At 63.0% G+C, this 56,706-nt stretch carries 47 protein-coding genes, 2 tRNA genes and 2 pseudogenes (1 of these 51 only partly in view); 33 read left to right on the top strand and 18 right to left on the bottom strand.

All coding sequences use genetic code 11. The features are described 5' to 3' along the window. Positions 1-297: the 5' portion of a dUTP diphosphatase gene (dut, locus tag ACQRA4_RS02640; RefSeq protein ID WP_427821529.1), read on the bottom strand. The gene continues 216 nt to the left of window position 1, outside the view; 297 of the gene's 513 nt are visible here — the first part of the coding sequence; its start codon is at positions 295-297; the stop codon falls past the left edge of the window. Positions 298-411: 114 nt separating this feature from the next. On the opposite strand from dut, the gene trmFO reads away from it, so the two are divergent. From trmFO to ACQRA4_RS02565, 15 genes are all read left to right on the top strand, one after another. After that, complete coding sequence (trmFO, locus tag ACQRA4_RS02635; RefSeq protein ID WP_427821528.1) at positions 412-1,767, top strand: methylenetetrahydrofolate--tRNA-(uracil(54)-C(5))-methyltransferase (FADH(2)-oxidizing) TrmFO; 1,356 nt, start codon at positions 412-414, stop codon at positions 1,765-1,767. 183 nt (positions 1,768-1,950) lie between these two features. After that, positions 1,951-2,027: transfer RNA gene (locus ACQRA4_RS02630), tRNA-Val, on the top strand. Positions 2,028-2,293: 266 nt separating this feature from the next. Then, complete coding sequence (gene thrS / locus ACQRA4_RS02625; protein ID WP_427821626.1) at positions 2,294-4,255, top strand: threonine--tRNA ligase; 1,962 nt, start codon at positions 2,294-2,296, stop codon at positions 4,253-4,255. 7 nt (positions 4,256-4,262) lie between these two features. Beyond that, positions 4,263-4,787: a translation initiation factor IF-3 gene (gene infC / locus ACQRA4_RS02620; protein ID WP_427821625.1), complete on the top strand. Its 525-nt coding sequence runs from the start codon at positions 4,263-4,265 to the stop codon at positions 4,785-4,787. 100 nt (positions 4,788-4,887) lie between these two features. Beyond that, positions 4,888-5,085, top strand: a complete 198-nt coding sequence (gene rpmI / locus ACQRA4_RS02615; protein WP_297826263.1) for a 50S ribosomal protein L35 — start codon at positions 4,888-4,890, stop codon at positions 5,083-5,085. A 163-nt stretch (positions 5,086-5,248) separates the two neighbouring features. After that, on the top strand, positions 5,249-5,602 hold the full coding sequence (gene rplT, locus ACQRA4_RS02610) for a 50S ribosomal protein L20 (RefSeq protein ID WP_427821527.1): 354 nt from the start codon (positions 5,249-5,251) through the stop codon (positions 5,600-5,602). Between the two features lie 211 nt (positions 5,603-5,813). Further along, on the top strand, positions 5,814-6,848 hold the full coding sequence (pheS, locus tag ACQRA4_RS02605; protein WP_427821526.1) for a phenylalanine--tRNA ligase subunit alpha: 1,035 nt from the start codon (positions 5,814-5,816) through the stop codon (positions 6,846-6,848). A 10-nt stretch (positions 6,849-6,858) separates the two neighbouring features. Further along, the gene (locus tag ACQRA4_RS02600) at positions 6,859-7,236 is read left to right on the top strand and encodes a translation initiation factor IF-2 (protein ID WP_427821525.1); all 378 of its coding nucleotides are present in this window, start codon (positions 6,859-6,861) and stop codon (positions 7,234-7,236) included. 28 nt (positions 7,237-7,264) lie between these two features. Further along, positions 7,265-9,670 (top strand): phenylalanine--tRNA ligase subunit beta, encoded by a 2,406-nt coding sequence (pheT, locus tag ACQRA4_RS02595; RefSeq protein WP_427821524.1) that lies wholly within the window; start codon positions 7,265-7,267, stop codon positions 9,668-9,670. Positions 9,671-9,810: 140 nt separating this feature from the next. Further along, positions 9,811-10,152 (top strand): MerR family transcriptional regulator, encoded by a 342-nt coding sequence (locus tag ACQRA4_RS02590; RefSeq protein ID WP_427821523.1) that lies wholly within the window; start codon positions 9,811-9,813, stop codon positions 10,150-10,152. 57 nt (positions 10,153-10,209) lie between these two features. Further along, a complete protein-coding gene (gene rpe, locus ACQRA4_RS02585; RefSeq protein WP_427821522.1) occupies positions 10,210-10,932 on the top strand; it encodes a ribulose-phosphate 3-epimerase in 723 nt (240 codons plus the stop codon). A gap of 22 nt (positions 10,933-10,954) precedes the next feature. Further along, positions 10,955-12,949, top strand: a complete 1,995-nt coding sequence (tkt, locus tag ACQRA4_RS02580) for a transketolase (protein WP_427821521.1) — start codon at positions 10,955-10,957, stop codon at positions 12,947-12,949. Positions 12,950-13,025: 76 nt separating this feature from the next. Further along, a complete protein-coding gene (locus ACQRA4_RS02575) occupies positions 13,026-14,198 on the top strand; it encodes a phosphoglycerate kinase (RefSeq protein WP_427821520.1) in 1,173 nt (390 codons plus the stop codon). A 196-nt stretch (positions 14,199-14,394) separates the two neighbouring features. Further along, positions 14,395-15,162, top strand: a complete 768-nt coding sequence (locus ACQRA4_RS02570; RefSeq protein ID WP_427821519.1) for a class I SAM-dependent methyltransferase — start codon at positions 14,395-14,397, stop codon at positions 15,160-15,162. 221 nt (positions 15,163-15,383) lie between these two features. Next, positions 15,384-19,595 carry an acyl-CoA dehydratase activase-related protein gene (locus ACQRA4_RS02565; RefSeq protein ID WP_427821518.1) on the top strand — a complete coding sequence of 1,404 codons (4,212 nt, stop codon included), beginning with the start codon at positions 15,384-15,386 and terminating at the stop codon, positions 19,593-19,595. A gap of 64 nt (positions 19,596-19,659) precedes the next feature. On the opposite strand, the gene fliM is transcribed toward ACQRA4_RS02565, so the two are convergent. Next, positions 19,660-20,640, bottom strand: coding sequence for a flagellar motor switch protein FliM (gene fliM / locus ACQRA4_RS02560; RefSeq protein ID WP_427821517.1), 981 nt, complete (start codon positions 20,638-20,640; stop codon positions 19,660-19,662). A gap of 228 nt (positions 20,641-20,868) precedes the next feature. Here fliM and ACQRA4_RS02555 point away from each other — a divergent pair, with 228 nt between their 5' ends. From ACQRA4_RS02555 to ACQRA4_RS02535, 5 genes are all read left to right on the top strand, one after another. Continuing rightward, positions 20,869-22,506, top strand: coding sequence for an ASKHA domain-containing protein (locus tag ACQRA4_RS02555; protein WP_427821516.1), 1,638 nt, complete (start codon positions 20,869-20,871; stop codon positions 22,504-22,506). Beyond that, entirely contained in the window at positions 22,507-23,988 is a 1,482-nt protein-coding gene (locus tag ACQRA4_RS02550) for a small ribosomal subunit Rsm22 family protein (protein ID WP_427821515.1), read from the top strand. A 198-nt stretch (positions 23,989-24,186) separates the two neighbouring features. Then, entirely contained in the window at positions 24,187-26,463 is a 2,277-nt protein-coding gene (locus ACQRA4_RS02545) for a vitamin B12-dependent ribonucleotide reductase (protein WP_427821514.1), read from the top strand. Positions 26,464-26,560: 97 nt separating this feature from the next. After that, complete coding sequence (gene bla / locus ACQRA4_RS02540; RefSeq protein WP_427821513.1) at positions 26,561-27,340, top strand: subclass B1 metallo-beta-lactamase; 780 nt, start codon at positions 26,561-26,563, stop codon at positions 27,338-27,340. A 38-nt stretch (positions 27,341-27,378) separates the two neighbouring features. Continuing rightward, complete coding sequence (locus ACQRA4_RS02535) at positions 27,379-27,876, top strand: metal-dependent hydrolase (protein WP_427821512.1); 498 nt, start codon at positions 27,379-27,381, stop codon at positions 27,874-27,876. A 3-nt stretch (positions 27,877-27,879) separates the two neighbouring features. Here ACQRA4_RS02535 and murJ read toward each other — a convergent pair whose 3' ends face one another. The 3 genes from murJ to ACQRA4_RS02520 all read right to left on the bottom strand — a co-directional run bounded on the left by murJ (position 27,880) and on the right by ACQRA4_RS02520 (position 32,691). Then, entirely contained in the window at positions 27,880-29,448 is a 1,569-nt protein-coding gene (murJ, locus tag ACQRA4_RS02530) for a murein biosynthesis integral membrane protein MurJ (RefSeq protein ID WP_427821511.1), read from the bottom strand. Beyond that, complete coding sequence (locus tag ACQRA4_RS02525) at positions 29,448-31,880, bottom strand: ribonuclease R family protein (RefSeq protein ID WP_427821510.1); 2,433 nt, start codon at positions 31,878-31,880, stop codon at positions 29,448-29,450. Before ACQRA4_RS02525 ends, murJ begins: the two co-directional genes overlap by 1 nt. 103 nt (positions 31,881-31,983) lie before the next feature. Next, positions 31,984-32,691, bottom strand: a complete 708-nt coding sequence (locus tag ACQRA4_RS02520) for a Bax inhibitor-1/YccA family protein (RefSeq protein WP_427821509.1) — start codon at positions 32,689-32,691, stop codon at positions 31,984-31,986. Between the two features lie 456 nt (positions 32,692-33,147). On the opposite strand from ACQRA4_RS02520, the gene gmd reads away from it, so the two are divergent. The 4 genes from gmd (at position 33,148) to ACQRA4_RS02500 (ending at position 36,368) form a co-directional block, all read left to right on the top strand. Beyond that, positions 33,148-34,293 carry a GDP-mannose 4,6-dehydratase gene (gmd, locus tag ACQRA4_RS02515; protein WP_427821508.1) on the top strand — a complete coding sequence of 382 codons (1,146 nt, stop codon included), beginning with the start codon at positions 33,148-33,150 and terminating at the stop codon, positions 34,291-34,293. Between the two features lie 3 nt (positions 34,294-34,296). Beyond that, on the top strand, positions 34,297-35,247 hold the full coding sequence (locus tag ACQRA4_RS02510) for a GDP-L-fucose synthase family protein (protein WP_427821507.1): 951 nt from the start codon (positions 34,297-34,299) through the stop codon (positions 35,245-35,247). 250 nt (positions 35,248-35,497) lie between these two features. After that, on the top strand, positions 35,498-35,860 hold the full coding sequence (locus tag ACQRA4_RS02505; protein ID WP_427821506.1) for a hemerythrin domain-containing protein: 363 nt from the start codon (positions 35,498-35,500) through the stop codon (positions 35,858-35,860). Positions 35,861-35,897: 37 nt separating this feature from the next. Further along, entirely contained in the window at positions 35,898-36,368 is a 471-nt protein-coding gene (locus ACQRA4_RS02500; RefSeq protein ID WP_427821505.1) for a hypothetical protein, read from the top strand. Between the two features lie 335 nt (positions 36,369-36,703). On the opposite strand, the gene ACQRA4_RS02495 is transcribed toward ACQRA4_RS02500, so the two are convergent. The 4 genes from ACQRA4_RS02495 to ACQRA4_RS02480 form a co-directional block, all read right to left on the bottom strand. Then, positions 36,704-37,264, bottom strand: coding sequence for a tetratricopeptide repeat protein (locus ACQRA4_RS02495; protein ID WP_427821504.1), 561 nt, complete (start codon positions 37,262-37,264; stop codon positions 36,704-36,706). Between the two features lie 313 nt (positions 37,265-37,577). Then, complete coding sequence (gene cmk / locus ACQRA4_RS02490) at positions 37,578-38,312, bottom strand: (d)CMP kinase (RefSeq protein ID WP_427821503.1); 735 nt, start codon at positions 38,310-38,312, stop codon at positions 37,578-37,580. Then, positions 38,309-39,448 (bottom strand): histidinol-phosphate transaminase, encoded by a 1,140-nt coding sequence (gene hisC, locus ACQRA4_RS02485; RefSeq protein WP_427821502.1) that lies wholly within the window; start codon positions 39,446-39,448, stop codon positions 38,309-38,311. The genes cmk and hisC overlap by 4 nt, the downstream gene beginning before the upstream one ends. A 96-nt stretch (positions 39,449-39,544) precedes the next feature. Then, complete coding sequence (locus ACQRA4_RS02480) at positions 39,545-40,000, bottom strand: universal stress protein (RefSeq protein WP_427821501.1); 456 nt, start codon at positions 39,998-40,000, stop codon at positions 39,545-39,547. Positions 40,001-40,303: 303 nt separating this feature from the next. On the opposite strand from ACQRA4_RS02480, the gene ACQRA4_RS02475 reads away from it, so the two are divergent. Further along, a complete protein-coding gene (locus tag ACQRA4_RS02475) occupies positions 40,304-40,819 on the top strand; it encodes a hypothetical protein (protein WP_427821500.1) in 516 nt (171 codons plus the stop codon). A 227-nt stretch (positions 40,820-41,046) separates the two neighbouring features. Here ACQRA4_RS02475 and ACQRA4_RS02470 read toward each other — a convergent pair whose 3' ends face one another. Beyond that, positions 41,047-42,567, bottom strand: a complete 1,521-nt coding sequence (locus ACQRA4_RS02470) for an outer membrane homotrimeric porin (protein ID WP_427821499.1) — start codon at positions 42,565-42,567, stop codon at positions 41,047-41,049. A gap of 527 nt (positions 42,568-43,094) precedes the next feature. Here ACQRA4_RS02470 and ACQRA4_RS02465 point away from each other — a divergent pair. Both ACQRA4_RS02465 and tnpA read left to right on the top strand, forming a co-directional pair. Beyond that, the gene (locus ACQRA4_RS02465; RefSeq protein WP_427821498.1) at positions 43,095-44,477 is read left to right on the top strand and encodes a cytochrome c peroxidase; all 1,383 of its coding nucleotides are present in this window, start codon (positions 43,095-43,097) and stop codon (positions 44,475-44,477) included. 233 nt (positions 44,478-44,710) lie between these two features. Continuing rightward, positions 44,711-45,168 (top strand): annotated as a pseudogene (gene tnpA, locus ACQRA4_RS02460) (IS200/IS605 family transposase). A gap of 129 nt (positions 45,169-45,297) precedes the next feature. On the opposite strand, the gene ACQRA4_RS02455 reads toward tnpA, so the two are convergent. Beyond that, the gene (locus tag ACQRA4_RS02455; protein ID WP_427821497.1) at positions 45,298-46,974 is read right to left on the bottom strand and encodes a bacteriohemerythrin; all 1,677 of its coding nucleotides are present in this window, start codon (positions 46,972-46,974) and stop codon (positions 45,298-45,300) included. A 101-nt stretch (positions 46,975-47,075) separates the two neighbouring features. On the opposite strand from ACQRA4_RS02455, the gene yedF reads away from it, so the two are divergent. Beyond that, positions 47,076-47,684: a sulfurtransferase-like selenium metabolism protein YedF gene (yedF, locus tag ACQRA4_RS02450; RefSeq protein ID WP_427821496.1), complete on the top strand. Its 609-nt coding sequence runs from the start codon at positions 47,076-47,078 to the stop codon at positions 47,682-47,684. Between the two features lie 56 nt (positions 47,685-47,740). Here yedF and ACQRA4_RS02445 read toward each other — a convergent pair whose 3' ends face one another. From ACQRA4_RS02445 to ACQRA4_RS02425, 5 genes are all read right to left on the bottom strand, one after another. Further along, positions 47,741-48,409: an amino acid ABC transporter permease gene (locus tag ACQRA4_RS02445; protein ID WP_427821495.1), complete on the bottom strand. Its 669-nt coding sequence runs from the start codon at positions 48,407-48,409 to the stop codon at positions 47,741-47,743. Positions 48,410-48,424: 15 nt separating this feature from the next. Next, on the bottom strand, positions 48,425-49,183 hold the full coding sequence (locus tag ACQRA4_RS02440; protein WP_427821494.1) for an amino acid ABC transporter ATP-binding protein: 759 nt from the start codon (positions 49,181-49,183) through the stop codon (positions 48,425-48,427). Then, the gene (locus ACQRA4_RS02435) at positions 49,180-49,878 is read right to left on the bottom strand and encodes an amino acid ABC transporter permease (RefSeq protein ID WP_427821493.1); all 699 of its coding nucleotides are present in this window, start codon (positions 49,876-49,878) and stop codon (positions 49,180-49,182) included. Before ACQRA4_RS02435 ends, ACQRA4_RS02440 begins: the two co-directional genes overlap by 4 nt. A 167-nt stretch (positions 49,879-50,045) precedes the next feature. Further along, complete coding sequence (locus tag ACQRA4_RS02430) at positions 50,046-50,789, bottom strand: ABC transporter substrate-binding protein (RefSeq protein WP_427821492.1); 744 nt, start codon at positions 50,787-50,789, stop codon at positions 50,046-50,048. Positions 50,790-51,080: 291 nt separating this feature from the next. Beyond that, positions 51,081-51,677 carry an IS1 family transposase gene (locus ACQRA4_RS02425; protein WP_427821491.1) on the bottom strand — a complete coding sequence of 199 codons (597 nt, stop codon included), beginning with the start codon at positions 51,675-51,677 and terminating at the stop codon, positions 51,081-51,083. Positions 51,678-51,959: 282 nt separating this feature from the next. Here ACQRA4_RS02425 and ggt point away from each other — a divergent pair, with 282 nt between their 5' ends. After that, positions 51,960-53,621 carry a gamma-glutamyltransferase gene (ggt, locus tag ACQRA4_RS02420; protein ID WP_427821490.1) on the top strand — a complete coding sequence of 554 codons (1,662 nt, stop codon included), beginning with the start codon at positions 51,960-51,962 and terminating at the stop codon, positions 53,619-53,621. A 616-nt stretch (positions 53,622-54,237) separates the two neighbouring features. On the opposite strand, the gene ACQRA4_RS02415 is transcribed toward ggt, so the two are convergent. Then, complete coding sequence (locus ACQRA4_RS02415; protein ID WP_427821489.1) at positions 54,238-54,798, bottom strand: hypothetical protein; 561 nt, start codon at positions 54,796-54,798, stop codon at positions 54,238-54,240. A 223-nt stretch (positions 54,799-55,021) separates the two neighbouring features. Between ACQRA4_RS02415 and ACQRA4_RS02410 the strand changes: the two genes are divergently transcribed. From ACQRA4_RS02410 to ACQRA4_RS02395, 4 genes are all read left to right on the top strand, one after another. Then, positions 55,022-55,108, top strand: a tRNA-Leu gene (locus tag ACQRA4_RS02410). Between the two features lie 141 nt (positions 55,109-55,249). Then, a complete protein-coding gene (locus ACQRA4_RS02405) occupies positions 55,250-55,618 on the top strand; it encodes an Arm DNA-binding domain-containing protein (RefSeq protein ID WP_427821488.1) in 369 nt (122 codons plus the stop codon). After that, positions 55,534-55,920, top strand: coding sequence for a phage integrase central domain-containing protein (locus tag ACQRA4_RS02400; RefSeq protein WP_427821624.1), 387 nt, complete (start codon positions 55,534-55,536; stop codon positions 55,918-55,920). The genes ACQRA4_RS02405 and ACQRA4_RS02400 overlap by 85 nt, the downstream gene beginning before the upstream one ends. Before the next feature lie 18 nt (positions 55,921-55,938). Next, positions 55,939-56,565 carry a tyrosine-type recombinase/integrase gene (locus ACQRA4_RS02395; RefSeq protein WP_427821487.1) on the top strand — a complete coding sequence of 209 codons (627 nt, stop codon included), beginning with the start codon at positions 55,939-55,941 and terminating at the stop codon, positions 56,563-56,565. Positions 56,566-56,581: 16 nt separating this feature from the next. Here the strand turns inward: ACQRA4_RS02395 and ACQRA4_RS02390 are convergent. Beyond that, positions 56,582-56,706: pseudogene (locus ACQRA4_RS02390) on the bottom strand (IS5/IS1182 family transposase); the annotation flags it as partial.

Here is a 56,706-nt window from a genome sequence, read left to right as displayed (position 1 = left end):
AAGCCCCTCGCGCGCGCCCAGGCCGCTGCGGGCGTAAACAAAGCCCGCCAGGCCCGGCTGTAGCGGCTGCACGCTGACGCCTGTGGGCACGCACAGCCGCGCGCCCGGCGCAATGCGCGCAGCGGGCGCGTCCAGGCAGGCCCGCAGGTCGAAACCGGCGGAAAGAGCCGTGGCCGGGACCAGAAAATCCTGCCCCGCCTGCGCGTAAAGCTCACGCGCGCCGGGGCGTACAAAGGCGATGCGCACCGGCGCGACGGCTGTCGACCGGTCGTCAGGGGAGGGCGTGTTCGTGTTCATCACGCCAGTGGTGTAGCGCAGGAAGGCGGCGGGGGCAAGTGCGCGGCGGGGAAAGCCCCTGTCTTGCTTTTGGGCCTGTTTTCCTACAAGCTGCCGGCAGATGAGGGAGCCGTAATGAATATGACATCCATAGCAGTGGTGGGCGGCGGTCTGGCCGGGTGCGAATGCGCTCTGCGTCTGGCGCGCGCGGGCCTTGACGTGACCCTTTTTGAGCAGAAGCCCGGCTTTCGTTCGCCGGCGCATGTGAGCGACTGTCTGGCCGAGCTGGTCTGTTCCAACTCGTTGCGTTCGGACGAAGGCACATCGGGCGTGGGGCTGCTCAAGGCTGAAATGCGCGCTCTGGACAGTGACTTCATGGCCGTGGCCGACGCCTGCCGGGTGCCCGCCGGAAAGGCCCTGGCCGTGGACCGCGAGGCTTTTGCGCGGGCCATGACCGCGCGGGTGGCCGCCGAGCCGCGTATCCGCCTGGTGGAGCGCCGCATCAACGCCCTGGATGATCCCGCCCTGGACGGGGCCGACAGCGTGGTCATCGCCGCCGGTCCCCTGGCTTCGGAAGGGCTTTCCGTCTCCCTGGCACAGGCGTTGGGCGCGGAGCACTGTTATTTTTACGACGCCATCGCGCCCATTGTCTGGACGCATTCTCTGGACATGAGCGTGGTCTTCCGGGCCTCGCGCTACGGCTGCGAAAACGGCGAGGCGGCGGGGCAGGGCGATTATCTCAACTGTCCCATGAATCGCGAGGAATACGAGACATTTTATCAGGCCCTGCTGGATGCCCGCAAGGTGGAGGCCCGGGCCTTTGAGCGCGAGACGCATTTCGAGGGCTGCATGCCGCTGGAGGCGCTGGCCGGACGCGGGCCGCGCACCCTGACCTTTGGCCCGCTCAAGCCCGTGGGCTTTGTGGATCCCCGCACGGGCCGCCGCCCCTGGGCCGTGCTGCAACTGCGCGCGGAGAACGCCAACAGCGAAACATGCAACCTGGTGGGTTGCCAGACCAAGCTGACCCAGGCCGAACAGGTCAGGGTGTTCCGCCTGGCGCCGGGTCTGGAGCGGGCGGAGTTCGCCCGCTACGGCAGCATGCACCGCAATACCTATGTTAACGCGCCTGTGGCTCTCAACGCCGATCTTTCCCTCAAAAAACGCCCGCATGTCTTTCTGGCAGGGCAGATCACCGGTGTGGAAGGCTATGTGGAATCCGCCGCCTGCGGCCTCTGGCTGGGGCTGAGCCTGGCGGCCCGCGCGCGCGGCGCGGATATGCCCCGGCCGCCTGTTCAAAGCGCCTTGGGCGCGTTGCTGAACCATCTGCAAACGCCGGCAAAACATTTTCAGCCCTCCAACGCGCATTTCGGCCTCATGCCGGAACTGGGCGAAAAAGCCCGCAAAAAAGACCGCAAGGCTCTGTACGCGACCCGCGCCCGGGCGGCCTTTGCCGACTGGCTGGCCGGGAACAGGAGCGCGGGAATGCTGTAGCGGAAAAGCGCCCTGACCCGCATTTTGATTTTGTTGTTATCTCAATATATTATGAATGGCAGCGCGTCTTCGGGCCGTTGCCGGCGCGGGCGCGACAACGGCATGCCGGCAAAAGTTGCGCGAAACCGGCAAAAAAGAGTTGACGCTGGCCGTTGCAGCGGCTATGTAGTCTCTTGCCTCTGTAGGAGCGTAGCTCAGGTGGCTAGAGCACTTCCTTGACACGGAAGGGGTCAGCAGTTCAAGTCTGCTCGTTCCTACCAATTGAAATTCAGGGGATTTTCCCCTCAGCATAGAAGGCGCGCCGCGTGAAAGGCGGTTCGCGTCCGGGTGTTCGGCACAGTGGGGAGGTTTGCCTCCCCACTTGTTTTTGGGGCTTCGCGCATGGGGCCGCGCCGCGAGTCGTTCGGAAGCGCGGGCCCGGCGCGGCGCAGCCGTCGCGAGCGGGCCGGAACCGGGCTTTCGGCGAAGCGGTCTTGCTGTTGAACGCGATGTGTTCAACATGGCATGGTATCAGAAGGAGATTGTCATGGATGTCCGTGTGGAAGGGCAGGTAGTGGACGTTCCCGCCGGGGCCGAGCTTGCGGCGGCGCTGCAAAAGGCCCTGAGCGGCAAAAAATTCAAGAGCGTGGTGGCCGCCAGGGTTTTGAGCGGCGACCATGAGGCGGACGCGTCCGGCGTGTTGCTGGATTTGTCCGCGCCCCTGCCCGAAGGCTGCGCCGAGCTTGCGCCCGTTTACGCCGATTCGCCCGAAGGCCTGCGGATGATCCGCCACTCCGCAGCCCACGTCATGGCCGCCGCGGTCAAGCGTCTTTTCCCCGCGGCCAAGGTGACCATAGGCCCGGCCATCGACAACGGTTTTTATTATGACTTTGACGTGGAGCGTCCCTTCTCCAGCGAAGACTTTCCGGCCATTGAGGCCGAAATGCAAAAAATCGCCGCCGCGCGCGAGCCGTTCAGCCGCGAAGTGCTGTCCAAGGCCGACGCCGTGGCGCGCTTCAAGGCTTTGGGCGAAACCTACAAGGTGGAGCTGATTGAGGCCATTGATGCGGATACGGTTTCTCTCTATACCTGCGGCGATTTTACAGACCTCTGCCGGGGACCGCATGTGCCGCACACCGGCTTTGCCAGGGCCTCCAGGCTGATGTCCGTGGCCGGGGCCTATTGGCGTGGCGATGAGAAAAATCCCATGCTTTCGCGTCTTTACGGCACAGCCTTTGCCGACGAAAAAGCGCTTGCCGCCTACCTCAAGCAGCTTGAGGAGGCCAGGCGTCGCGACCATCGCAAACTGGGGCGCGAACTGAACCTGTTCGCCTTTCAGGAAGACGTGGCCCCCGGCATGGTTTTCTGGCTGCCCAGGGGCATGCTGACGCGCGCCATTCTGGAAGACTTCTGGCGCAAGGAGCACCTCAAGCGCGGCTATGACATGGTGCAGGGCCCGCAACTGCTGCGCGTGGAAACCTGGCAGCGTTCCGGCCACTACGATCACTACCGTGAAAACATGTATTTCACGCAGATTGAGGACGACGCCTACGGCATCAAGCCCATGAACTGCATCGGGCATATGCTTGTCTACAGGCATGAGATGCGCAGCTACCGCGATCTGCCCCAGCGGTATTTTGAGCTGGGCGTGGTTCACCGCCATGAAAAGAGCGGCGTGCTGCACGGCCTGCTGCGCGTGCGCCAGTTCACCCAGGACGACGCGCACATTCTCTGCGCGCCCGAGCAGCTTGAGGGCGAGATTCTGGAGGTCATCCACCTGATTCGCGACCTGATGGGCCTCTTCGGCTTTCAGTACAAGGTGGCGGTTTCCACCAGGCCCGAAAGCAGCATCGGCACGGACGAAGCCTGGGAGCTGGCCACCAACGCCCTGATTCAGGCGGTGGAAAAGGCCGGTCTGCCCTATGAAATCAATGCCGGCGACGGCGCGTTTTACGGGCCGAAGATTGACGTGCGCCTGCTGGACTGCATCGGCCGCGAATGGCAGTGTTCCACCATTCAGGTGGACTTCACCCTGCCCGAGCGCTTCGACCTGACCTATGTGGGGCGGGATGGCGAACGCCACCGCCCGGTGATGGTGCACCGGGCCATCATGGGTTCGCTGGAACGCTTCATCGGCGTGCTTATCGAACAGTTCGCCGGGGCTCTGCCCACCTGGCTCGCGCCGGAGCAGGCCCGGCTGCTTACGGTCACCGAGGGCGGCGACGCCACGGTGGAGCGCATGCGCGGCCAGTTGCAGGCATTGGGCATTCGGGCGACGACCGACACGCGCAATGAAAAACTCGGCTTCAAGGTGCGCGAGGCCCAGCTGGCCAAGGTGCCGTATATTCTTGTGGTAGGGGAAAAAGAAGTGCAGGCTGACGGCGTGAACGTGCGCCTGCGCGGTGGTGAGAACCTGGGGCTCAAATCCGTTGCCGAAGTGGCCGCCCTGATCCGGGCGGACGCGGAAGAGCCTTTCAAACAAGGAGGGATGCGTTATAGCTTCGCCTAATATGAGAATGCGGCGCGACATGCCGCAGGACGGTGTGCGCCGTAATGAACTGATCCGCGCGCGCGAGGTGCGCGTTATCGGCGCGGACGGTGAGCAACTGGGAATTTTGCAACGCAACGAAGCCATTGCCCTGGCCAAAGAGGGGGGCATGGATCTGGTGGAGGTGGCGTCCAACTCTGAACCGCCCGTCTGCCGAATCATGGATTACGGCAAGTTCAAGTACGAGCAGCAGAAAAAGAAAGCGGAGGCCAAAAAACGCCAGGCCGTGGTGCAAATCAAGGAAATCAAGGTTCGCCCCAAGACCGACGACCATGATTATGAAACCAAGCTGCGCCATATTCGCCGTTTTCTGGAAGGCGGCGACCGCTGCAAGATCACGGTATTTTTCCGCGGTCGCGAAATTGTCCACAAAGACCGCGGCCTGAGCATACTGGAACGCGTTGTGCGGGATCTGGCGGATGTGGCCAAGGTGGAGCAGGAGCCCCGCGCGGAAGGCCGCACCCTGCAGATGCTGATGGTGCCCAAGAAATAATCTTCTTGCGGCCGGCTGTTTTTTAAGGCACTATGCCTTCCCCGGCGGTCTGACCAGAGCGCCGGCCATATCCGTTTTTTGTTCTGTTAAGGAGTACGCCATGCCCAAGATCAAAACCCGGCGCGCCGCGGCCAAGCGCTTTCAGCTTACCGGCAGCGGCAAGTACAAGCGCCGCCGCCAGAATCTGCGCCACATTCTGACCAAGAAGGCCCCCGGTCGCAAAATGCGCCTGGGCCAGTCCACCCTGGTGGACAGCAGCAATGAAAAGGCCGTCCGGCGCATGCTGCCCAACGGCTAGCGGCGACGCCCCTTTTCCGCCACATGTCGCCCGCGTCGTGCGGGGCGGCGCGCGCGGAGCCGCGAGCATGCTTCAATCCGCGTCCCCCGGCGAGGGGGCCTGATTCATTTTATCCACCCGGCGGGCTGTCCTCCGCCTGGCCGGCGTGAAGGAGGGTACGCCCATGCGTGTGAAGAGAGGTCTTGCCAGTCACCGTCGCCACAAAAAATATCTGAGCGCCGCCAAGGGTTTTCGCGGGGGCCGCAGCCGCCTGTACCGCACCGCCCGCGAGGCTGTGGAGCGTTCGCTCCAGTATGCCTTTATCGGTCGCAAGAATCGCAAGCGTGATTTCCGCACGCTCTGGATTCTGCGCATCAACGCCGGCGCGCGCCTGAGCGGGCTGTCCTACAGCCGTTTCATGCACGGCCTGAAGCTGGCCGGCATTGAGCTGAACCGCAAGGTGCTGGCTGATCTGGCCGTCTATCATAAGGACGATTTCGCCAAGGTGGCGGATTTGGCCAAGGCCGCCCTGAAATAGCGGCACTGGGCCTGTTTTTTCGCTGGCGGCTTTGCCTTCGTCCTTGCGCTTGCGGGCGGAAAGAGTCTGTTTCGCGCATAAACGGCTTGCCTGCCGCGCCGGCGAAAAATATCCAGACGCCTTTCCAGAATTTTGCGGGCGGCGCGGCCAAAAGCCCGCCGCCCGCGTTTATGAAAGCCTCAGCGCCGCGCAGGCGGCATCGGGAATCTGCATGGACCTGATAACAGCATTGGAAGGCCTGGCGCCGGAACTCCAACGAGGGCTGGACCAGGCTTCTTCTTTGGAAGACCTGGAAGGCTTGCGGGTGGATTTTCTGGGCCGCAAGGGCCGGCTGGCCCAGATCATGAGCCTTTTGCCAAAACTTCCGCCTCAGGAGCGGCCCGCCGTGGGGCAGGCCGCCAACAGCGTGAAAGAGCGCTGCAACGCCCTGTTTGAAGAGCGCAAAAACGCCCTGGAGGCCGGGCGCGAAGCCGCCGCCCTGGCGCGTTTTGACCCTTCCCTGCCGGGGCGCGCGCCCTGGCGCGGTTCGCTGCACCCCACCACCCTGGTCATGGAAGAGATATGCGGCATCTTCAAGGGCCTTGGCTTTGATGTGGCTTCAGGACCGGAAGTGGAAATCGACCACTATAATTTCGAGTCTCTGAACATGCCCGCCGAGCATCCGGCCAGAGACATGCAGGACACGCTCTACATCACCGACACGGTGCTCATGCGCACCCATACCTCGCCGGTGCAGGTGCGCACCATGCTTTCCCGCAGGCCCCCCGTGGCCGTGGTGGCCCCCGGCAAGGTCTACCGGCGCGATTCCGACCTGACGCACACCCCCATGTTCCATCAGATCGAGGGACTGATGGTGGGGCATGACGTCAGCATGGCCCATCTGCGCGGCATTCTGACGGCCTTTGTGCGGGCCGTGTTCGGCGCTGACACCAGGGTGCGTTTCCGGCCAAGCTTTTTCCCCTTCACCGAACCCTCGGCGGAAGTGGACATCTCGTGCTGCATGTGCGGCGGCAAGGGGCATGTGAACGGCGAGCCCTGCCGGGTCTGCAAGACCACCGGCTGGGTGGAGATACTGGGCTGCGGCATGGTGGACCCGGCGGTATACGACGCCGTGGGCTATCCCCAGGACGTGAGCGGCTTCGCTTTCGGTCTGGGGGTGGAGCGCGTGGCCATGCTCAAATACGGCATCGGAGACTTGCGCATGTTTTTTGAGAACGATGCGCGTTTTCTGGGGCAGTTCGCCTGAGGCCGCCGGCATGAGGCGCGTTCTGACCCTGTTTGCCCTTTGCGCGGCTCTGTGCGCGGGGGCGGTTCTGACGGATATGGCCGCGCCGACGCGCGCGGCCCAGGCCGCCTCGGCCCTGAGCCCGCGCCATTCCGGTCTGGAACCGCCGGGCGGCCCCAGGCCCCTGGAAGGTCTGCCGCCCGCCAGCGCTCCGTCGCGCACGGCCGAGGGCGGCATGGGCTATACGGATGCTTACGGCAACACTGTCGAAGACCGGCCGCCTGAGGAAAAAGCGCCCCGCAAGCGCCCGCGCCCCGGAGCCTACGGCTCATACGGCGTCGGGGCCGCCGCCCGGCCCCTGCCGGACCCGGACGCCGGGCCAAAAAGCCCGGCCTGGTCATTCAAATAGGCCTGATCAGGCCACAGGAACGAAAGATATGCTGCTTTCCCTTTCATGGCTGCGTGAATTTACGCCTTATGAAGGCCCCGCCGAGGCGCTGGGCGACCGGCTGACCATGCTTGGCCTTGAGCTGGAGGACATCCGACGCCCCTATGACGCCATCAGCTCCATTGTGGTGGGCTATGTGGCGGAATGCGCCCCGCACCCCGACTCTGATCATCTGCACTGCTGCAAGGTGGACGCCGGTCAGGGCGAACTGCTGGATATCGTCTGCGGCGCGCCCAATGTGGCCGCCGGCCAGAAGGCGCCCGTGGCCCTGGTGGGAACGCGCCTGCCTGACGGCACGGTCATCAAGAAAGCCAAACTGCGCGGCGCGCCGTCTTTCGGCATGATCTGCTCCGAGCGGGAACTGGGCCTTACCGAAGAGCACAGCGGCATCATGATCCTGCCGGACTCCGCCGCCGTGGGAGCGCGCCTTGTGGACGTGCTGGAGCTGGACCGGGAAGTGCTGGACATTTCCATCACGCCCAACCGCGCGGACTGCCTTTCCGTGCTGGGGCTGGCGCGTGAGACGGCCCTGGCCTTCAACCTGCCCCTGAACATCCCGGAATTGCCCCTGCGCCTGGATGAAGAGGGGCCGGAAAGCGTCGTGCCCATTGACATCGAAAATCCCGACCTCTGCCGTCTGTATGCGGGCCGGGTCATTTCCGATGTCAGGGTGGCCCCGTCGCCCATGCGCGTGCGCCACCGCCTGCATGCCGTGGGCGTGCGCCCCATCTCCAATATTGTGGACGTGACCAACTATATTCTGTTTGAATGCGGCCAGCCCCTGCACTCCTTTGATCTGGACAAGCTGCGCGGCGGGCGCATTGTGGTCAAAAACGCCCGCGAAGGCGAAAAATTCGTTACACTGGACGGGCAGGAACGCATTCTGAGCGAACGCGATCTCTGCATCTGCGACGCGGAACGGCCCGTGGGCCTGGCCGGGGTCATGGGCGGCCTGAATACGGAAATCACGGCGGACAGCCGCAACGTCTTTCTGGAAAGCGCGGTCTTCCGGCCTGGCGTCATTCGCAAGACCTCGCGGCGTCTGGGGCTTTCCTCCGAAGCCTCGTACCGTTTCGAGCGCGGCATCGACCAGCGGCGCACGGTCTGGGCCCTGGATCGAGCTTGCGCCATGATGGCCGCCTTTGGCGGCGGCGTGGTGCGGCGCGGGCTTTCCATCAGGGAACCCCGGCCCTTTGTCCCGGCGCGCATTGACTTTCGCCCGGCCAGGGCCGACGCCCTGCTGGGCGTGCGCCTGAGCCCGGAATTTGACGAAAAAACGCTCATCGGCATGGGCTGCGCCGTGGAAAAGAGCGGCGAGGTCTGGCGGGTGGAGCAGCCCTCCTGGCGGCCCGACCTGACCCGCGAGGCTGACCTTATTGAGGAAGTGGGCCGGGTGCACGGACTGGACGCCATCCCCCCCGTGCTGCCGCCCGTGCATCTGGAGTTGGAGCGAGCGGCCGAGCCGGAATCGCGCTATGCCTTCTGGCTGCGGCTCAAGCGCTGGGGCGCGGGCCTGGGCCTCAACGAAGCGGTCAATTACAGTTTTGTGGGCCATAACGACCTGGATCATCTCGGTCTGCCAGTTGCGGGGCGCATTTCCATCATGAACCCCCTTTCGGCGGAACAGGATGTGCTGCGCACGGCTCTGGCGCCGGGTCTGCTTCAGGATTTGCGCACTAATCTGGCCCAGGGCGCGCAGGGCTTGCGGCTGTTTGAGCTGGCCCACGTTTTCGAGGCCGATCCGGCCTCTGAAACCACGGCCCGCGAAACCGGCATGCTGGGCATTCTGCTTTACGGCGCGCGCCACGACGCGGCCTGGCCCCACGCCGAGGCCGATATGGATTACGCGGACCTCAAGGGCGTGGTGGAGCATCTGCTGCATTTTCTGCATCTGCCCGCGCCGGTCTGCCGCCAGGCCGAAGCGCATCCCTTTCTTCTGCCCTGTGTGGAAACGCTGGTCGAGGGCCGCCGCATAGGCCGCATGGGTCGGGTCAAACCCGCTTTGGCCGAGGCTTTTCACGCCCGCAAGGATGTCTGGCTGGCGGAACTCAATCTGGAAGAGCTGCGCCAGCTGCACGACAGCGCCGTGGTGCGTTTTGCCCCCCTGCCGGTCTACCCGCCGGTGCGGCGCGACATCACGGTGATGGCCGGGCCGGAGCTCAAGGTCGGTCAGGTGCTTGAGCATCTGGCCGGGCTCAACCTGCCCCTGCTGGAAGACGCCATGCTGGCGGACTGCTTTGAGCCGCGGGGCGTCCCCGGCGCGGAAGGGGGACGCAACCTGACCTTCCGCCTGACCTTCCGCCACGCCGGGCGAACCCTCAAGGATGCGGAAGTGGACAAGGAGCGGGAAAAGGTGGCAGAATCGCTGGTGAAGAATCTGGGCGTCCGGGTTTAGAGCGTTTGCCTTGAAAAAGCTCTTGCCGTGAAGCGGCGGGCCGTCGCCCGGCATGAGGTCTTCACGGCCTGCATGCCGGTTTCGCCTTGCCCGCCGGAGAGCGGAAAGCCCATGCGCCCGGGATTCGGGAGGACGGTTCCATGCCGAAAAAAAATTATCGCATTGGCGAGGCGGCGGAGCTGCTCAACCTCAAGACCCATGTGCTGCGCTTCTGGGAGACGGAGTTTCCCCAACTGGCTCCCCTGCGCACGGACAAGGGGCAGCGCCTGTATATGGAAAGCCATCTGGCGCTTCTGCGCCGTATCCGGCAATTGCTGCACGAGCAGGGTATGACCATCGAAGGCGCGCGCCGCGTCCTGGAGGGCAGCGCCGTGCTGGATGAAAATCTGCCCGAACGGGTGGCCGCCGTGCCGGACCCGGCCTTCATGCAGATGCTCAAGCGGGAGCTGACGGCGGTGCGCCGCCTTCTGGCCGGTCAATGACGCGGCGGCGCGGCACAAAACGCAAACGCGCCGGATGCGGTAAAAAGGTTGTGGCCCATGATCCTTTCTCCATCCCTGCTTTCCGCTGATTTTTCCCGTCTGGCTGAAGAGCTGGCCGCCCTGGAGGCCGCCGGGGCGACCTGGCTGCATCTGGACGTGATGGACGGGGCCTTTGTGCCCAACATCACCTTTGGCCCCCCGCTGATCAAGGCCCTGCGGCCCCACAGCGGGCTTTTTTTTGACGTGCACCTCATGATTCATGAACCGGCCCGTTACCTGCGCGATTTTCAGGAGGCCGGGGCTGATCTGCTGGTCATCCACATGGAGGCCGACCGCCATCCCCAGCGCACCCTGACCGAGATACGCAGGCTGGGCCTCAAGGCCGGGCTGGCCCTGAACCCCGGCACGGATATTTCCCCGCTTCGCTGGCTCGCGCCGGATATGGATATTCTGCTGCTGATGAGCGTCAATCCCGGTTTTTCCGGCCAGGCGTTCATTCCCCGAACCTATGAAAAAATTCGCGCGGCGCGCGCCCTGCTGGCTGAAGCCGGGGCCGCCGACACGCTGATTCAGGTGGACGGCGGGGCTTGCCCGGAGAACGCCGCCCCGCTGCTGCAAGCCGGGGCCGATGTGCTGGTGTCCGGTTCCGCCTTTTTCGGTCACAAGCCCTATGACGCGCGTCTGGCGGCCTTCATGAGCGCCGCCAGGGGGTTCGCCGAACGTCCCGGCCTGCGCGCCGCCCGCGCCTGGCGCTCCGCCGCGCCGCATCTCAACCCGTAACGCCAAGAAAGGAAAAAGAGCCATGCCCACCCGCAGACAGTGCGCCAACGCCATCCGCGCCCTCACCATCGACGCCATTGAAAAATCACGCTCCGGCCATCCGGGCGCGCCTCTCGGCATGGCCGACATGGCCGAGGCTCTCTGGCGGCACGGCTTCAGGCATAATCCCGCCAATCCGGGCTGGCCGAACCGCGACCGCTTCGTGCTTTCCAACGGGCACGCCTCCATGCTCCAGTACGCGGTGCTCCATCTCACGGGCTATGATTTTCCCATTGAGGAAATCAAAAATTTCCGCCAGTGGGGTTCGCAGACGCCGGGCCACCCCGAACGCGGGCTGCCCCCCGGCGTGGAAATGACCACCGGCCCGCTGGGCCAGGGCATTTCCTCGGCCGTGGGCATGGCCCTGGCCGAGCGCATGCTGGCCGCCCGGTTCAACACGCCTGAGCATACCGTGGTGGATCACCGCACCTATGCCTTCTGCGGCGACGGCTGCCTGATGGAGGGCGTCTCGCACGAGGCGTGCTCCCTGGCCGGAACCTGGGGCCTGGGCAAGCTCATTGTGCTGTACGATTCCAACGGCATTTCCATTGACGGCAAGATAGACGCCTGGTTCAGCGAAGATGTGGGCGCGCGCTTCCGCGCCTACCGCTGGCAGGTCATCGGCCCCATTGACGGGCACGACAGCGAGGCTCTGGACAAGGCCCTGGCCGAGGCCCGAGCGGATCTTTCCCGCCCCAGCCTGATCATCTGCCATACCCATATCGGCTTCGGCTCGCCCAAGGCCGATTCCGCCGCCAGCCACGGCGCGCCCCTGGGCGAGAGCGCCTCGGACGCCACGCGCCGGGCCCTGGACTGGCACGAACCGCCCTTTGTCATTCCGCAGGAAATTTATGCGGCCTGGGACGCGCGCGCCGCCGGGCAGGCCGCCGAGGCGGCCTGGAATGAAACCTTCGCGGCCTACAGACAGGCCAATCCCGAACTGGCCGCGGAATTTCTGCGGCGCATGGGCGGCGAGCTGCCCGACGGCTGGGCAAACGCGGCCAGGGCCATGCTGGACGAGGCCGCGGCCAAGGCCGAAAACCTGGCCACACGCGTGGCCTCGCAGAAGGCGCTGGAGCATCTGGCGGGCGCATTGCCCGAACTGGTCGGCGGCGCGGCCGACCTTTCCAGCTCTGTGGGCACGCTGACTTCCCGCTCCGAGCATCTCAAGCCCGGCGCGTACACCGGCAACTACATTTCCTACGGCGTGCGCGAATTCGGCATGAGCACAATCATGAACGGTCTGGCCCTGCACGGCGGCTTCATCCCCTATGCGGGCACCTTCATGGCCTTTTCGGATCAGGCCAAAAACGCCGTGCGTCTGGCGGCCATCATGGGCCTCAGGGTGGTCTGGGCCTTTACCCACGATTCCATCGGCGTGGGCGAGGACGGCCCCACCCATCAGCCTGTGGAGCAGGTCTCCACCCTGCGGCTGACGCCCAATCTGCATCTCTGGCGGCCCTGCGACACGCTGGAAACCGCCGTGGCCTGGCAGTCCGCCCTGGAGAGCCGTGAAACACCCACCTGTCTTTCGCTGTCGCGCCAGAAACTGGCTTTCTTTAAGCGCGACGCGGCCCAGGTGGCGGCTGTGGCCAAGGGCGGCTATGTGCTGCGCGACTGCCAGGGCGCGCCGGAAATCATTCTGCTGGCCACAGGTTCGGAAGTGGCCCTGGCTGTGGAAGCGGCGGAACAGCTCAATGCCGAAGGCCGTCGGGCGCGGGTGGTTTCCATGCCCTGCGCCGAAATTTTCGACGCCCAGGACGCGGCCTGGAAAGAAAGCGTCCTGCCCGCGGCCGTGCGCTGCCGCCTGGCCGTGGAAGCCGCCTCGCCGGACTACTGGTACAAGTATGTGGGGCTGGACGGCGATGTACTGGGCATGAACAGCTTCGGTGCGTCCGCGCCCGGTTCGGTCATGTTTGAGCGCTTCGGCTTTACAGTGGCCCATGTGCTGGAAAAGGCCAGGGCGCTGCTGAAATAATCCGCGGCTGTTCTCCGCTCCGGGGGGAGCCTGGCGGCGGGAACGGCCCGACAACGCCAACCACAGGGAGGCGCATATGTCTGTCAGAAAACTTGTGGACCTGGATTGCAACGGCAAGACCGTGGTCATCCGGGAAGACCTCAACGTGCCCATGAAAGAAGGGCGCATCACCAATGACAAGCGCATCCGCGCGGCGCTGCCCACCATCAGGATGGCTCTGGACAAGGGCGCGGGCGTGGTGCTGCTTTCGCATCTGGGCCGGCCCACGGAAGGCCAGTATGAAGAGCGCTTTTCGCTGCGACCCGTGGCCGCGCGCCTGGGCGAGCTGCTGGGCCGGGAAGTGCCGCTGGTCAACGCGCCGGAAGACGCCGGGCAGGTGCGGCCGGGGCAATGCGTGCTGCTGGAAAATGTGCGTTTTCTCAGCGGCGAGAAAAAGAATGATCCGGCTCTGGCCGCCCGCCTGGCGGGCCTGGGCGACATCTATGTGATGGACGCGTTCGGCGCGGCGCACCGGGCCCATGCCTCCACCGAAGGCGCGGTGCGTCTGGCCAAAACGGCCTGCGCCGGTCCCTTGATGGTGACGGAGCTGGCGGCCTTCGCCAAAGTGCTGGACAATCCGGCCCGGCCGCTGGCCGCGGTCATCGGCGGCTCCAAGGTTTCCACCAAGCTGGGTTTGCTGGACAATCTGCTGGCCAGGGTGGACAGCCTCATAGTGGGCGGCGGCATTGCCAATACCTTTCTGGCCGCCGCCGGTTACAATGTGGGCGCTTCCCTCTGTGAGCCGGATCTGATTCCGGAAGCCAGAAAAATCATGGAAACAGCCAGGGCGCGGGGCAAACAACTGCCCTTGCCCGTGGATGTGGTTACGGCCAGAGAGCTGGCCCCGGGGCAGAAGGCCACAGTGCATGCGGCGGATGACGTGCCGGCGGACGAAATGATTCTGGATATCGGCCCCAAAACCGTGGCCCTGTATGAAAAGCTGCTGGAAGGCGCGGCCACCGTGGTCTGGAACGGGCCTGTGGGAGCGTTTGAAACCGAGCCTTTCGGCGCGGGCACCAGAGCCCTGGCCGAGGCTCTGGCCGCCTCGCGGGCTTTTGTGGTTGTGGGCGGAGGTGACTCCGTGGCCGCTGTGGAAGGCTATGGCCTGGCCGACAGGATGGGCTATATTTCCACGGGCGGCGGCGCTTCCCTGGAACTGCTGGAAGGCAAGACGCTGCCTTCGGTGGCGGCTCTGGAAGACAGGGCGTAGGCGTTCGGCTTTCAAGCAAGCAACGGCTCTGGCGGTCGCTTCTGTGGCCGCCGGAGCCGTTTGCATGGAGCGCCGGCCTGAAGCCCGCCCCGCCGGGACATTGCGTCCGAACAAAGCTTGGGCTATACTGATCACTGCGGGACAAGCGGGCGCGTGTATTCCGCGGGTTTGTCCCTCTGATTCGGGAGGCGCAAGAGTGCGGCGTTTTTATCAGGAAAGCTGGCAGGGAATACCGTTTACGGCGTTCTCGCACATTTCTTTTTTTCATCTGGCGGAGCCCAAGTTTTACGCCACCTTTTACGAGGAACTGTTCCGCCGCTACAAAGACTGGGACGACCTGCCCCCGACCTGGCGTCTCAACAAGCGCAAGGATGCCCGCTGGCTGGCCGGGCAACTGCGCGCCCGCCCGGATCAGGAGCCTGCCCGCGAGGGCCCGGCGCGCGTGCTCTCCATCGGCAGCGGCGTGGGCTATATGGAAAAGCTGCTTCTGGAGGAAGTGCCCGGTCTGGAACTGCACGTCAACGAGCCCAGCACTGTGGGCATGAAGTGGCTCAGGCGGCACATCCCCGCCGACCGCATATATATCGGTCTGCCGCCCGCCTGCCTGCCGTCGGACGTGCAGTACGACATGATTTATCTTTCCGCCGTGGATTACGGCATTCCCAACCGCGAACTCATCCATATGCTGGGGGAACTGCGCGCCCAGCTCGCGCCCGGCGGCGCGCTGGTCTGCCTGTCCGCCTCGCTGCTGGAAGAGGATTCTTTTATCGGCGGCTTTGTCAACGCCATCAAGATCGTCATTCGCGGGGTTCTGCATTATCTGGGCATCCGGCGGCAGCAGTTCTGGGGCTGGCGGCGCACGCGCGACGAATACCGTCAGCTTTTCAGACAGGCGGGCTTCAGTGATGTGGAAGACGGCTGGCTGGAGGACGGCTTTGAAACCTACTGGATTCGGGGACGGTAGCGGAGCCGGGCAGACGCCGCGCGGATCATGCGAAGAATCTGTCCAATGTTCCGAGGCTTTTCTGTAATCCCTGAGAACCGCCGCATGCCTGCCTCTGCGGCTTCACGGCCAGGCCACGGCGCTTTGCCCCGCCGGTCTGCGTTTTCATGCTTTTTCTTGAGGGTCTCTGATCGCCGCCGTGATGCTTTCGGCGGCATTTCAATGACAGGTTAAGAGCTTTCATGCAGTCTCCCGCATATTATATCGGCCTTGATATCGGCTCCACCACAGTGAAAGCGGCTGTGCTGGACGCCACGGGCAAGATGCTGTTCGGCAGGTATGCGCGGCACTATTCCGAAGTCCGGCAGAGCGCGGCGCGCCTGTTGCGCGAAATCGCCGACTTCGCCGGCGATGCGGCCTGCCGCATGAGCGTCACGGGTTCCGGGGGCATTTCCCTGGCAGGCGAACTGGGCCTGCCTTTCATCCAGGAGGTGCTGGCCTCCAACCTGGCCATCAGAAAGAGAATCCCCGACGCCGATGTGGTCATCGAGCTGGGCGGCGAGGACGCCAAGCTGACCTTTCTGAGCGGCGGCCTTGACCAGCGCATGAATGAAACCTGCGCCGGGGGCACCGGGGCCTTCATTGACCAGATGGCGGCCTTTATCGGCACAGACGCCGCCGGCCTGGACCGGCTGGCCCAGGGCCACGCCACCATTTATCCCATTGCGTCGCGTTGCGGGGTTTTCGCCAAAACCGACATTCTTCCCCTGCTCAACGAGGGTTGCGCGCGTGAAGACATTGCCGCCTCCATCATGCAGGCCGTGGTCAATCAGACCATTGGCGGTCTGGCGCGCGGCAGGGCCATCAGGGGCAAGATTGTTTTTCTCGGCGGGCCGCTGTCTTTTCTGCCCTCCTTGCGCGAGCGTTTCACAGCCATGCTCAAGGAAATGCGCGAAGCGGTCTTTCCCGAGGACGGGCATTTCTTTGTGGCGCTGGGCGCGGCGTATCATGCCATGAACATGCGCCCGCAACGCCTGTCCTTCGTCCATTGCCTGAGTGTGCTGGAAGGGCGCGGCGCGGGGCAGGCCTACGGCAGGCTGCCGCCCCTGTTCGCCTCGCGTGAAGAGCGCGAAGCCTTTGCGGCCCGCCACTCCGGCTGCCGCGCCGCCCGGCGGGACCTGGCCACGGCTTCCGGCGACGCCTGGCTGGGCTTTGACTGCGGCTCCACCACCATCAAGGCCGCCCTGCTGGATGCCGACGGCAACCTGCTTTATTCCTTTTACGATTCCAACAAGGGCGATCCCCTCAGGGCGGCCCTCGGCGTTCTTGAAGAAATTTACGCCCGAAAGCGCCCCGACCTGACCATCAGGGCGGCCGCGGCCACCGGCTACGGCAGCGCGCTGCTCACGGCGGCGCTGCGCCTGGACGTGGACGAGGTGGAAACCGTGGCGCACTTCACGGCGGCCAGATTTTTTGAGCCGCGCGTCTCGTTCATTCTGGACATTGGCGGGCAGGACATCAAGTGCATGCGCATCCGCAACGGCGTCATTGACAGAATCAATCTCAACGAGGCGTGCTCCGCCGGGTGCGGCTCCTTTATCGAAAATTTCGCGGAATCGCTGAATATGCCGCTGGCGGATTTTGTGGAGCAGGCGTTGCGCGCCGCGTCGCCCGTGGATCTCGGCACCCGCTGCACCGTGTTCATGAATTCCAAGGTCAAGCAGGCGCAGAAGGAAGGGGCGGACGTGGGCGACATCGCCGCCGGTCTTTCCTACTCCGTGGTGCGCAACGCCTGCTTCAAGGTGATGAAAATTTCCAATCTGGCGGAGCTGGGCGAATACATGGTGGCCCAGGGCGGCGCGTTCGCCAATGACGCCTTGCTGCGCGCTCTGGAACTGGAGCTGGGCCGCCCGGTCATGCGGCCCGGCATTTCCGGCCTGATGGGCGCTTTTGGCGCGGCCCTCATCGCCCGCAAGCGCGGCCCGCTGAACGGAAAGACCGCACTGCTCGGCCCGGAGGAGCTGCGGACATTTTCAGCGCATACGGCCGCCACCCGTTGCCGCCGCTGCGCCAACGCCTGCCTGCTGACCATCACCACCTTTGCGGACAAGCGGCGCTTCATTTCCGGCAATCGTTGCGAACGCGGCACCGAAGCCGAGCCGCGACGCTGCATCAATCTCTATGCCTACAAGTACAAGCGCCTGTTTGAAGCCTATACGCCTCTGGAGGAGGCCGCGGCCCGGCGCGGCGTTCTGGGCATTCCCCGCGCGCTGAACGTCTTTGAAAATTATCCGCTCTGGTTCACCCTGTTCACCCGTCTGGGCTTTCGCGTGGTGCTGTCCTCGCCCTCGTCCAAAGAGCTGTATTACAGCGGCTACGACACCATCCCCTCGCAGACGGTCTGCTATCCGGCCAAGCTTGCGCACGGGCATGTGCTTGATCTGGCGGTGCGGGGCGTCAAAACCATCTTTTTCCCCTGTCTGCCCAATGAGCAGCGGAGCGCCGGCTCCACCGCCGGCACGTTCAACTGCCCGGTGGTCATCGGCTATCCCGAGCTTTTGGCGCGCAATATCAGCGCCATTGAAGAGCAGGGCATAACCTTTATTCATGAATTTCTGCCCCTGGACAGAGCCATGCTCGCCAGGCGGCTGCGCGGCGTTCCCTTTTTTTCGCGAATTCCCCGTGCCGAACTGGAAGAAGCGGTGCGCGCCGGCTTCGCAGAGATGGACGCCTTCCATCAGGACATGCGCAACGCGGGCGAAGCCGCGCTGGCAGCCCTGGCCGCCGACGGCGGAATGGGCATTGTGCTTTCCGGGCACCCTTACCATACTGACCCGGAGGTGCACCACGGCGTGTCAGACCTGGTGACATCCTGCGGCATGGCCGTTCTGACCGAAGACTCAGTGGCGCATCTCATGCCTGACCCCGGCCCGCTGCGGGTGGTGGATCAGTGGGCCTACCATTCGCGTCTGTACCGGGCCGGAGCCTATGCGGCCACGGTGGACAACCTGGCTGTGCTGCAACTGGTTTCCTTCGGCTGCGGGCTGGACGCCATCACTTCGGATCAGCTGGAAGAAATCGTCACCCTGCGGGGGCGTCTGTACGCCCAGATCAAGATTGACGAGGGCGCCAATCTCGGCCCGGCCCGCATACGCATCCGTTCCTTGCAGGCGGCCATGCGCGAGCGCCGTGAGCGGCGCGTCTGCCGCGCCGTCGCGCCGGACGGGCCGCCCCCGGTCTTTACCAGGGCCATGCGCGAAACCCATACCCTGCTGGTGCCGCAGATGTCGCCGCTGCATTTTCAGTTCACGGAAGAGGTCTTCGCCGCCGAAGGCTACCGGGCCGTGCTGCTGCCCAGCGTGAAGCGCGCGGCCATTGAGCTGGGGCTGCGCCATGTGAACAACGACGCCTGCTTTCCGGCCATTGTGGTGGTGGGGCAACTGCTGGAGGCGCTCAAGAGCGGCGCGTACGACCCCGAAAGGGTCGCCCTGGTCATTTCCCAGACGGGCGGGGGCTGCCGGGCCACCAATTATATCGGCTTTCTGCGCAAGGCCCTGCTGGACGCGGGTCTGGAGCGGGTGCCCATTGTTTCTTTTTCCACCAGCATTCAGGAGGATGCGCCGGGCATCAGCCTGACGGGCAGGATGCTGCGCCGGATGATTATGGCCGGGCACTACGGCGACGCGCTGTTGCGCATGATTCACCGGGTGCGGCCCTATGAAAAAGAGGCGGGAAGCACCGAGGCCCTGGCCGCGCGCTGGGCGGAAAAAGCGAAAAAAAACATTGCCTCCGGCAATATTCCGCGTTTTGAATGGAACATGATGTCCATGATCAGGGAGTTTGACCGCCTGCCCCTGCTCAGCGAAGAGCGCAAGCCGCGCGTGGGCCTGGTGGGCGAGGTGCTGCTCAAGTACCATCCCGACGCCAACAACAATGCCGCCAGAATTGTGGAGGAGGAGGGCGGCGAGGCCGTGGTTACGGGGCTGATGGATTTTCTGCTCTACAATTTTTATGACCACATTTTCAATTACGAACATCTCGCGGGCAGAAAGAAGGATTCTCGCGCGGCTATGGCCGGCATCGCCTTTCTGGAATTGACGCGCCTGGGCATGCGCTTCTGTTTCGGGCGCAGCAGGCGCTTCAACGTGCCCGTGCGCTTTCACGAATTGCGCAAGAAAACGAAGAACCTGATTTCTCTGGGGCACCAGACCGGCGAAGGCTGGCTGCTGGCCGCGGAGATGGTCAGAATGCTGGAAGACGGGGTCAACAACATCCTCTGCATGCAGCCGTTCGGCTGCCTGCCCAACCACATCACCGGCAAGGGGCTGCTCAAGGAATTGAAGCGGCGTTACCCGCAGGCCAACATCATCGCGCTGGACTATGACCCCGGCGTCAGCGAAGTGAATCAGATCAACCGCATCAAGCTGATGATGCGATCCGGTCAGTTGAAATAGGGCATCTTACCCTGAAAGCGGCCGCCGGCGGCGAGAGCTGCCGGCAGCGGGGCGGGGCCTTGCCCTATGTGTACTGCGGCTCGTTTTCCTTGATGATCTGAAAGGCCTTCATGGCTTTGACCGTGCCCGCGATGCCCTGATATTTGCTGACCCCGGCCACGGTGCAGGTGAGCAGGTCTTCCACATCCGTGTCCAGCACCAGCACGTCGCCCACCTGCATGCGCAGAAGCTGATTGCCGGTGATGCTGGTGCTGCCGAAATGCACCTTGAGTTCCACCGGCGTTTCCATAAGCCGTTCCTTGAGGCGCGCCACCCAGGCATGGTCCACTTCCAGGCGTTCGGTCTGGAAGCTGGCGTGCAGTTTGGAGCGGATGGGCTCAATGGTGGCGTAGGGCAGGCAGATGATCATGGAGCCCAGGGCCGTGTCCAGCTCCACCTCAAAGGTGATGACCACCACCACGTCGCTGGGCGGCACGATGGCCGCGAACTGCGGGTTGATTTCGCTGCGCACCAGCTCCAGCTTGACGTCGTGCACGGGCCGCCAGGATTCCTCCATATTGTCCAGAGCTATTTTGACAATCTTGTCCACCACGGCCTGTTCGATGCGCGTGAACTCGCGGCCTTCGATCTTGGGCTGACTGCCCGCGCCGCCGAAGACATTTTCCACCAGGGCGAAGACCAGGCGCGAGTCCACCACCATGATGGCGTTGCCGCGCAGGGGGTCCATCTTGAAAATATTGATGGAGGTGGGCACGGGCAGGGAGCGCATGAACTCCCCGAACTTTGTCATGTCGATGGAAATGGGGTTCAGCTCCACGCGCTTGCGCACGGCGTTGGACAGGGCGTTGGTGCAGAGCCTGGCGAAACGGTCGTTGACGATTTCCAGCACCGGCATGCGGCCGCGGATGATGCGGTCCTGATTGGCGAGGTCAAAGGCCACAATGCCGGACTCGTCTTCCGGCACCTCCGGTTCGCTTTCAATCTCGCCGCCGGAAAGCCCGCGCAGCAGGGCATCCACCTCGTCTTGCGCCAGAACTTTGTTCATACCGCCTGAAACTCCTGCTGATGTGCCTGTTCAGGAATCAGAATGCAAAAAAAAGGCCAGATTGACAAGAGCGTCGTCGCGGCGGATGGGGCGGGTCGCGCCCGCGCCCTTGTCGGAAGTCTGACAGGCCGTCCGCCGCGCCCCGGCTTACATCCGCTCGGGCATAGCCGCGCGCGTGTGCGGCAGGGCGGCTTGCCATCGCGGCGACCTTGGGGCAGGGTAGGCGACATGAAAGTGCGTCTTTCGCCCTTGCCCGCGCCCGCCGACGGCGATGGCGCGACCCCGGATGCGCCTCCCGCGCCGCCTTGCCCCACGCCCGTGGAACTGGACGTTCCAGCCGGTGAAAGCCTTTCGCGCGGCCTCTGGCTGTCGGGGCGTTTGCGGCCGCTGCCGCTGTGCGGCGGTTTGGGGCGTTGCGGTCGTTGCCGCCTGCGTTTTACGCGCGCCGCGCCGCCGCCCCTGCCCGCCGAAGAAATGGTTTTTTCGTCGCGAGAGCTGGAGGCGGGCTGGCGGCTGGCCTGCCGCCGCCAGATGCCCGAAGCCTGCGCCACCCCTCTGGAACTGGAATTGCCGCGAGAGGATTTCAGGCCAAAGGCCGCCGCGCCGCGACTCGCCCCTGGCCGCCTGGCCGGGCGGGAACTGGCGCTGGCGGTGGACCTGGGCACCACCTCCGTGTACTGGCGCGCGCTGGATGTGGCCGCCGGTTCCGGCGCGACGGCGGCCGAAGGGCATTTTCTCAATCCGCAGGCCGGGGCCGGGGCGGATGTCATGTCCCGTCTGGCCGTGGCCCGCGCGCCGCAAGGCCGCGCCCGTCTGGCGGGGCTGGTTCGTGAGGCCGTGCGCCGCATTGTGGACGGCCTGCGCGCTTCCGGCGGCGTGGTGACGCGCGTCTGTCTGGCGGCCAATACGGCCATGACCGACATTTTTCTGAACCGGGATGTGGAAGGCCTTTGCGCCGCGCCCTACCGGGTCGCCCACGCCGGGCATGAAACCATCCTCCTGCCGGACTTGCCCCCGGTCTACATTCCGCCCTTGCCCGCGCCCTTTGTGGGCGGCGACGTGAGCGCGGGCCTGGCGGTTCTGCTGGCGGCCCGCACGCCCCGGCCCTTTGTGCTGGCTGATCTGGGCACCAACGGCGAACTGGCTCTGGTCACGAAGCAAGGGGAACTGCTGCTGGCCAGCGTGCCTCTGGGCCCGGCCCTGGAGGGCATTGGCCCGGAATGCGGGCAACTGGCCGGGCCGGACGTGGTCACAGACTTCAGCCTCAGCCCGGCGGGCCTGGCCGCCCGCTCGCCGGACGGCTCAAGCGGGCCCGCGCGCGGCATAAGCGCCACCGGTTACCTTGCCCTGCTTGACCTTTTGCTGCAATGGGGGCTGCTGGACGCCTCCGGCCTGTTTGCCGACGCCTCTTCGCCCTCGCTTGTGCCGCTGGCCCGCAAGCTGGCGGCAGGGCTGCGCAAGGAGCGGGGGCGAACCCTCCTTTCCCTGCCGCGCGGGCTCTGGCTGGCCGCCGCCGATGTGGAGGAACTGCTCAAGGTCAAGGCCGCCTTCGCCCTGGCCCTGGACATGCTGCTGGCCTCGGCCGGAGTGTCGCCGCGCCATGTGGCCGCGCTTTGCCTGGCCGGGACGCTGGGCGGGCATATCCGGCCGGATATTCTGGAGCGTCTGGCCTTTGTGCCCGCCGGGCTTGGTTCCCGCATCCGTGCCGTGGGCAATGCCTCTCTGGACGGCGCGGCCCTGCTGGCCCTGCATCAGAAAAAAGGCGCGGCCCTGGCGCGTCTTTGCGCCGCCGCCCGTGTGCTTCCCCTGGTGGAAGACCCCGATTTTCATCACGCCTATCTGCGCCGTATGCGCTTTGGAGTCTGAATGCCGCGTCGTACCGCTTCGCCGCCATTTCCCGAATGCCGCGCCGGCGGCAAAAAACCGTCGCCCGCCGCGCTTCGCGCTTCGCGCCCCGCGCGCCAAACGGCGGGGCGTCTTCCCCTGGTCTCGCCCTGGCCGCGAGGCGAGGGTCTGTTCCCCCCCCTGCATGCGGAGGCGCGTCTGGCTCTGGAGCGTCTGCCCGACGCGCTGCGCGCGGTCTGGCCTCTGAACGCCGCGCACCGCCGTTCCCTGCCCGGTGATGTGGCCGCCCTGTCGCGTCTGCTGACCGCCGAACGCCGTGATCTGCGGCGGCCCTACTGGAGTTCCCCCTCTTTTGTCAGCGCCTATCTGTACTATTTTCTGCCCTGGAACCTGGTGCGCCTGACCCGTCTGCTGGCGGCCCTGCCGCTGCCCGACCCCCGCGAGCTGGCCCCGGCGGGGGGTGAAGCCCTGCTGCTGGACGCGGGCTCCGGGCCGCTGAGTCTGCCTCTGGCGCTCTGGCTGGCCCGGCCCCAATGGCGGGAAGCCCCGGTGCGCGTGCTGGCGCTGGACAGCGCGGCCCAACCGCTGGAACTGGGCAAGGCCCTGTTCGCCGCCTGGGGCGCGCGGCTGGGCTGGAAGACCTGGCCCGTGCGCACGGCCCGCGGGCCGCTGGAAAGTCTGCCCCGACAGGCGGCCCCGCTTCTGGTCGGCAAGGAGGGGGCGCGACGCCGTCCCTGGCTGATCACGGCGGCCAATGTGCTCAACGAACTGCGCCCGGAGCGCAAAAGCGCGGGCGGGCGACGCCCCCGGGAGGAATGCGCCGGCGACGAAGAAGGCGCGGAAGCCGCATGGCGGGGGCCGCTGACCGAGCGCCTGGACCGTCTGCTGGATGCCCTTGCGCCGCTGCTTTTCCGCCAGAACGACGCGGAGCCGGCCCATGCGGCGGCAGACGGACGGGCCTTGCCCGGCCTGCTTTTTGTGGAGCCGGGCACGCGCCTGGGCGGCACTGTCGTCATGCGCCTGCGCGAGCTGGCGCTGGCAGGCGGCCTTGCGGCTTTGGCCCCCTGTCCCCACAGCGGGGCATGCCCGCTGCTGGCCGGGCAGGGCGGGCGAACCTGGTGCCACTTCACCTTTGACAGCCGGGATGCGCCGGACTGGCTGGCGCGCCTTTCCAACGAGGCGGGGCTGGTCAAGAGCGGGCTTTCCCTTGCGCCCCTGCTGCTTGGCGCGGCGGCGGAACGGCAAGCCCCCCCCGCCGTCGCCCCCGGTGGGGAAAAAACATTGTCCGCCCGTGTGCTTTCCGCGGCTTTCGCGGCGTCTGGCCTCTACGGTCGGGCGCGCTACGCCTGCACCGCCGAAGGTCTGGCGCTGCTGGAAGACGCCGAGGCCCTGGCCTCTGGCGATCATCTGCCTGTGCGCCTCCCGCCGGACGCGCCGCGCGACGCCAAAAGCCGGGCGCGCATCATCCGCAGGCCGGGCGCTCGGGCGGGCGCAAAGCCTTGAGCCGTGCGGCCCGGTCGCTTTTTGCATGAACTTTTTGTTAATTTTTATCATGTAAATTCAGCGTATTATCCGAGGAATGCGGACTTTCGGGGCTTTTTTTTCGCCCCCGTCGGGCGTATATACGGGCTTGGGCAGCCCGCCGGTCGACGCCGGGCGGGCGTGCCGCGTTCTAACCCTCATCCCAAGGTTTATGTTCTGATGATCGCAATGCCCAAGAATTTGCCGCAGCCGCAGTTGAAGCCCAATACGGATGTGGTGTTGCAGAAGCGCTATCTGCGTAAATCCCTGGACGGCCAGTTCACTGAAAGCCCGCGAGACCTTTTCTGGCGTGTGGCTTCCGCCATTGCCGCCGAAGAAGGCAAGTACGAGGGCTCATCGTGTGAGCCGGAAGCTCTGGCCCGCGACTTCTATGATCTGATGACCTCATGGAAATTTTTGCCCAATTCGCCCACGCTGATGAACGCGGGGACGGACCTGGGCCAGCTCTCCGCCTGTTTTGTCCTGCCGGTGGGCGACTCCATTGAGGAAATTTTTGACGCCGTGAAGTTTGCGGCCATGATTCACAAATCCGGCGGCGGCACGGGTTTTTCCTTTTCGCGCCTGCGTCCCAAGGAAAGCCGGGTGGGCTCCACCGGCGGCGTGGCCTCCGGCCCGGTTTCCTTTCTGCGCATTTTCAATACCGCCACAGAGCAGATCAAGCAGGGCGGCACGCGGCGCGGGGCCAATATGGGCATTCTGCGCGTGGATCATCCAGACGTGCTGGATTTCATCCGGGCCAAGGAAAAAGAGGGAGAATTCAATAACTTCAACCTTTCCGTGGGCCTGACGGAAGCTTTTATGCAGGCCGTGGAAAAGGACGAGCAGTATGACCTGCGCGCGCCCAATACCGGCGAGGTGGCGGACCGCCTGCGCGCCCGCGACGTTTTTGATTTGCTGGTCAGAAAGGCCTGGCAGTCGGGTGATCCGGGCATCGTCTTTCTGGATCGCATCAACCGCGACAATCCCACCCCGGACCAGGGCGAGATCGAATCCACCAATCCTTGCGGCGAACAGCCCCTGCTGCCCTTTGAAGCCTGCAATCTGGGCTCCATCAACCTGTCCTGCTTCTATCTGCCCGGCCACAACGATGATGCCGACCCGGCCCGCGCGGGTATTGACTGGAACGAACTGCGGCGCGTGGTGCATCTTTCCGTGCGCTTTCTGGATAACGTCATTGACGCCTCGCTTTTCCCCCTGCCGCGCATTGCCGAGACAGTGCGCAAAAACCGCAAGATCGGTCTGGGCGTCATGGGCTTTGCCGACCTGCTTTTTGAACTGGGCGTGCCCTACAATTCCCAGGCGGGCATTGACCTGGCCGAGCGGATCATGGGCTTTGTGCAGGAGGAAGGCCACAAGGCCTCGGCTGAACTGGCCAGAGAGCGCGGGCCTTTTCCGGCCTATGCCGCTTCCGTGTATGCCAAAAAGAAAAAGGGCCCCTACCGCAACGCCACAGTGACCACCATCGCGCCCACGGGCACGCTGTCCATCATTGCGGGCTGCTCTTCGGGGGTGGAGCCGCTTTTTGCGCTCTGCTTCACCCGCAATATTCTGGACGGCGAACGCCTGGTGGAGGTCAACCCCCATTTTGAGGCCGCGCTTGCCGCCGCTGGCCTGGCCACCCCTGAACTTATGGACAGCGTGGCGGCCAGAGGCTCCATCAGGGATATGGATTTTCTGCCCGCCAGACTGCGCAAGGTTTTTGTGACCGCCATGGATATCGAGCCGGTCTGGCATCTGCGCATGCAGGCGGCCTTTCAGCGGCATACGGACAATGCCGTGTCCAAAACCGTGAACCTGCCCAATTCCGCCACGGAGCAGGATATCTTTGACATCTACTGGCTGGCCTACAAGGAGGGCTGCAAGGGCGTCACGGTCTACCGCGACGGCTGCAAGAGCATTCAGGTGCTGGCCACCGGCGAGGGGCAGAAAAAAATGGATGGCGAGTCCGCCCCGCAGGGGCCCGCGCCCATGGCCAAGGCCGCGTCGTCGGTGCGCAAACGCCCCGATATGGTGCAGGGTTTCACCCAAAAGGTGCAGACCGGCCTGGGCGCCATGTACCTGACCGTCAATGAGGTGGACGGCGAACCCTTTGAGGTGTTCGCCACCATCGGCAAGTCGGGGCGTTCCATCACGGCCAAGGCCGAGGCCATCGGGCGTCTGGTGTCCCTGGCCCTGCGTTCGGGCGTGCATGTGCGCGACGTGGTGGCCCAGATCAAGGGCATTGGCGGCGAGCACCCGGTATTTCGGGGCAAGGGGCTGCTGCTCTCCATTCCAGACGCCATCGCCTGGGTGCTGGAAAAGCGCTATCTCAAAAATGAACACATTGGCGATGTCAATGATCTGGAAGCGCAGCGCTGCCCGGAATGCGGCGAACCTCTGGTTTTTCAGGAAGGCTGCCTGATTTGCCCGGCGTGCGGTTTTTCCCGTTGCGGCTAGCGGCAGAGCTCGCCGCCCGGCCAGGTCGCGCGGTCGGCTGCGCTTCCGCGCCGGGCCGCTTTTCCGCCTTGGCGGCGGCAAATGCTCTGCGGAGAAAATGATGCTGTCTGTGAGGGTGAAAGGGTTTTGCCGCGCGCTGGCTCTGCTGGTCTGCTGCTGGTCGCCCCTGCGGGCCGAAGCGCTGGGGACGGGCGAGGCTGTCCGGCTGGCGGGCGATATGGAAGTGATCAGGCTTTCCGGGCGGGTCTACATGCACGTTTCCCGCCATGAAGTGCCGCCTTTCGGCCTGGTGTCCGCCAACGGGCTGATTCTGGCGCACAAGGGGGAAGCCCTTCTGCTGGATACGCCCTGGACCGTGGAGCAGACGGACATTCTGCTGGACTGGATTGAAAAGACGCTGCACGCCAGGGTCACGGCCTGTGTGCCCAATCACTGGCACAAGGACAGCATGGGCGGCCTGGCGGCGGTGCTGCGCCGGGGCGTTCCGTCATACGCCTATGAAGGAACCATCGCCATCGCCGCTCAAAAGGGTCTGCCGCAACCTGAACACGGTTTTGCCGACACGCTGACGCTCAGGCTTCATGATCTGGAGGCGCGCTGCGTCTATCTGGGCGGCGGCCATTCCACGGACGGAATCTTTATCTGGATTCCCGCCGAAAGGCTGCTTTTCCCCAGTTGCATGGTCAAGGACGCTCAGGCCGCGAATCTGGGCAATATCGAAGACGCCGACGTGCGGGCCTGGCCCGCGGCCATGGCTCTGGCCCTGGCCGCCTTTCCCGAAGCCCGTATCGTGGTTCCCGGCCACGGGCGGCCCGGCGGTCTGGAGCTTTTGCGGCATACGCGCGATCTGGCGGTCGCGGCCGCCGGCGCGCCGTAGGCGGGGTGGCGGATGTTTCGGAACGCCGGGGGCGACGGATGAAATGGATTACGCATCAGGCGGCGGCCGTGGCCTCGGCCCTGGCCCTGCATCTGCCTCCGGCGGGCGTCGCGGCGGCCTGTGCGGGCGCGGTGCTGCCCGACATGCTTGACCAGCGTCTGGCCGGCCTGGCCCCCACGCCGCGCGGCCGTCAGAAGATATTCAACCGCATTCACCGGGGCGCGACGCACTGGTTCGGCTGGTGGCTGGCGCTCTTTCTGGCCGCTCTGGCGCTGCCTTTGCCGCCGCAGGAACGGGCCGCGCTTACCGGCCTGGGGTTCGGCGGCCTGAGCCATGTGATTTTGGACATGCTTACCCCGCATGGGGTGCCATGGCAGCCCTTTTCGCGCAAGGGGCGTTTCTCGCTCAGGCTTTGCGCCACCGGCAGCGTGGGCGAGTACTGTTTGCTGGCCGCCATAGCGCTGGCTGTCTGGTTTTTCATGGGGCACGATCTGCTGCAGCTTGCGCACAAGCTGGGCCGGGGCCGCTTTTTCTGATCCTCAGCGCCGCAGCCGGCGCAGTACTGGCTCCAGCAGGGACGGCGCGAACAGCCAGGCCAGAGGCAGAAAAAGCAGGGCAAAGGCCAGCCCGCTGACGGTCAGGGCCGCGCAGGCCGCCGCGATGGGCGGCAGCGGCAGATGTTCAAGACAGCGGCGGGCGAGCAGCCAGGCCGCGCCCGCGCCGGGCAGGGAGCAGGCCAGGGCGCGCAGCCCCAGGCCGCATAGCCCGGCAAAAGCCCCCCCGCCGTGGCGACGCGCCCATATTCCCGCCAGCCAGAGCACATAGAGGCTCACGCTCACGCCTGACAGGGCGGCAATGGCCCAGGCCCCCAGGGGCACGGCCCAGCAGGAGTAGAGGGGCAGACAAACCAGAGTCATAATGGTGCCTGTGAGCGCCGGGGTCAGGGTGTCGCTGTGGGCGTAGTAGGCCCGCACCAGAACCATGTAAACGATCCAGAGCGGCGACGAGGCCAGCATGATTTGCGTCAGCGGCACGGCGGCAAGCGTTTCCGCCGGGCCGAAGCGGCCGCCCTGGAATATCACGGTCAGAATGGGCCAGGCGGCGGCCATCATCCAGAGCGCGCAGGGAATGATCAGGCCCAGACCGGCGCGCAGGGCCGTGCGCAGGGTCTGGTCGAAGCGTTTCGTGTCGCCCTGGGTCAGCAGAGCCACCAGAAAGGGATAGGAGGCCACGGCCGCGGCCTGGCCCATGAGCCCCACCGGCACCTGGGCGATGCGCCGCGCGTAGTTGAGCAGGCTGACCGCGCCCTCGCCGGCGAGACTGCCGAAAACCCGCAGAAACTGTTCATCCAGCATGATGACGGTCTGCCCCAGCATCAGGGGCAGCGCCGTGAGCAGAAAGCGGCCCATGAGCCGATGCCGCCAGACCAGGCGCAGGCGCAGACCGCCCCCGGCGGCCACCCGCAGCGGCAGGGCAAAAGCGCCCAGAGCCGCGCCGATGGTGACGCCCGCGCAATAGCCGGTCATGCCGTGGCCGGCCGGCGCGCCCGTCGCCAGCAGGGGCAGCAGCAGGCCGCCCGCGATGATGCAGCCGTTGTAGACCAGCGGCGCCAGCGCCGGAACGCTGAACTGACGCCGCAGATAGAGCAGGGCCGTGAGGCAGGCCCCGCAAAGAAAAAAGATCTGGGCGGGCAGGATAACGCGCATGAAAAAGGCCAGGCGCTGCCATTGCTCTGGCGAAAAGCCGGGGGCCACCAGCCTGGCCAGGGGTTCGGCGGCCAGCATGCCCGCGCCTGTGAGCAGCAGCGAAGCGGCGAGGGTCCAGCAGAAGACGCAGGAAAAAAAGCGCCAGGCGTCGGCCTCGTCCTCCTGAAAACGGCGGGACAGCAGGGGAATGATGGTGATGGACATGAAGCCGCCGGCCAGCAGGTAATTGATGATGTCCGGCACCACAAAGGCCGCGAAATACATATCCGCCTCGCCGCCCGCGCCGAACTGCCAGGAGATGACCTTGTCGCGGATCAGGCCCATGAGCCGGGAAAGAACGGTGCTGGCCGCCAGAATCAGAGCCGCCGCGCCCATGCGCTGGCGGGAGGAGAGCAGACCCATCAGCGCCCCCGTTTTGAACGCGTGCCGCCGCTTTTGCCGTTTTGCGGCCCATGCTGCCGTTTTCGGCCCTTGCCGCGGTCATGCGTCTCGTTCTTTTGCCCTCGCGCGGGGCGCAAGCCGCCTTGCTTCCTCAGGTCGCGCCGGCGTCGCGCGCCGCGCGCGGCCAGCCCCGCGCGGGGGGCTTCCAGAGGCATGAGGCGGATCTCCAGCCGGCCCATGTGCACTTCGGCCAGGCGCACTTCCAGACGCTGCCCCAGGCGCCAGCACAGTCCGGAACGCCGGCCCATCAGGCTTTGGCCGCGGCTGTCCAGCTCGTACCAGTCGTTGCCCAGGTCTTCCACACGGATCATGCCTTCCACGGGCATGGCGCTCAGTTCCACAAAGAGGCCAAAATTCGTCACGCCGGCAATGACGCCGGCAAAGCGTTCGCCTTCACGCTCCCGCAGAGCCAGACAGCCCAGACGCCGGGCCATTTCGCGTTCGCATTCCATGGATGCGCGTTCCCGGCGATTGAGCCTGTCGCCCATGCGCAAAAGTTTCTGCCCGGCGGGCAGCGGCCCCGCCGCGCGCCCCAGTGACGCCTTCAGGGCGCGGTGAACCAAAAGGTCGGCATAACGGCGGATGGGCGAGGTAAAATGGCAGTACGCCTGGGAGGCCAGGCCGAAATGGCCTTCGTTTTCCGGCTGATAGCGGGCCTGGGGCATGGCCCGCAGGCAGAGGCGGTTGACCAGAAATTCCCGTTCCGTACCCCGCGCCGCGGCCAGAATGTCCCGCAGGGCCGCCGCGTCGGCCCTGCCGCCGCTGTGGACGCTGGCGGGCAGGCATTCCAGGGCCGTGGCGGCGAGGGCGTCAAAAAGCTCTTCCAGGCGTTCCAGGTCCGGCTGGGGGTGCACACGGTAAAGAAAGGGCAGACCCGCGTCGCGCAGGTGGCGGGCCACAGCCTCGTTGGCCGCGATCATGAATTCCTCGATCAGGCGGTGGGCGTGGTGGCGCTGCCGAAAGCCGATTGCGCGCACCCGGCCCGTCGCGTCAAAGCTGTAGTCCGCTTCGGGCAGGTCGAAATCCAGACTGCCGCGTTTTTGCCGGGCCGCGCGCAACACGGCATAGAGCCTGAAGGCTTCCTCCAGCATGGCCAGCACTTCCACGCCGCGCGGCGTTTCGCGCAGGCGGGCCAGGGCGTCGGCGTCATGATCCAGCAGGCAGGCCCTGACCTGGTCATAGGTCAGGCGGGCGGCGGAACGCATGACGCACAGGGCAAAGCGCGCCTTGCCCGGCTGGCCCGCGGCTGAAAAAGGAATTTCCGCCAGCACGGCCAGCCGGTCTTCGTCCGGCTTGAGGCTGCACAGGCCGTTGGACAGGGCCGGGGGCAGCATGGGCTCCACCGAACGGGGGAAATACCAGGAATTGCCGCGTTCCAGGGCTTCGGCATCCAGACTGGCGCGCCCTTTGCCGGGGGCGGGCCGCACATAATGGCTCACGTCGGCAATGGCCACCCGCAGCAGCCAGCCCGCGCCCTTGCGCTCCACCTGCACGGCGTCGTCAAAGTCGCGGGCGTCGGCGCCGTCAATGGTCACCAGGGGCAGGGCGCGCAGGTCTTCGCGTCCGTCCATATCCGCCTGAACGGGGGCGACGGGCAGCGCGGCGGCTTCGGCCAGAACGGCGGCCGGAAAGTCGCGCGGCGTCTCGTGGTTGAGCTTGACCAGATTTTCCTGCACATCCGCGTCGTCTTCACGACCGTACGCGCCCAGCAGGCGCGCGCGCCAGAGATCCGAGGCCAGACGCTCCTCCGGGGCCACCAGCAGCAGAGCGCCTTTTTCCGGCATGGCGCTGTCAGCGGGCAGAGCCACGCTGAAATTCACAGTCAGGCGGCTGTCCGCCGGGCGGCAAAAAAGGGTACGCCCCGCGCGGCTGTGCAGATGTGCGGGAATCTCCTTCTGCGGGCGCTCCAGAATTTCCACAATGCGGCCTTCAGGGGCTGGCCCGCCGCGTCCACGCCCGGCGCGCGCGGCGGACGGCGCCAGAACCACCCGCACCAAATCCTGGTGCCAGGCCTCATTGCTTTGGAGGGGATGGATGAAAATATCCCTGCCGCCGCTCACGCGCGCGCCGGGCGTTCCCCCTTCGTCGCCGACCGCCAGCGGCGTCACAAAGCCGCCGCCGTTGCGCAGGGCCTGATAGCGCCCCACCAGGCTTTTAAGGCGGTCAGGCCGAACCCAGAGGCCGCCGCGCAGGCGCGTCAGACGACCCTGGGCGGCCAGCGCGTTCAGGCTTTCTTCCAGCTCTTTTTTGGCCCGGCGGGGCAGACCCGTAACGCGCAGCAGGCCGTCCAGACGCAGGGGGCGGGACTCGCGGATGAAAATTTCCAGCAGTTCGTCCTGACCGGGCAGGGCTGGCGAAGTGAAAGAGGCGCTGTGTTTATGATGTTTTTTCACGTTGCTTTCGCTTCAGCAAAAGGGGGCAAAAGGCATCACCTTTTACCCCCGGAACGCCGGCATTGTTCGCGCGAGAGGAAAGTCGGGAACTACTGGCCGCGGCTCAGTCGCGGTTGCCGCCGAAAAGCCGCAGCAGCATCAGAAAGAGGTTGATGAAGTCCAGATACAGGGTCAGCGCGCCCATGATGGCGCCGCGACGCACCGCCGTGCCGTCCTCCAGAGGCGCGCCCTCGCCAAAGCGGCGCAGCTTCTGGGTGTCATAGGCGGTCAGGCCGGTGAAGATGAGCACGCCCAGGCAACTGATGATGAAGTCCATCATGGTGCTTTTGAGGAAGATGTTCACCACCATGGCGATGACGATGCCGATCAGGCCCATGAACAAGAAGTTGCCCATGCCTGTGAGGTCGCGTTTGGTCGTTGCGCCATAGACCGACATGGCCAGAAAGGTGCCCGTGGTCACCAGAAAGGCGTTGGCGATGGACGCGATGGGATAGACCACAAAAATGGACGAAAGCATGGCGCCGGTCAGGGCCGAGTACAGCAGAAAAAGCGCGGTGGCCGCGCCCGCCGACATTTTATGGATGGCCGCCGAAAGGGCGATGACCAGGCCGAACTGGGCCACGATCAGCAGAATCATAACCATGCTGTTGCCCAGAATGGCGTCGCGGATGGCCGGCGAACCGGCCACGCCGTAGGCCACTGCCGTGGTCAGCGCCAAGCCCGCCGTCATCCACTGGTAGACCTGGCGCATGTAAACGGAAACGACGCTGCTCACGCCGCTTTGGGCGACACTGTGGGGAGTCGGTGACATATGTCCTCCAGAAAAATCTGTTGATGTCCGTCAAGGCGTGAAGTCGCCAAGCGGGGCGTTCATGCACGCCACGTTGGTTATATATATGACTCCCCCCGGGTTTAGCAAGCGCCGCCTTGCGGGGGCGGGCGCGTCTGATCTGAATTTTGCCAGCCGGTTATTTGCCGTGATGATCCGCCAGGGTCGGCGGCGGGAGCGCCCGCCATGCGTTGCGCAAGGCATAAGCGCCGCGCTGGGCGAGGGTTGAGATTTCTTCTCCTCCATTCATGCCAAGGGCGCGCGACTTCCCCTGCCGCCTCTTTTTGCGGAATGATTTTCGCCGGCCCGCGTTCATGGACATGCGCGCTGTTTGCAGATAACAATGAAGCGTCCCGGCTCGCGGCCATTTCGGTTTCCACACGGCTGAGGCGCTTGCGCAGGCATTGCCGGGCATTCATACAACAAGCGGAAGCAAGCATGAAAAAGGCTCTTATTACCGGCATTACCGGACAGGATGGGGCGTATCTGGCGGAATTTCTGCTGCGGAAGGGCTATGAGGTTCATGGCGTCAAACGCCGGGCGTCTCTCTTCAATACCGACCGCATAGATCATCTGTATCAGGACCCGCATGCCAGCGAGCGGCGTTTCATCCTGCATTACGGCGACCTCAGCGATTCCAGCAATCTTGTGCGCGTCATGCAGGAAGTGAAGCCGGACGAGGTTTACAATCTGGCGGCCCAGAGCCATGTGCAGGTGTCGTTTGAATCGCCTGAATACACGGCGGATGTGGACGCTCTGGGCGCGCTGCGCCTGCTGGAGGCCATCCGCATCGCATCGCTGACCGACCATACGCGTTTTTACCAGGCCTCCACATCCGAGCTGTTCGGCCTGGTGCGGGAAATGCCGCAGACCGAAAAAACGCCGTTTTATCCCCGTTCCCCCTATGCCTGCGCCAAGCTCTACGCATACTGGATCACGGTAAACTATCGCGAGGCGTACGGCATGTACGCCTGCAACGGCATTTTGTTCAACCACGAGTCTCCCATTCGCGGCGAAACCTTTGTGACCCGCAAGATCACCCGCGCGCTGTCGCGCATGGCGCTTGGCCTGCAAGACTGCCTTTTTCTCGGCAATCTGGACGCCCGGCGCGACTGGGGCCATGCCCGCGACTATGTGGAAATGCAATGGCTCATGTTGCAGCAGGAGCGGCCGGATGACTTTGTCATCGCCACCGGGCGACAGTTTTCGGTGCGGGATTTCGTCAATGCGGCGGCGGCCGAGCTTGGCTTGACGCTTGCGTGGCAGGGCAGCGGGCTGGATGAAACCGGAACCGTCGCGGCCGTGGACGCCGAGCGTTTGGCGCGGGCCGGCGGCCGGCAGTCCATGGCGTGTCATGTCAAGGCCGGGGATGTCATTGTGCGGGTGGACCCGCGCTACTTCCGCCCCACAGAGGTGGAAACCCTGCTGGGCGACCCGGCTAAGGCCAAGAAAAAGCTGGGCTGGGAGCCAAAAACGAGCTTTGAGGACATGGTGGCCGAAATGACGCGCGAAGACCTTCAACTGGGCATGCGCGACGCCGTGTGCAAGGTGGCCGGCTTCAGAACATTCAGCCATAACGAGTAGATCATGCGCAGGGATGAGCTTATCTATGTGGCCGGTCATCGCGGCCTTGTGGGCGGAGCCATTTGTCGCGCGCTGAAGCGCGCCGGCTACGCTAATCTGCTCGTGCGCCCGCACGCCGAGCTGGACTTGTGCGATCAGGACGCGACGCGCCGTTTTTTTGCGCGGCACAGACCGGCATATGTGGTTCTGGCGGCGGCCAGGGTGGGCGGCATTCATGCCAATGCGACTTATCCTGCTGAATTTATCTATCAAAACCTGCAAATCCAGAACAACGTCATTGACAGCGCCTGCCGCAACGGCTGCAAAAAGCTGCTGTTTCTCGGTTCGTCCTGCATCTATCCCAGGCTTTGCCCGCAGCCCATTAAAGAGGAATGCCTGCTTACCGGCCCTCTGGAGCCCACCAACGAGGCGTACGCCCTGGCCAAGATTTCCGGCATCAGAATGTGCCAGGCCTACAGACGGCAATACGGCTTTGACGCCATCAGCGCCATGCCCACCAACCTCTATGGGCCGGGCGACAATTATCATCCGGAAAACAGCCATGTCATCCCGGCGCTGATCCGCCGTTTTCACGAGGCTGTGGAGGGCGGGGCGGCAACGGTGACCATCTGGGGCAGCGGCGCGCCCCTGCGCGAATTTCTGCATGTGGACGACATGGCTGACGCCTGCGTTTTTCTGCTGGAGAAGTATTCTGATTTTGAGCACGTCAATGTGGGCAGTCAGGAAGAACTGAGCATTATGGAAGTGGCGCGGCTTGTGGCCCGCATCACGGGCTTTGGGGGGGAAATCCGCACGGACCCGGCAAAGCCGGACGGCACGCCCAGAAAGCTGATGGATTCGGGCAGAATTTTTGCCATGGGCTGGCGGCCGCGCATCAGCCTGGAAGACGGCCTGCGGAAGACGTATCAGGATTTTTTGCAACACAGACGTAACGGCGACGCACAAGAGCCGTAGAGAGAATCAGCCCTGGCTTTGTTGAAAAAAGCCGATTGATATGCGCCGACATTCCGACGCCATGGATTATCGGCATGAAAATGCGCGCGCCGCCTGTTTTTCATGGGGATGATTTCTTGTGCGCGGCAGGCATGCAATCATGTATTTTTAACAGAGGGAGTGAGCCAAAAAACACTTTTTGGGGGTGAATAATTTTCATGATACAGCCTCCTGAGCTGAATCATGAAGCGAGCTCTCGCAGGAGATTCCCATGCTGCAATGGCAGGATCGATTCTGTATCGGGGTTGAAAGTATTGACGAGGCCCATCAGGAGTTATTTCGCATAATCAATAAGCTGCACAGGCTCGTGCGCATGGGGGATCGCAACGTCAGATGGACGGCCGCCGAGGCCGTCAAATATGTGCGCAACTACACCCTGAAACACTTTCAGGATGAAGAAGCCTACATGCGCTCCATCGGCTTCAGGGATTACGAGGCCCACAAGGCTGTCCACGCCGCCATGCGCGAAGACGTCATTCCGCGTCTGGAAGCCTATCTGGCGCGCGAAGATTATTCCGCCCAGTCCATTCGCCATCCTTGGAAAATGGCTCACCCGGCATATTGTTGGCCATGACCGGGAAATCATACAGAAAGCGGCTTCGGACGTTGGGGTGACGCCAATCAGGGAAGAGGCTCAGGGAAAAAATTTTACCCCGGCACAGCCCGTGCGGGCTTCCGGCAAGTCGAAAGCCGGGGCGGCATCCCCCGCGGCGCATGGGGAACGCAAAAGAACTCTCTGGCTGCTGCTGGCGCCGTTGCTGGTGTTCGCGGCCGCCTATGCCGCCGGCGAACTGCTGGTAAAAGGCAGGGTGGACAGGATGAGCGGGCTGAAGAGCGCCATCCAGGAGCGTGAAGCCGCCCTTGCCGAACTGGAAGCCGCCATTCAGACGGAAGAGGCCGCTCTTGCCAGGCTGAAATCAGAGACATGGGGGCTCAGGTTCATAACGTTTCCTGATGGCGCCAAAGGGATTCTCCTGCCGGAGGGCATGGCGTGTGAATGCCGTGGAAAGATGGAAGGCGGAGAGTATGGCGGCTCTGAAGGGGTAGCCTTGAGAAACGCCCCTGCTGGGCATGCGCCCTGAGCGGGCCGGGGAAAGCCGGCGCTTGAAAAGCGGATGGCGCGGTTCTTTTTGCGCCGGCAGAGTCTTTTCAGAGTGAAAATGCTCTGGCGCGGCCTGCCGACCGGCATTTCAGAGGCCCCTTTTGCGAAAGCGCAATGCGGGCATGCTCAGGGCGACAACGCGCGGGGCGGGGTTTCCCGCTCAGCAGAGCGCCGACGCGGTTGCCCCCGTCGGCGCTGCTTCCCCGGGTGGAGAGATTTTCCGGCCCCAGGCGCCCGCCAGAGGCCGGAAAATCGTGTGGGGAGGGGAGTATCTGCCAGCCGCGCGCAAGGCCGGGCATACCGCCCGGCCCTGACTTACGCGGCCATGGTGTCGAAAAGTTCCTTGGCGTTGCTGTTGGCCGGGTTTGCGCCCAGTACCGCCTCAAGATGCTGACGGGCTTCGGCGTTGCGCCCCAGGTAGATCAGGCAGCCAGCCAGGGTTACGCGCACGGCCTCGCTTTCTTCGCTTTCGGTCAGCGCGGCCTCCAGGTAGGGCAGCGCCTTTTCCACGCAGGCCAGTTGATAGGCTTCGCGCACCAGGCAGTTCAGCGCCACAATATTGGCGGCGGATTTATCCAGCGCGCGGGCAAAGTAGCTGAAGGCGTCCTCATGTTTGCCCTGTTCCATGTAAACCAGGCCGATGCCGCAGAGGGCCTTGTCGGTTTCTTCCACGGCGGCGGCCTTCTGGTACAGCACCAGGGCCTTGTCCAGCTCGCAACGCTGCACGGCTACGGTGGCCAGCCCCATGTAGGGCGCGGCGCTCTGGGCGTTGTTGGCGGCCTTGCGGTAATATTCCTCGGCCTTGTCAAAATCGCCCATGAAAAGATAGCACTCGCCCAGTTCCTTATTGATTTCGTAATCCAACTGATTGTTCATATGGTCCTCCCCATGAGGCTGTTTCCCACACTGGCGCCGTATGCGTCTGTGGCTTGTGCCTGACTTTATGCACCGCCCGTGCCATTCAAGAAAAAAAATAATAAAATCAGGGGTGTTTTTTTCTAAAGAATTTCATGGGGGGGCGTGAAGGGCGGCATTGCGGCCCCGGCATGCCAAAGACTTGTCTCGCCGGCGGGCAAGGGGGCGGCAATTTTTGCCCGGCTGGGAAGTTTTTGCCCGTGCCCGGCCGGGGCAAGAGCCGCGCGCGGGGAGCAAGGGACGGCCCGCCGAAAAGAAGACGCGACCGAAAAGCTTATGAAGATTTTCTGACAGGCGGCAAAAGGGCGGGAAAAGCTGAAGAGCGCAAGGCCCGCGCGCCGCCGCGCACATCAATGTGATGCAGCATCACGCCCAGCGCGCCCTCAATATCCAGATGGGAGGTATCCACAATCAGGGCGTCCTGAGCGGGGCGCAGGGGGGCCACAGCCCGGTTGCGGTCCAGGGCGTCGCGCTGGCGTATCTGCTCGGTCAGGGTGGTCAGTTCCGCGTGTTCGCCCCGGTTTTCCAGATCGCGCAGACGGCGCATGGCGCGCACTTCGGGCGCGGCATCCAGAAAGAACTTGAAGCGCGCGTCAGGAAAAACCACGGTGCCCATGTCCCTGCCTTCGGCCACCAGCGGGGATTGTTCGCCCATGGCCCGCTGAGCCTGCCGAAGCACTTCGCGCACTGCCGGCACAGTGCCGATGCGCGCGGCCAGCATGCCCACCTCTTCGGTGCGCACTTCGCCGCGCACGGCCTGACCGTTGCAAAACAGCGCGGTGTTCTGCCCCTTGCCCGCGATGCTGAAAGTCCATTGCGCGCAGCGCCGGCGCAGCTCTTCTTCAGGCAGTTGCTCCGCGCCGGGCCCCAGCTTGAGGGCCAGACAGCGGAACATGGCTCCGGTATCCAGATAGGCCAGCCCCAGGCTTTCGGCCATGCGCCGGGCAAGTGTGGTTTTGCCCACGCCCGCCGGGCCATCCAGCGTCACTACCGGCAAATGACCGTTCATGCGCGCTCCGTTGTATCGGGCGCGGCCAGAATGTCGCGCATGGCGGCCAGAAAGGCCGCGTTTTCTCTGGCGTCGCCCACGCTGACGCGCAAATGCTCCGGCAGATTGTAGCTGCTCAGGGGGCGGATGATGATGCCGCGCCGCAGCAGGGCCTCAAAACAGTCTCTGGCCGAACCCGCGCGCGGCGGCAGGCGAAACAGCAGAAAATTGGCCGCGCTGGGCCAAACCGTGCAGCCCAGGGCCGTGAGCCCGTCGCGGAGCTTGGCGCGGCCCTGGCGCACCACATCCAGGGTGGCCTGGCGGAAGGCCGTGTCCGTCAGGGCGGCCAGACCGGCCTCTTCCGCCAGGATGTTGACGGAGAAGGGCAGGCGCGCCCGCCAGAAATATTCGGCCAGAGCGGGCGGCAGCACGCCGTAGCCCAGGCGCAGTCCGGCCAGCCCCCAGCTTTTGGAAAATGTGCGTAAAAAGGCCGCGTTGTCCGGCGTCGCGCCCGAAGCCAGGAGGGATGCTTCGGCCTCGTCCTCGGCAAAATCCATATAGGCTTCGTCCACCACCAGCAGACAGCCCGGGGCGATTTTGGCCAGCCGCTCCGCCAGGTTTGCCACGGCCTCGCGCGGGGGGCAGTAGCCGGAAGGATTGTCCGGCGTGGTGATGAAGACCAGACGGGTGCTCTGATCCACCAGACGAAGCAGGGCGTCAAAATCAAAGTCAAAGTCTTTCCCCAGCGGGCAGCGGCGAACATCAACGCCGGCAATGCGGCCCTGAATGGGGTAAATGCTGAAGCAGGGGTCAAAACAGACCAGAGAATGCCTGCCCGGCTCGGCCAGCATGCGTATCAGCAGGTCGATGATTTCATCGGAACCATTGCCCGCCACCACCCGGCGCGGGTCAACCGCGTGCAGATCGGCCAGGGCGCGAACCAGACGCGGGTTGCCGCCCTGAGGGTAGCGGAACAGCGAGGAGGCATGACGGCGCACGGCTTCCTGGGCCAGAGGCGAGGCCCCCAGCGGGTTTTCGTTGCTGGCCATCTTGATGACCTGGGAAAGGCCGTATTTTTGCCGGATTTCCGGGATGGAAAGCCCGGGCACATACGCATCAAGCTCCCGGATGCGCGGCAGTACGCTGATTTCGGACATGATGACCCCAAAAAAAGCCGCCGCTGGCGCGGCGGCTGGCGGTTGTCGCCATGCGGCGGGGCGGCGGACGCCCCACGCCGCCGGCGTCAGGAAGCCTTATCCCCCGATGGGCGACTTGGGGCGGATGGTCAGCACGGGCATGTCGGCATTCTTGACCACCTTTTCCGCCACAGAGCCGAAGAGAATGCGGTCAATGCCCTTGCGGCCGTGGGTGCCCATAACGATGATGTCCACCTTTTCCTCATGGGCGCGGTTCAGAATTTCCTCAGCGGCATAGCCGATGAGCACCTGGCCCCTGGCTTCCACGCCGGCAAAGTTTTCGGCCACAAAGGCTTCCATGGACTTTTCCGCGCCGGTGACGATTTCGCCCACAAAGTTTTCAATGGTGTTGGGCGGCACATGAAAACCCACATACTGGCTCAGCGAGGGGGCCGTATAGACCACGATAACGCTGGCGTTCAGCCCCTTGGCCAGCAGAACGGCGTATTCCGCCACGGCCTTGCTGTGTTCGGAAAGGTCTACCGCGCAAAGAATCTTCTTGATTTCCTTCATGCCAAGCTCCATTGCCTCTGGGGGCTGCTGATGTGATGGGGAGCTCCCGGCGGGGCGAAAAATGACCGCCCTGGCCGAAGCGCATACGGCCTGAAGCCTCGCGCCTTAACCCTTTGCCTTGTATAAAAGCATAGAGTTTTTTTGAAGAATAGACAAGGCCCTTTACAAAGCATATGTTATGAGCGCGGGAAGATTTTTCCCCTCCCTTTTTCCATGGATGCTGAAAAAACAATGGCTTGGCTGTTGTTTCGCAATGGCAGAGATTTTGCATAATTGTAGCGGAACGCCAACCCTGGAGGCGATATGGAAATTAATACCGAACAATTGGAAGCTCTGCTGCGCCAGCAGGAACAGCAGGCAACGACGGCTCGCAGACAAGCGGGCTCAGGCGGTGGTTTTGAGGCCATCCTCGCCCGGCAGTTGGGCGGTGGGGCGGAGCAGGCCAACGCCGCGGGCGGGCTGTTGCCGCCCGGCGCCGCTCAGGCGGGGCTGATCAGCCAGTTGCTGCTGAATGGCGCGGAACAGAGCCAGGCTGTTGATCCCGATGCGGAGATTCTTCAGGAGGCTTTTACGCAGGCCTCCGGCACGCTGGATCTCTGGGATTCGTACGCCAAAACCCTGGGTTCATCCGCTGACGGCGGCTCCCTGCGCGACGCGTATGCCCTGCTGGAGGGCATTGACAGCCAGGTGGCGCAAATCAGGCAAGACACGGCCGGCGTGCGCGGCAAAAACCCCGGCCTTGATTCTCTTCTGAACGAGCTGGAAGTGATGGCCGTCACGGAAAAATTCAAATTCAACCGGGGCGACTACAACGCGTAAGCGTTTGAGGTTGACCGCCAATGCAAAGAGCCGCGGGTTTCAGGGAACCCGCGGCTCTTTCCTGTCTGCGCGCCAGAGTCAGGCCCCATGAATGCGCTGTCGGTCAGGCGGGGCTGGTCGTGTTCCGCCACATGATCCGTCAAAAGCAGCCTTGAAGCGGGCTTTGTCATCAATAAAAAAGGGGAACCCCGCGGGGTTCCCCTTTCATGTCTGTAGCGGTTCGTGAACTAGAAGGAGTACACGAAGCTGGCGTTGATGTTCCAGGCGTCATTGGTCTGCGGGATGGGGCTGCCGTTACGATGGCGCGCGCCCCACACGGACTTGCTGGTGTCAAGCCAGAGGGCGATGTAGTCGGCTTCCAGATTGATGACGAAGTTTTCGTACATCTGGTAGGTGTTGGTCAGGCCGATTTCCAGCGCGCTGTCCTGAGTGGTCAGGTACATGGCTTCCATGCCCAGGCCGCCCTCGTTGGCGTACATGTCGTTGAGGCTCATCTTTTTGGCCATGGTCGGGCTGTTGGTGCCGCCGATGTAGTTCACGCGGAAGGTGTGCTTGAGGTCTTCCACAAAGCTCATGTCCTTCAAGCGCGCGCCAATGCCCCAGGTGCCGCCCATGCCGTGGCCGATGGCGCCGTCGCGGGCGATGTAGGGGTCACCGTCAAAGGCGAAGTTGGAGAAGCCGTTGGTGTTGTTGGCGCTGAGGGTGGGCATGCGCTCGGAACCGTTGGCCGGGTTGCTGTCGTCACCGGAGCCGTACCAGCCGTACAGACCGGGGGTGGCCCAATCCAGCTTGTATTCAAAGAGCAGAGACGCCAACCAGCCCTGACGGTTCAGGCGACCGTCGTCGTCCCACGTCACGGAGCCGTAGTTGAAATCCCACGCGAAGCGGAAGGGATCAAAGGCGGTCACTTCACCGGTCAGGCCGGCCCACCAGGCGTCGGCGTAAGAGCTCAGCTTGCGCGCGCCGTTGGCGCTGGTGCCGTCCTTGTGCAGAGCGCCCATGGCGGGGAACAGACCGGCCTTGGCGTAGCTGCCGGCGCCCCAGGGGCCATTGCGGAAGTTTTCGCCATTGCGGAAGGTGTTGGGGCCGATGGCCGCGTACATGCCCCAGGGGGTCACTTTCACGCCGTCAAAGGACAGGGGCACCAGCAGGGCAAAGGCGTCCATGTTGTCCATGTAGCTGTCATGGTCATAGTCGTTCTTCTTCCAGCTGGAGTTGTCATTGAAGGGGCGGGCCCACAGGGCGGTGACGCCCACGTTTTCGTTGAACTGGTAGCTGGCGGTGATGCCGGCCACGTCGTCGTTGAGCACCGTGCTGCCGGTGGTGAAGCTGGGCAGGGCCACGCCCTGGAGGCCCATGCGAACCTTCAGGTCGGTCTGCGGCACCATCCAGTCAATGTAGGCGCGCTTCACTTCAACGATCTTGCTGTCAGCGCCCAGCGCGCCGCCCTGATCGCTCTTGCCCCACATGGTGTCGCCCATTTCAAAGTACACGGTGCCGGACAGGGCCTCGGAGGCCACGGCGTCCAACTGCAAACGCACGCGCTGGCGGGCTTCAAACTCGTCTTCACCCTTCTTGTAGCCGGTGTTGCCGCCCTTGCTGGTGTTGCTGCTGGCAAAGTTGCCGTGTTGACCATAGTCAAAACTCATGATCCACTGGCCTTTGGCCTTGAAGTCAATGGCGCTGGCGCCGGTGGAAACACCAAACACCAGGCCCGCCGCCAACAGAAGCGTAGCGATCTTTTTCATGGTTTAACCTTCCTTTCTTTTGTTCCCCGTGATGGGAAACGGGTTGTCGTAACGGAAACGCCTGTGGGGCGGTTTCCCGCCGCGATCCGAATTTAAGAAATCCTCGCGTGCATTGCAAGTCTATTCGTGCAAAAATTTTTACTCTTTAGGGCTGTGAAAATGCCGTATAAAAATTTTTACCATTAAATCAGACTGTTAAATTTTTTCGTGAAGGAAAAATTTTTTTTATTTTCTTTTTCAGGGCCGAAAAAATTTTGCGGCATATGCCTTGAATCAAGGCGATTGGGGGAAAAAGCCGCGAACGGAGGGCGGTCAAAAAATTTTTTGGAAGGCGCTTCCCCGAATTTGCATGAACCATTCTCTTGGGCCAGAATGCGGAAGGGAAGAGGACGTCCGCTTTTGTGCGCGCCGGCATGAGGCCGGGCATCCTGCGCGCATGGCTGATATTGATAATTTTTATTGACAAGTCTGTCTGGTTTGTGAATATGAACGCAAGCATGCAGTCACACCAAAAGGGAGGAATGTGCATGAAAATTTCCCGTGTCATGGCGGCCATCCTGGGAATGGCCGCGCTGTTGGGCGGGCCCGTGCAGGCGGCGCCCGCCGAAGGGACGGCGCCGGGGGGCATGCCGCCCATGGCCAAGTTTGCCAAGGTGTCAAAGGTGGTGCAGGACAAATGCATGGCCTGCCATACCCAGGGCTATGACTTGCCCTTTTATGCCAAGGTGCCCGGCATCCGCCAGATCATTGAGCAGGATTACCGCGACGGTCTTCGCGCCATGGATCTGAATGTGGAGCTGATTCAGAACAAGGGCAAGCCTATCGGCGAAACCGTGCTGGCCAAGATGGAGTGGGTGATCAACAACGACACCATGCCCCCGGCCAAGTTCGCGGTGGTGCATTGGGGCAGCCGGCTTTCGGAACGGGAGAAAAAGGATATCCTGGACTGGGTGAAGACCTCGCGCAAGGCGCACTATGCCACGGACGCCGCGGCCAGGCACGCCAACGAACCCTTGCAGCCCCTGCCGCGCCTGATCAAGACCGACGCCAAAAAGGCGGCCCTGGGCGACAAGCTGTTCAATGACAAGCGCCTGTCCACGGACAGCACGCTGGCCTGTTCGGGATGCCACTTCTATGACCGTGGCGGCACGGATCACCAGCGCTTCTCCGAAGGCGTGCGCAAGCAGTTTGGCGATGTGAACCCGCCCACGGTGTTCAACGCGGCCTTTAACCTGGCCCAATTCTGGGACGGTCGCGCGGCCGACCTGGCGGAACAGGCCGGCGGCCCGCCCATGAACCCCATTGAAATGGGCAGCAAGGACTGGGACGAGATTATCGGCCGTTTGTCCCAGGATGAGGCCCTGACCGCCGAATTCAAGGCGGTCTACCCCGACGGCTGGAGCGGCAAGAACATCACCGACGCCATTGCCGAGTATGAAAAGACCCTGATCACGCCCGACAGCCGTTTTGACAAGTGGCTGCGCGGCGACGACAAGGCTCTCAGCTCCCGGGAAGCGCAGGGCTATGAGCGCTTCAAGGCCTATCGCTGCGCCTCCTGCCATGTGGGCAAGAGCGTGGGCGGCCAGTCCTACGAATACATGGACCTGAAAAAGGATTACTTTGCCGACCGCGGCGGCAAGGAACTCGGGTCGGACAAGGGCCGCTACAACCACACCAAGAGCGAACTGGATATGCACCGCTTCAAGGTGCCCAACCTGCGCAACATCGAACTGACCGGGCCGTACCTGCATGACGGCACGGTGGAGACGCTGGATGAGGCCGTGCGCGTCATGGGCGTCTATTGCGCCGGTCTGGAGGTGCCCCAGAGCGACCGCGACCTGATAGTGGCCTTTTTGCGCAGCCTGACCGGCGAGCACAATATGCTCTCCGGCAAGGTCGCGGCCAAGTAAAGGCATTGCCGCAGGCAGCGCCGGCGCGCCGTGGCGCGCGGCGCGGATAAAAGACAACAAGGAAGCCCGCCGGCGAGAACCGGCGGGCTTCTTGTATGAGGAAAACCTCCCGCTAGGCGGGAGGTTCAAAAAAGCTTATAGCTATACATAGTTGTGAAAACTCCTTTTGATTTGTCATAATGGAGACGCTGTCTGGCAACTGCATCCCAAAGACAAATCAAAAGGAGGTCACGATGAGTGGCGCAAAAAGTTTAGCGCATACGAAATGGAATTGTAAATATCATGTCGTTTTTGCCCCCAAATATCGTCGACAGGTATTTTATGGAGAAAAGAAGCGGACAACAGGAGAGATTTTGCGAAAACTTTGTGAATGGAAAGCAGTACACATCGTTGAAGCGGAATGTTGCCCAGACCATATTCATATGTTGCTTGAGATTCCTCCAAAAACGAGTGCATCAAGTTTTATGGGCTACCTGAAAGGAAAGAGTAGCTGATGAGTTATGAGCGGTTTGGGGGCCTCAAGTGCAAATACCGCAATCGTGAATTTTGGTGTCGCGGCTACCATGTGGATACAGTAGGCAAGAATAAAAAGAAGATTCAGGAGTATATCCGGGGGCAAATTGCCCGGGACAAGTTGGGGGATCAGTTGAGCTTGTCCTGTCCCGGAAGCCCGCTTACGGGCCGCGGGTAACAGAAATGCAAATGTCAGATCGCACACGCGCCTGTCAGGGCACCGCTGGCAAGAGAGCCTTACAGGCGCATATGAAGAACCCCCCGGCTATGCCGGGGGGCCTTTTGAAATGCTTCAATAAATGTCCGGTCAGTTGTTGTGCTCGACCATATGCTGGATATAGGGCAGATAGGTGGGGTCCGTGCCCGCGATATGCTTGATGAGCCAGTCCTTGAGAAAAGTCAGCAGATCCATGCTCACCGTGGCGGCGCCGTTTTCAAGCTGCTTCTCGAACTCGTCCAGTTTGTCCACGAATTTGCGGTGAATGGCCTTGTGCTCGGCAGTGCCGGGATAGGACGAAGGCGCGAAGATTTTTTCCTCGTCGCTGAAATGCGAGGCCGTGTAATCGCGCAATTTTTTCACAATGGCCTGAAGCTCCTCACCGGTGCGGTTGTTCTTCATGGCCTGGTAAAGATCATTGATGTAACTGCAAAGCTGGCGATGCTGGCTGTCGATGACCGGCACATGCAGATCCAGTTTGGGCGTCCACTGCACGAATTTGTCCGTGCTGGCGGCCTGGGCGTAATCGCCCGTCACCAGCGCGTTGACGATCACATCCAGCTCTTCCATGCCGCTTTTGAACGAAAGCAGGGCCGCCGTAAAGGTTTCCATATTGGTCGCCGTGCTTTCGGCCACATGCCGTATTTCCTCCAGAGCGCCATTGGTCTGCGTACTGCTCTCGGACTGTTCGGCCGCGCCCTGGGCAATGATTTTCAGATGTTCGGCGGTTTCCTCCATACCGCCCACGATCTTGCCCATGAACTCCCCGGCGCGGGAGGCGCGCTCCGCGCTTTCCACGGTCAGCCGCGCGGCCTCGTCCACGTTTTCCACATTGCGTTGCGTTTCTTCCTGAATCGCGCGGACGGCCTCTTCCACTTCCTTGGTGGCGCCCATGGTCTTTTCAGCCAGCTTGCGCACCTCGTCGGCCACCACGGCGAAACCGCGCCCCGCCTCGCCCGCGCGCGCCGCCTCAATGGCCGCGTTGAGCGCCAGCAGGTTGGTCTGATCCGCCACTTCATTGATGACGCTCATGACCTGGCCGATGTTGCTGGCCTTTTCGCCCAGACCGGCCATAGCTTCCTTGAGGTGCAGAATGGTGTCCTTGACCGTTTCGATGGAAGTCACCGCGCCGCGCACTTCCTCTTCGCCGGTAACAGCCTGGCCGCGCGAGGTTTCGGCATTGTCCGACACTTCGCGCACGCGCATGGAGGATTCTTGCGCGGCCTCGGCCACACGCTCCATGGCCCCGCCTGTTTCGCCCAGGCGCACGCGCTGCACTTCCACGCCTTTATCCACATCCGCAACCAGTTGCGACAAATGGCGCACATCCTCGGACAGCTTGTGGCAGACGCTGTGGGCCTTGTCCAGCACGGGCGCGCTCTGCGCCGCATTGTCCCGCAACTCCTGCTCGCGCGCGCGCGTCTCGGCCAATTCGGCCCGCAGGCTCTCGACCGCGCCGCGCAGTTCGCGCGCTTCGGCTTCCGCAGCCTGCACGGCCTTCTGTCGGGCGGCATGCATGTCCGCCAGGCTGCCGCGCACGCGCTCCAGCTCGCCGCCTTGCGGCGCGGGGCCGCCCGCATCACGCAGGCTGTCGGCAAAGGCTGACAGCTCCGCCTGTTTTCGCCGGACCATCAGCCACAGGAAAAGATTCGCCACGGCGCACGCGGCCAGACCCGCCAGCAGCATCCAGAACACAGCGCCGTCCGGCCGGATGGCGATCAGCCCCCCCATCAACAATAAACTCACGCCTTGCAGCAGAATGCCCATAGTACCCTCACCAAGTTTACCTTGCTTATCGGCTGGATTGAAAATAGGCTTAGCCTTGTTTCAAACAAATGGCAATAATTCTCAACAATGCAGGAGGGACTATGGCTCTGCTGGATTGCCGCGGACTGGCCTGCCCGCAGCCGGTCATGCGCTGTCGGGACAGGCTGGCTGAAGGAGCGACGGCACTGGAAATTCTGGTGGATAACGATGCGGCCAGGGAAAATGTCGCCCGTTTTTTGCGCGGTCGTGGTTTTGAGGTGACATGGCTTGCGGAAGACGGCGGCCTCTGGCGGCTTGCGGCCCGCGCCGACAGGCCGGGCGATGCCGCGCCCTCGGTAAAGCCCGCGCCGGAAGCGGCGGCCGCCGAACACGAAACGCGAACCCTGGTGCTGATTACAACGGAAACTCTGGGACGGGGCGACGAAGAGCTGGGCGGCAAGCTGATGGGCAACTTTCTCGCCACCCTGCCGGAAATGGGGGCGCGCCTCTGGCGGCTGGCGCTGCTCAACGGCGGCGTGAAGCTGGCGGCCCGGCCGGGGCCCGCGCTGGACGCGCTGAAAAACATGGCGCAAAACAATGTGTCAGTGCTGGTCTGCGGCGCCTGCCTGGCTCATTACGGTCTGCTGGAAGCCAAGGCCGTGGGCGAAACGTCCAACATGCTGGATATCGTCACCAGCCTGGACCTGGCGGACAAGATCATCCGCCCCTGAGCGCGCGTCATGCGGCGCGGCGCGCGGGCAACGAAAAGGCGCGCGGCCATGCCTTTTTATCGCGCGCCGAAGCCCGGCACATGGAAGCGGCGCTCCAGCCAGCGCAGCAGCCAGGTGGCCAGGGTAACCATGACCAGATAATAGGCCCCCACGGTGAGAAAAACCTCGGTAAAACGAAAAGTGTCCGAAGCCACCACCTTGCCTTCGCCCATCAGCTCCATACAGGTGACCAGGTAGGCCAGGGAGCTGTATTTGATCAGATAGATGATTTCATTGCCGCAGCCGGGCAGGGCGCGCCGGGCGGCCTGCGGCGCCACGATCCAGATGACGGTCTGCCAGGTGCTGAAGCCCAGGGCGTGAGCCGCGCTGATCTGCCCCTGGCGGATGGAAAGCAGGGCGCCGCGCACATACTCGGACTGGTAGGCCGCGGTGCAGAGAATTAAAGAAATCAGGGCCGCGCCGTAGGGCGCAAAATAGATGCCCAGTTTGGGCAACGCGTAGTAGATCATCATCAGTTGCACGGCCAGCGGCACGCCGCGCAGCAGGGCTGTGTACCAGTCGCCCAGGCGGCGCAGCCAGCGCGGCCCGAAGGCGCGCATGCAGCCGATGAGCACGCCGCCCACAAAGCCCAGACTGCCGGCGGGAACAATCAGGGCGATGGAAACCAGCAAGCCCTTGTTCAGAGCGGGCAGCAGTTCATGGCTGAAAAATACCGTATCCAGCATGCGCGTTCCCGGCGTTTACTCGCCCATCTCCAGCAGGCGGGCGCAAAAATCGCGGGTGCGCGTGGCCGAACCTTCGGCCAGCAGCATGCCCGGAGCGCCCTGTTCGATAATTTTGCCGCGTTCCATGAACAAGATTTCAGAGGCCAGAGCTCTGGCGAAATCCATCTGGTGGGTGGCCATAATCATGGTCATGCCGCCGCGCGCCAGATCCCGGATCACAGCCAGCACCTCGCCCACCAGCTCCGGGTCCAGCGCCGAGGTGGGCTCGTCCAGCAAAATGACCCTGGGGTCCATGGCCAGGGTGCGGGCAATGGCCACACGCTGCTTTTGACCGCCTGAAAGCTGGGCGGGGTAGAGCAGGGCGCGGCGCGCCAGACCGACGCGGCCCAGTTCCTCCAGGGCGCGGGCCTTGGCCTCCTTGCGGGACATGCCGCGTACCTTGCGCAGGGCAATGGCCACATTTTCCTCAGCGGTGAGATGGTCAAAGAGGTTGAACTCCTGAAAGATCATGCCCACATGGGCGCGGTAGGCGCAGAGCTTGCGCTTGTCGTTCATGGCCAGACGCTCGCCCTCCAGCCAGATTTCCCCGGAATCCGGCGGGATCAGGCAGTCAATGCACTGCAGCAGCGTGCTCTTGCCCGCGCCCGAAGGCCCGATGAGCACCTTGAGTTCGCCCCGATGAACCGTCAGCGAGCAGTTGTCCAGAATGGGCTTGCCGCCCAGCGTCTTGGAGATGCCCTCAATCCGCAATACCACTTCCCGTTCTGCGCTCATGCTTTATCCCCGCCCATGCCTTCCGCGCCCATTCCTGTGGAATAGCCCGGCACATGGACCTTGTATTCCAGGCGGCGCAACAGTTTGAGCACCACCAGAGTCAGCGCCAGATAAATCAGGCCCGCGGCGGCGTACAGCGCCAGATGCTCGTAGGTGCGCGCGGCCACAAAGGATGTACGGGCCATAATGTCCTGCGTGCCCAGAACATAGCAGATGGCCGAGTCTTTGAGCAGGATGGAAAATTCGTTGGCCCAGCCGGGGATGGACAGCCGCAAAGCCTGGGGCAGGATGATGCAGCGAATGCCTGTGAGGTCGCGCATGCCCAGAGCGCGCGCCGCCTTGAGCTGCCCCTGGGGCAGGCTTTCAATGGCCCCCCGGAAAATCTGGGACTGGTAAGCCGTGCTGGTGCAGCCCAGCACCAGACAGCAGATCAGAAAAGGGTCAGCCGGCAGATCCAGACTGATGAACAGGCCGTAACAGAGGAAAAGCAGCACCAGAATGGGCACGCCCCGGAAAAACCAGACATACAGGGCCACCAGCCGCCGTATCCACTGATTGCCGTATGCCTGGCCCACGGCCAGGGGGACGCCCAGCGCCAGACCCATGGCAAGAGAGGCGGTCACGTTGCCGATGGTCACGAAACTTCCGGCCAGAATGGCGGGCAGGGCGTTGAGTACAACTGTCAGTGAGTCCATGCGCGGCGTCGGGCAGAAGGTTGACGGACGGACACGGCGTATCCGACTGACCACGGAGCGGTTGCGCACAAGTCGGGCAACGCGAACTATCGGACAAAGCCGGCAGTTCGCGTTGCCCCGAAAAACGGAAACAGCGGGGCGGACGGCGGAACGCGTCCCGTGATCCCTTACTTGTGCAGATATTTTTTCTGAAGTTCCTGCCAGTAGGGATCGGCCATGAGCTTGCGATAGCCTTCGTCAATAAGGGCGCGCAACTCTTTGTCGCCTTTGCGCAGGGCGACGCCGAAGCCGTCGGGCTTGCCGTGGACGCCGGCCTTCTTCACGGCGCGGCCTTTGGCGATGGCGTCGTCGGCGGGCAGCTCGTCCATAAGCGCGGCCTGGATGCGGCCATTGAGCAGATCTTCCACGGCCAGGGGGGCGGATTCATAGAATCGCAATTCAAAGGGATAGCCCTTTTCCTGCTGTTCCCGCTTGATGGCATTGGCCTCGGAAGTGCCGCGCTGAACGCCCAGCTTGATCTTCTGGCTCAGGATGTCGCCGGGCGTCAGGCTGGAGTTGGCGGGCACCAGAAAGACGCGCGAAACAGTCCAGTAGGGATCGGAAAACTGCACCACTTTGGCCCGCTCCGGCGTGATGCTCATGCCGGAGTCAACCATGTCGATCTGCTTGGCCACCAGAGCGGGGATGATGCCGTCCCAGGCCATGGGCTTGTGGGTGACTTCAAAGTTCATGGCCTTGGCGATCCAGTTCAGGGAGTCCACGTCAAAGCCGGCGGGCTGGCCGGTTTTTTCGTCCACATAGGCAAAGGGCGGATAGTTGGGGTCGATGCCGTTCACATAGCTTTTTTTGGCAAAAGCGGGCGCGGCGGCCAGCAGCGTCGCCAGCAGCGCGCAGACAAGAACTTTTTTCATGCTTATTTCCCCCCTCAGAAAAAAGAAAGCTCAGGCAAAAAAACAGGCGCGGGCGCATATGCGCCGGCCCGTCCCCGGCAAAACAAGGATTATTCTTAGCAGAAGCGCACGGTCGACGCAAGGGCGCTTTTATCAGGATGTATTCACTTTAATAATGATACAAGTTCTTCAATATTGTCGCTAACTCGAAATCGTTGAAATAACGCCGGAGATTTATTCAGCATATCCAGGGAACGAGTAACAATTTGGGCCCGGCGCCCGAATCGCCCAAGCCAGTGACGCTGTAAGGCACTATTCTGTTCTATTTTGAAGGTATTTTGTTTCCCTTGTTGCAAGCGTTGACTCCCCACACCTTGGCATAACATACATAAAAATCGGAATATACTCTTTTGACTCGCCATAATCAAGCCTGTCGAAAAATTCAGTTAAGGTTTTGGAACTACGATCACCACATTGCCAGCCGATAAATTTTCGAGTGTTGTGATCAATAGCTTTCCATATCCGGATGTAATCTTTTTTAGTAATATATGAAACCATTTCATCAACTTCTATTTCTTCTACATTTGATTGAGGTTCATTATTGGCGGAAAATTTTTCATAAAACATATTTATCCAACGTATGACGCTTTTGGCACTCACCCCGACAATTTTTCCAATCATGTTCATGGACAAGCCCGAAAGATAAAGAACGAGAGCGAGGACTTTATCCTTCATTGGTTTTTCATGAGGAGTTTCCCGCGTAAACTGGAATCCACATCGCTTGCATTTGTAGCGTTGAGTTCCAGCTATAACTTCATTTTTTTGTGAATGCCACGAACCATATTTACGACAATGCACCTTGCTATCTCCTGTTTTTTTAGAGATAGCATAAAACCAAATATTTTTCATTATAAAAGTGAATATATCTCTTCCAGGGGCGTTCCCGGCTCAAACCTCATTAGATACTGTCGTCAACTGCCTTTTCATTTTTGCAGTCGGGCGTCAGACTTTTTTCATCTTGAAACCGCTCTGCCGCCAGCGACGGCCGCGAACCGCCGGATGCCGTCAGCGCTTTACGAGGCCGGGCGGATAGGCTATGATTCACAATACCCGCACAAGCAACTGCGATGCTTGCCAATTGTCCCTTCCCGGCTCCGGCCGTCAAAGGGCGCAACACCTTTTGAGGTACGCATGAACACCACTGTTCGCTATTCCGCCACTGTTTCCGCCGGCATCAATCCTCTGGGCCGCAAGGGCATGATCAGCACGTCGCACTATCTGGCCTCCCAGGCCGGGCTGGACGCCCTGCGCCGGGGCGGCACGGCCGTGGATGCGGCCATTGCCGCTTCAGCCGTGCTTTCCGTGGTGTATCCGCATATGTGCGGCCTGGGCGGCGACAGTTTCTGGCTGATTTACGACGCCGCGCGCGGCGAACTCAAGGCCCTGAACGCCAGCGGTCGCGCCGCCGCCTCGGCCAGCCCGGAATTTTATGCGGCCAGGGGCTTCAAGGCCGTGCCCGCGCGCGGCTATCTGGCGGTCAATACCGTGCCCGGCGCGGTTTCCGGCTGGGATGAGGCTTTCAAGCTGAGCAGGGAAAGCATGGGGTCGCCCCTCTCCTGGGCGGAATTGCTGGAGGCGGCGCGCGGCTACGCGGAAGACGGCTTTGCGGTGGGGCATTCCCTGGCCCACTGGCTGGCCGTGGACACCAGCGGCCAGGGCGCGGGACGCGGATTGCACCAGTTTCCGGCCTTTCTGGAGGTTTTTTGCAAAGAAAACGGCCGCCCCTACGGCGTGGGTGAAACACTGCGCCAGCCCGATCTGGCGCAAAGCCTGGCCCGGCTGGCCCGGAACGGCGCGGACGAATTTTACCACGGCGGCATTGCCCGCGCCATCGCTGACAGCATGATGCTGCACAGCGGCCTTTTGACCGTGGGCGATCTGGCCGACCACCACGCGGACTGGGCGGAACCCTTGCGGACGCCCTATCGCGATCTCACGGCCTGCAGCGCGCCGCCCAACAGCCAGGGCATGGCCGCGCTGGAAATTCTGAACATCTGCAACCAGATGGATATGACCGCGCTGGGCGAAGGCAGCGCCGACTACTATCAGGCCCTGGTGGAAGCCACACGCCTGGCCTTTCAGGACAGGGATCGCTGGCTCACGGATCCGGCCCATGCCGATATTCCGCTGGATCGGCTTCTCTCGCCGGAATACGGGCAAGAGCAGGCCGCGCGCATTTCTCTGGAAAAAAGCGCCGGGGCCCTGCCGCCCCTGTCGCCGGGCGGGGACACGGTCTGGCTGGGCGTGGTGGATGCGGCGGGCAACGCCGTTTCCATGCTCCAGAGCATCTATCACGAATTCGGCTCGGGCATGGTGGCCGTGGGCACAGGCATTCTTCTGCAAAACCGTGGCTGCGCCTTCTCTCTGGATCCGGCGCACGTCAACTGTCTGGAACCCGGCAAACGCACCATGCATACGCTGACTCCGGCCATGCTGCTCAAGGACGGCAAGCCCCGGCTGGTCTGCGGCAGCATGGGCGGCGAGGGTCAGCCCCAGACCCTGGCGGCCCTGACGACCCGCATTGTGGATTTTGGCCTGGCCCCGCAGGATGCGGTCAATGCCCCGCGCTGGCTGTTGGGCAGAAGTTGGGGCGCCCCCGACAACGACCTCAAGCTGGAGGGCCGCATCCCCGGCGATGTGGCCGAGGAACTGCGCCGCCGCGGCCAGCCGGTGCTCATGGTGGAGGACTATACGGAAATCATGGGGCACGCCGGGGCCATCCTTTGCGACGAGGACGGCCTGCTGCAAGGCGCGGCTGATCCGCGCGGCGACGGTCAGGCCATGTCGCTGTAAAAAAAACGAAATCACGAGCCTGAAGGCATGCACGGCCTTCAGGCTCCTTTCGCTTTTTCAGCGCGCCTGACATCGCCCGGCTCGGCGGCCCGCCAGCAATGCGGTAAAAACGATGGTCAGGCTGACCGCCATGATCAGGTCAACGTGAATAGCGTCATGAGCAGGGGCTTTTTTATCTGTCTGCCTGAGAGAGGGCAGATCACTCTGCGGGGGATTTGCCTCCCAGGCGCGGAGTTCGTTTGCCGGGCCAGTGCTTGAAGCGAGGGCATCGTTCCGATTTTTCTTGCGCAGCCTTCCCCGCAGGAGTCTGGAGCCTGCCGCGCCATGCCCGCGTCGTGGAGGCTTGTCTGGCCCGCGAGGCTCTGGCGGTTCTGACCGAACGCCCTGGCGAACCGGAAGACATGGCCGGAAACGGGAAAGGCCGATGACGGTCAAGCGGTGACTCTGGCTTGCCGACCAGTCTGGAGAGCCGCTTCGCGGGTGCGCGCTGCTTCCGCGCGGAATGTGCCATGGTCGCTCCGGCCCGCTATCTGGCCCTGACGCGGGCCATGTGTTGCATACTCCACAGCCGTGCGTCTGCTTGGAAGTTTCTGGCCGGTTGGCCATGACGGCGCGCTCAGCCAAGGCGCAGTTCCACACCGTTGGCGTCAAACAGGCTGATGTTCAGCGAAATATAGCGCTCCGCCAGCGTTCGGGCGGGAATGTCCAGCGAAATATGTCGCAGATCCGATAGCGTGAATCCGGTCAGCCGGCGGGCGGCCTCCAGACCCAGGGCAGCCAGCTCGTTCAGGGGCGTCAATATCACGGCGGGACAGGTTTTGTAGAGATACAGGCCGCCGTTGGCCGGAACCAGGGGGAAAAGCCCGCAAGCCACAGGCCGTTGCGTCAGCTCAAGGCGGCAGCCGTGACTGGTGCTTGCCTTGCAGCCGCGGCCGTCCAGATAGGCGGTATCTGCATTGAGCAGATAGAAGTCGTCACCGAGGCGCGAATGGAGCTGCGCGGGCAGCAGCGCCATGGGAAAGGGCTCATTGGAATCCTGCGGACCGCAGCAGTAGCGGCAGTCGCGACAATAGCCGTTTTGCAGCCATGTGCCGCGCCAGCGCAGGGAGCGGCGGCGACGGAAAAGCGCCCGCCAAAATTCGAGATAATGCCAGAAGCCTTTTTGCGCTTTTTGCATGGAACATCCTTTGCGAAAGATAAAGGCATGCGCTCACCGCATGTAAATCCGTCCGTCATTTTTCCTATCCTCCATGCGAGAAAGGCTGTCAAATCGTTCGCCCCCCCGCGTCTGGCCGTCAGCGCCTCGCCAGTTGCGCTTTTTCACGGTCAGATGAAAAAATCGGCCAAATCCGAAAAAAATGCTTGCCAGCCAAGTGCTCTTGAGCTAAATACATTTTCGCGCCGAAGTGGTGGAATTGGTAGACACGCTAGGTTCAGGGTCTAGTTCTCGCAAGGGAGTGGGAGTTCGAGTCTCCCCTTCGGCACCAACCAAGAATCCAATCAAGTCCCGCAAGGTTCAAAAAGCCTTGCGGGACTTGATGTTTTGGGCAATGGTATGTCCAGCGAGGTGTCGTGAAAAGCGGGGAGAACCAACAAAAATGACGGTATTTGCAGCGGTATGAGCCGATATGGAGGACACGAGGCCCGAAAAATACCGTCACCCTGCAACCCCTTGCCAGCAAAGCATTTTAGCCATGCCACTGACCGACACCATGCTCAGAAATTTGAAGTCCAACGGTACTCCGGCAAAACTGGCCGACTCTGAAGGCTTGTATCTCTACCTCTCCGCTTCCGGTGGGAAATTATGGCGGATGGATTACCGCTATGCCGGAAAAAGAAAGACGCTCAGCTTTGGCGCGTATCCCGCCGTCTCCCTGAAAGATGCCCGCGCAAGCGCGACAAGGCCAAGGAGCTGCTTGCCAACGACATTGATCCCGGCGCTCAGAAAAAGGCCGCCAAGGAAGAAGCCGAAGCGGCGGCGCGTGAACAGGCGCTGACCTTCGCCGTTGTCGCTCAGGAATGGTTCGCCACTAAGCAGGATTCCTACGCGGCGGCCAATATCAAGAAAAAACAATGGCTCATCTCCCTACTCAATGAGCGGATTGGTGAAAAGCCCATCAGCAAACTTGTGCCAACCGATATTCTGGGCGCAATCAGGCCGGTGGAAGCCGCCGGCCATTCGGTAACGGCGCACAAACTGGCCGAAACCGCCGGGCAGATATGCCGTTTTGCCCGCACCTGCGGCTATATAGTCTTCAACCCGGCTGACGGCCTCAAGGAAGTCCTCAAGCCAATCTAGACAAAGCATTACGCCACCATGACCGATCCCGCCGCTGTCGGTCATCTCCTGCGCTGCATAGACGAATACCAGGGCGGAGCCGTTGTCGGTTATGCGCTCAAGATACTGCCCTATCTGGCTTTGCGCAGCGCCGAGCTTCGCGGCGGCAGGTGGTCCGAGATTGATCTGGACAAGGCGCTCTGGATTGTGCCTGCCGCCAGAAGAGAAAATGCCAAGGATGGCGGCGGCATGAAGATGCGCATTGCCCATGCCGTGCCCCTGCCCACTCAGGCGGTCAAACTTTTCCGAGAATTGCATCTGCTTACCGGCACCGGCGAACTGTGCTTTCCGGGACGGCATTCAGCCTCGCAATGTATTTCCGATATGGCGCTTTTGAACGGTATCCGCCGAATGGGTTTCAGCAAGGAAGAAATGACCATCCACGGTTTCCGCGCCATGTTCTCCACCATCCTGAATGAAAAGAAACTGGAATGGGGTTTTGACGGCGACATCATTGAGGCCCAGCTTGCCCACAAGGAGCAGAATACCGTTCGGGATGCTTACAACCATGCGTCATATCTGGATAAACGACGTGAATTGCTTCAGAGGTGGGCTGACTATCTCGACGAATTGCGAAATCAGGATACATCCAATTCACTGAAATAATTAGGTTCAGGACTCATTAAATATAAAAGGTGACAATGGCAGCGATGCAAATGGCGGAAAAGAAGGTGTGGGCGCGGCGGTCATACCGCGGGGCAATTCTTCGCCAATCCTTGAGCCTGCCAAACATGATTTCTATTTTGC

Origin of the sequence: Desulfovibrio sp. SGI.169 (assembly GCF_050313595.1) — a bacterium.
Classification (GTDB): Bacteria; Desulfobacterota; Desulfovibrionia; order Desulfovibrionales; family Desulfovibrionaceae; genus Desulfovibrio.
The sequence above is the reverse complement of the archived record's forward strand: the minus strand, read 5'-3'. Positions and strand labels throughout refer to the sequence as shown.

What these genes read in the sequence shown, in the direction of transcription:
- pheS (WP_427821526.1), top strand. Translation starts at nt 5,814, where the DNA reads ATGGACCTGATAACAGCATTGGAAGGCCTGGCGCCGGAACTCCAACGA.
- ACQRA4_RS02520 (WP_427821509.1), bottom strand. Translation starts at nt 32,691, where the DNA reads ATGTCACCGACTCCCCACAGTGTCGCCCAAAGCGGCGTGAGCAGCGTC.
- tkt (WP_427821521.1), top strand. Translation starts at nt 10,955, where the DNA reads ATGCCCACCCGCAGACAGTGCGCCAACGCCATCCGCGCCCTCACCATC.
- ACQRA4_RS02455 (WP_427821497.1), bottom strand. Translation starts at nt 46,974, where the DNA reads ATGGGCATTCTGCTGCAAGGCGTGAGTTTATTGTTGATGGGGGGGCTG.
- ACQRA4_RS02465 (WP_427821498.1), top strand. Translation starts at nt 43,095, where the DNA reads ATGAAAATTTCCCGTGTCATGGCGGCCATCCTGGGAATGGCCGCGCTG.
- ACQRA4_RS02475 (WP_427821500.1), top strand. Translation starts at nt 40,304, where the DNA reads ATGGAAATTAATACCGAACAATTGGAAGCTCTGCTGCGCCAGCAGGAA.
- yedF (WP_427821496.1), top strand. Translation starts at nt 47,076, where the DNA reads ATGGCTCTGCTGGATTGCCGCGGACTGGCCTGCCCGCAGCCGGTCATG.
- ACQRA4_RS02505 (WP_427821506.1), top strand. Translation starts at nt 35,498, where the DNA reads ATGCTGCAATGGCAGGATCGATTCTGTATCGGGGTTGAAAGTATTGAC.
- ACQRA4_RS02555 (WP_427821516.1), top strand. Translation starts at nt 20,869, where the DNA reads ATGAAAGTGCGTCTTTCGCCCTTGCCCGCGCCCGCCGACGGCGATGGC.
- ACQRA4_RS02550 (WP_427821515.1), top strand. Translation starts at nt 22,507, where the DNA reads ATGCCGCGTCGTACCGCTTCGCCGCCATTTCCCGAATGCCGCGCCGGC.
- ggt (WP_427821490.1), top strand. Translation starts at nt 51,960, where the DNA reads ATGAACACCACTGTTCGCTATTCCGCCACTGTTTCCGCCGGCATCAAT.
- ACQRA4_RS02435 (WP_427821493.1), bottom strand. Translation starts at nt 49,878, where the DNA reads ATGGACTCACTGACAGTTGTACTCAACGCCCTGCCCGCCATTCTGGCC.
- ACQRA4_RS02440 (WP_427821494.1), bottom strand. Translation starts at nt 49,183, where the DNA reads ATGAGCGCAGAACGGGAAGTGGTATTGCGGATTGAGGGCATCTCCAAG.
- ACQRA4_RS02415 (WP_427821489.1), bottom strand. Translation starts at nt 54,798, where the DNA reads ATGCAAAAAGCGCAAAAAGGCTTCTGGCATTATCTCGAATTTTGGCGG.
- ACQRA4_RS02545 (WP_427821514.1), top strand. Translation starts at nt 24,187, where the DNA reads ATGATCGCAATGCCCAAGAATTTGCCGCAGCCGCAGTTGAAGCCCAAT.
- bla (WP_427821513.1), top strand. Translation starts at nt 26,561, where the DNA reads ATGATGCTGTCTGTGAGGGTGAAAGGGTTTTGCCGCGCGCTGGCTCTG.
- ACQRA4_RS02535 (WP_427821512.1), top strand. Translation starts at nt 27,379, where the DNA reads ATGAAATGGATTACGCATCAGGCGGCGGCCGTGGCCTCGGCCCTGGCC.
- thrS (WP_427821626.1), top strand. Translation starts at nt 2,294, where the DNA reads ATGGATGTCCGTGTGGAAGGGCAGGTAGTGGACGTTCCCGCCGGGGCC.
- trmFO (WP_427821528.1), top strand. Translation starts at nt 412, where the DNA reads ATGAATATGACATCCATAGCAGTGGTGGGCGGCGGTCTGGCCGGGTGC.
- fliM (WP_427821517.1), bottom strand. Translation starts at nt 20,640, where the DNA reads ATGAACAAAGTTCTGGCGCAAGACGAGGTGGATGCCCTGCTGCGCGGG.
- rplT (WP_427821527.1), top strand. Translation starts at nt 5,249, where the DNA reads ATGCGTGTGAAGAGAGGTCTTGCCAGTCACCGTCGCCACAAAAAATAT.
- ACQRA4_RS02510 (WP_427821507.1), top strand. Translation starts at nt 34,297, where the DNA reads ATGCGCAGGGATGAGCTTATCTATGTGGCCGGTCATCGCGGCCTTGTG.
- ACQRA4_RS02575 (WP_427821520.1), top strand. Translation starts at nt 13,026, where the DNA reads ATGTCTGTCAGAAAACTTGTGGACCTGGATTGCAACGGCAAGACCGTG.
- murJ (WP_427821511.1), bottom strand. Translation starts at nt 29,448, where the DNA reads ATGGGTCTGCTCTCCTCCCGCCAGCGCATGGGCGCGGCGGCTCTGATT.
- cmk (WP_427821503.1), bottom strand. Translation starts at nt 38,312, where the DNA reads ATGAACGGTCATTTGCCGGTAGTGACGCTGGATGGCCCGGCGGGCGTG.
- ACQRA4_RS02395 (WP_427821487.1), top strand. Translation starts at nt 55,939, where the DNA reads ATGACCGATCCCGCCGCTGTCGGTCATCTCCTGCGCTGCATAGACGAA.
- ACQRA4_RS02430 (WP_427821492.1), bottom strand. Translation starts at nt 50,789, where the DNA reads ATGAAAAAAGTTCTTGTCTGCGCGCTGCTGGCGACGCTGCTGGCCGCC.
- ACQRA4_RS02405 (WP_427821488.1), top strand. Translation starts at nt 55,250, where the DNA reads ATGGAGGACACGAGGCCCGAAAAATACCGTCACCCTGCAACCCCTTGC.
- ACQRA4_RS02495 (WP_427821504.1), bottom strand. Translation starts at nt 37,264, where the DNA reads ATGAACAATCAGTTGGATTACGAAATCAATAAGGAACTGGGCGAGTGC.
- ACQRA4_RS02600 (WP_427821525.1), top strand. Translation starts at nt 6,859, where the DNA reads ATGAGGCGCGTTCTGACCCTGTTTGCCCTTTGCGCGGCTCTGTGCGCG.
- ACQRA4_RS02590 (WP_427821523.1), top strand. Translation starts at nt 9,811, where the DNA reads ATGCCGAAAAAAAATTATCGCATTGGCGAGGCGGCGGAGCTGCTCAAC.
- pheT (WP_427821524.1), top strand. Translation starts at nt 7,265, where the DNA reads ATGCTGCTTTCCCTTTCATGGCTGCGTGAATTTACGCCTTATGAAGGC.
- ACQRA4_RS02445 (WP_427821495.1), bottom strand. Translation starts at nt 48,409, where the DNA reads ATGCTGGATACGGTATTTTTCAGCCATGAACTGCTGCCCGCTCTGAAC.
- gmd (WP_427821508.1), top strand. Translation starts at nt 33,148, where the DNA reads ATGAAAAAGGCTCTTATTACCGGCATTACCGGACAGGATGGGGCGTAT.
- ACQRA4_RS02425 (WP_427821491.1), bottom strand. Translation starts at nt 51,677, where the DNA reads ATGAAAAATATTTGGTTTTATGCTATCTCTAAAAAAACAGGAGATAGC.
- infC (WP_427821625.1), top strand. Translation starts at nt 4,263, where the DNA reads ATGCGGCGCGACATGCCGCAGGACGGTGTGCGCCGTAATGAACTGATC.
- rpe (WP_427821522.1), top strand. Translation starts at nt 10,210, where the DNA reads ATGATCCTTTCTCCATCCCTGCTTTCCGCTGATTTTTCCCGTCTGGCT.
- ACQRA4_RS02565 (WP_427821518.1), top strand. Translation starts at nt 15,384, where the DNA reads ATGCAGTCTCCCGCATATTATATCGGCCTTGATATCGGCTCCACCACA.
- rpmI (WP_297826263.1), top strand. Translation starts at nt 4,888, where the DNA reads ATGCCCAAGATCAAAACCCGGCGCGCCGCGGCCAAGCGCTTTCAGCTT.
- ACQRA4_RS02470 (WP_427821499.1), bottom strand. Translation starts at nt 42,567, where the DNA reads ATGAAAAAGATCGCTACGCTTCTGTTGGCGGCGGGCCTGGTGTTTGGT.
- hisC (WP_427821502.1), bottom strand. Translation starts at nt 39,448, where the DNA reads ATGTCCGAAATCAGCGTACTGCCGCGCATCCGGGAGCTTGATGCGTAT.
- ACQRA4_RS02480 (WP_427821501.1), bottom strand. Translation starts at nt 40,000, where the DNA reads ATGAAGGAAATCAAGAAGATTCTTTGCGCGGTAGACCTTTCCGAACAC.